The organism is Novosphingobium sediminis (genome assembly GCF_007991615.1).
In the GTDB taxonomy this organism is placed as follows: Bacteria; Pseudomonadota; Alphaproteobacteria; order Sphingomonadales; family Sphingomonadaceae; genus Novosphingobium; species Novosphingobium sediminis.
This window is the reverse complement of record NZ_BJYR01000018.1, coordinates 1-55973: the sequence shown is the minus strand read 5'-3', so window position 1 is coordinate 55973 and position 55973 is coordinate 1. Positions and strand designations below refer to the sequence as shown.

Below are 55973 nucleotides of genomic sequence, written 5' to 3'. Positions count from 1 at the left end.
GCCAAGATGGTGCAGATGGGCGTGAACGAGCCGGTGTTCGGCTTCCTCCAGCCTCATGGCCGGATCGCCAATGGCGGCAAAGTGGCGGCCTCCACCTTCATCCATCCGCGGGTCGAGGCGGAGATCGCCGTGCGCCTCAAGCGGCCCTTGCGCGGACCTGGCTGCCATGTCGGCGAAGTGCTTGCCGCCATCGGTGAAGTCATGGTCGCGCTCGAGGTGATCGACAGCCGCTACGAGAACTTCAACTTCGATCTCAAGAGCGTGATCGCGGACAACACCTCGGCCGCAGGCTGGGTGCTGGGCGAACCAGTGCCCTACGTGCCGGGCATGGACCTTGCGCACTGCGGCATCGTGATGCGGCTCAATGCCGGGATCGTCTCGACCGTCGCGGGCTCTGCCGTGCTTGGCCACCCGGCGCTGCCGGTCGCGCTGCTCGCCAACCTGATCGCGCGGTCTGGCCGCGAAATTCCGGCAGGCGCGCTGATCCTCACGGGTGGGGCTTCCGCCGCCGTGGCGGTGAAAGCAGGGGACCGCGTCGACCTCGCGATTCAGGGCCTTGGCGAGCTTGCGGTCAGCTTCACGTAACGGCCATGGACAACCCCGAAATCGGCCGCTCGATCCAGACCGGCCCCATCCAGACCAACTACCATGATCGCGGCACCGGCGCGCCTGTTCTGCTGATCCACGGCAGCGGCCCCGGCGTCTCGGCATGGGCCAACTGGCGCCTGACGATCGGCGCACTCGAAAGCGAATTCCGCTGCCTAGCGCCGGATATGGCGGGCTTCGGCTATTCCCCCGTGCCGGAGGGCTGGCAACACACCCGCGCAGCGTGGCTGGACCAGCTGATCGCGTTCCTCGACGGCCTCGGCATCGAAAAGGCGCATGTGATCGGTAACAGCTTCGGCGGATCGATGGCGCTTGCCCTCGCCATCGCCTGCCCCGAACGCGTCGACAAACTCGTACTGATGGGCAGCGTCGGCGTTCCGTTCGAGCTCACCCCCGGGCTTGATGCGGTCTGGGGTTATACGCCGGGTGTCGAAAACATGGCCGCACTGCTGCGCATTTTCGCGTGGAACCAGGGCCTTGCCGATACCGATCTGGCGCGCATCCGTTATGAGGCCTCGATCCGTCCCGGCGTGCAGGAAGCCTACGCCCGGATGTTCCCCGCTCCGCGCCAGCGCTGGGTCGATGCCATGGCCCACGCCGAAACCCACATTCGCGCCATCCGCCAGCGCACGCTGATCGTCCATGGCCGCGACGACAAGGTTATACCGCCGGACACCTCGATCACACTGAACCGGTGGATCGACGACAGCGAGCTCCACATGTTCGGCCGCTGCGGCCATTGGACGCAGATTGAACATGCCGCCGCCTTCAATCGGCTGGTACGCAGCTTTCTCTCGGAGAACGACCCGGCCTGAGCCGATCCGGGTCAGGCCAGCACCGGGCGCACCCCCCATCCGCATGAGGGCGAGGCTGCTGATAGCGATTGCGCAGCCTGCTGCAACGCCGCGAGCACCGCCGCATCGTCCGCCGCGCGATGGCGGCGGATGGACCTGCTGACGGATATGGCGGCGATCACCGCGCCACCCTGATCCTTCACCGGCACGGCAAGGCAATAGAGACCCGGCGCGCTCTCTTCGTCGTCGCTTGCCCACCCCTTTTCGCGCACAGCGTCGATCTCGTGGCGCAGGTCAGCGGGCTCCGTGATCGTCTTGGATGTCAGCGGCACGAAGCCGCCTTCCGCCAGATAGGCCGTGCATTGATCCTCGGCCATCCCGGCGAGCAGCACCTTGCCCAGCGCCGAGCAATAGGCCTCCAATTGCATCCCTTCGGCGGAGTGGATGCGCGTCTTGCCGAAGGGCTGCTTTACCAGATAGGTCACCATGCCCTCTTCCCACACGCCCAGATGCGCATGTGCGCGCAGCTTTCGCGACATGGCGGCAAGGATGGGCCGCGCAGCAACCGATAGCAGGCCAAGCCGCGAAACTCCGGCGGACAAGGCGAGCACAGCCGGGCCCAGCTGATACTGTCCGCGGCCCGACCGCACGACATAGCCGCGCCGGATCAGGGCCTGAACGATGCGATGGGCGGTCGTCAGCGGAAGGCCGCAAGCCTCCTGAATCCAGGCGAGCGACACACTTGTCTGCCCCGCAAAGACATCGAGGACATCGAGTGTTTTCTCGGTCAGCTGCGCACCGGTCATGGCGATCGTCCCATCGTACTTTTCCATGCCATAACTTCCACAATGTGGGAACTCCGCGCACCACGGGCGTTGAAATCTCCTCGAGACGGGAGAAGATGGCAGCGATCAGGCGGCCCCCATTGTTGCGGTCGCAGCAGGAGATGTCCGGTGGACAAGGTGAAGGCGGCGATCATCGGTTCGGGCAATATCGGCACCGATCTGATGATGAAGATGATCAAGTACCCCCAGAACATGGAGCTCGCCATCGTGGTGGGGATAGACGAGGCTTCCGAAGGTCTCGCCATGGCGCGCGAGCACGGCATCGCGACCACGCACGAGGGGCTGGAAGGGCTGCAGAAGCACCCGCTCTACAAGGAGATCGGCATCGCCTTCGACGCGACCAGCGCCTACGCCCACAAGGTGCATGACGAAGCCCTGCGCGCGGACGGCATCCAGGTGGTGGACCTCACGCCTGCCGCCGTCGGGCCGTTCATCGTGCCGCCGGTCAACATGGAAGCGAACCTCGGCGCGTCCAACGTCAACATGGTAACCTGCGGCGGGCAAGCGACGATCCCGATGGTCGCCGCCGTCAGCCGCGTCGCCAAGGTGCACTATGCCGAAATCGTCGCCTCGGTTTCCTCGCGTTCTGCCGGCCCCGGCACGCGCGCCAATATCGACGAGTTCACCCGCACCACCGCCCGCGCCATCGAAGAAGTCGGCGGCGCGACGCGCGGCAAGGCGATCATCATCCTCAACCCCGCCGAACCGCCGATGATCATGCGCGATACCGTGTTCACCCTCTCCGAAGGTGGCGATGAAGCGGCAATCCGCCAGTCAGTTGCCGCAATGGTGGCCGAAGTTCAGAAGTACGTACCGGGCTACCGCCTCAAGCAGGAAGTGCAGTTCGAGCGCTTCGGGGACAACAGCAAACTGAAGATCCCCGGCCAGGGCGAGTTCAGCGGCATCAAGTCGATGATCATGCTCGAAGTCGAAGGCGCGGGCGATTACCTGCCGAGCTACTCCGGCAACCTCGACATCATGACCGCTGCCGCCAAGGCCACCGGCGAACTGCTCGCCGCGCGGCGCATGGCCGGCGCGCTGGCCTGATCGCCCGTGCCCTCGAGCGGATCCCTGTCTGAAGCGCCAACACGCAGCGCGCTGCTGCGCAAGGCCGCCGATACGCTGGCGAGGGCAGAGGCAAGCCGTGCGCCGATCGCTCCGCTCAGCCGTTCAATTGCCGACCTGACAACCGGTGAAGCCTACGCGATCGCCGATCTGCGCGCGGCCCGGCGCCGCTCACCGCTGGTCGGCTACAAGCTCGGTTACACCAGCGCTGCCATGCGCGAGCAGATGGGGATCGACCATCCCAACTACGGGCGCCTGTTCGCGGCGTCCGTCACGCGCCGCGGATGGCTCCGCTCCGGGCAGTTGATCCATCCCCGGGTCGAGCCGGAGATTGCGCTCCTGCTGGGCCGCGACCTCAAGGGACCGGAGGTGAGCCGCGCTGAAGCATGGGGCGCGGTGCAAGCCGTGATGCCATCGCTCGAGATCGTCGACACGCGCTATGTCAGCTATGAATTCACCGCCCCAGACAACATCGCCGACAACAGCTCGGCGGCCAGGGTCGTGCTCGGCACGCCGGTCCCGGCGGACGCTGCGCCAGACCTCTGCGCGGTCTCGGTCGAGCTTTCGTGCGACGGGGTGGTCGTGGGTACGGGCCTTGGCCGCGACGCGATGGGCGATCCCATCCGCGCGCTCGCGTGGCTGGCCAACGCGCTCGCCGCAATCGGCGCAGGCCTGCGCGCCGGGGACATTGTCATGACGGGCGGATTGACCCGCGCCCATCCAGCAGCGCCGGGCGCACGCTTTTCGGCATCTTTTGGCGGCCTCGGCGAGGTTGCCGCACAATTCTCGGAGATCGCACCATGAGCACATTCAACGTCGAAGCGGGTGACAAGCTCTACATTCAGGACGTCACCCTGCGCGATGGCATGCACGCCATCAAGCACATGTACGGCGTGGATCATGTCGCCGCGATCGCCAGAGCGCTCGACAAGGCCGGTGTGGACGCGATCGAGGTCGCGCACGGCGACGGGCTCTCCGGCGCCAGCTTCAACTACGGCTTTGGCGCGCACACCGATTGGGAATGGCTCGAAGCCGTCGCCGAAGTGCTCGAACACAGCGTGCTGACTACGCTGATCCTGCCCGGCGTCGGCACGGTCGAGGAACTGCGCCGCGCCTATGATCTCGGCGTGCGCTCGGTGCGCGTCGCCACGCATTGCACCGAGGCCGATGTTTCGAGGCAGCACATCGGCATTGCCCGCGATCTTGGCATGGACGTCTCGGGCTTCCTGATGATGAGCCACATGATCGAGCCCGAGGCGCTCGCGGGCCAGGCCCTGCTCATGGAAAGCTATGGCGCCCACTGCGTCTACGTCACCGATAGTGGCGGCGCGCTCGACATGGACGGCGTTCGCGCGCGGCTCGAAGCCTATGACCGGGTGCTGAAGCCCGAGACGCAGCGCGGCATGCATGCGCATCACAACCTCTCGCTCGGTGTCGCCAACTCGCTCGTGGCCGCCCAGTGCGGCGCGGTGCGCATCGATGCCAGCCTTGCCGGCATGGGCGCAGGGGCAGGCAATGCCCCGCTCGAAGTCTTCATCGCGGCTGCAGACCGCAAGGGCTGGAACCACGGCTGCGATGTCATGGCATTGATGGACGCCGCCGAAGACCTCGTCCGCCCGCTGCAGGACCGCCCCGTCCGCGTCGACCGCGAAACCCTCGCGCTGGGTTATGCCGGGGTCTACTCCAGCTTCCTGCGCCACGCCGAAAAGGCTGCCGAAACCTACGGTCTCGATACCCGCACGATCCTCGTCGAACTCGGCCGCCGCAAGATGGTCGGCGGGCAGGAAGACATGATCGTCGATGTGGCGCTCGATCTTGTACGAGACCGCGGATAACCACCGCAGCGCCGCTGCGTTTCTGATCCGGCGGCTGGCGGGATCACTAGCCCCCAAGCAGCGCGAGGGCATCGGCAAGATCATCCATGTGGACGCAGCGCGGCCCGCAGGTCATTGATGGCGGGTGCCGCCATCGGTGACGGAGCGCTCGTATGCACAGGAACCGCCTTCTTTCGCTGTTGGGCATCGACCTGCCGTTGATTCAGGCCCCCATGGCGGGGGTCTCTTCGCCGGAGATGGCCGCGGCCGTTTCGGCGGCAGGAGCGCTCGGCTCGATTGCGGTTGGCGCAGGCGATGCTGAAACGGCGCGCGGCATGATCCGGGCTGTGCGTGCCCGCACGGCCGCTCCGTTCAACGTCAACTTGTTCTGCCATGCGCCCGCCGCCGCCGATCCCGCAAAGCAGGCGGCATGGATCGAGCGGTTTGCCTCGCTCTTCGCCGCGCACGGCGCCAAGCCGCCGGCTGAGCTGCACGAGATCTACCGCAGCTTCACCGTCGATGATGCCATGCTGGCCATGCTGCTGGAGGAGCGCCCGGCCATCGTGAGCTTTCACTTCGGCCTGCCATCTGATGCCGCCATCGCAGCGCTCAAGGCGGCCGGCATAGTCCTTCTGGCCTGCGCAACAAACCTTGCCGAAGCCGGCGCAATCGCCGCTGCCGGTATCGATGCGGTTGTCGCGCAAGGTTGGGAGGCAGGCGGCCATCGCGGCCTGTTCGATCCCGATGCGCAGGATGAACGGCTCGGCACCGTGGCGCTCGTCCGGCTGATCGCGGCTGCGTTCGATATCCCGGTCATCGCGGCCGGCGGCATCATGGACGGCAGGGGAATTGCCGCAGCGCTGGCGCTCGGCGCTTCGGCGGCGCAGCTCGGCACCGCCTTCCTCATCACCGACGAAAGCCTTGCGGATAGCGGCTACCGCGCCGCGCTGGCGAACAGCGGCGGACGGCGCACCACGATGACCCGCATCGTTTCCGGACGCCCCGCGCGGATCCTGCCCAATCGCTTCGCCGCGCTGGAGGACAGCTGCGACGATGCAGCCATCCCGGCCTATCCGATTGCCTATGATCTCGGCAAAGCGCTCCATGCCGCTGCCAAGGCGCAGGGCGAGCATGGCTATGGCGCGCACTGGGCCGGGCAAGGCGCGCCGCTGGCACGCGCCATGCCCGCAGCCGAACTGGTGCGCACGCTGGCTTCCGAACTGGCGCAGGCACTCGGCGAGAAGGCCCCCGCATGATCGCGTTCGAAACCGCGCTGGAAACGCTTGGGCCGCTGCGGACCCGTCCGCTGTTCGTGATGGAACTCGGCGTCGCCCCCATCCACGCGGTGGGTGCTCCCGGCGGCGCAGACCAGCGTGTCGGCACCATCGCGGGCGGCCGCTTTGCCGGCGAACGGCTTTCCGGCACAGTGCTTCCCGGCGGCGCCGACTGGCAGACGCTCCGGGCCGACGGCACCGTCCTGCTCGACGCCCGCATCGTGCTTGCCGCAGCAGACGGCGCCGTGATCGGCATGACTTACGAGGGCATCCGCAGCGGACCACCGGACGTGCTCGCAAGGCTCTCGCGCGGCGAACCCGTCGACCCGGCGGAATACTATTTTCGCACCACCGCGCGCTTTGCCACGTCCGCCCCGCAACACGACTGGCTGAACCGGATGATCGCCATCGGGATCGGCCACCGGCTGCCAGCAGGGCCGATCTACAGCCTTCACGAACTCTGCTGACCCTCTTCCGGCCATCCACTACCAGCCGCCGGCAAGGCTGCGCGTTCCCGCGCGCGGGCATTTTGCCCATCCCTCCCCTCGGATCAGGATTGACCGCGCTCCCGCCTCTCACCAGAAGCGGGGCATGAAGAAATCCATCCTCGCCGCTGCGGCAGCCACGACGCTTGGCATCGCCTTTATCGCTCCTCGCGCGCCGCTGGCGGCTGCATCCGAAACCGCACCGCAAGATTGCGCGCCGGACAATGGCGGGCTCAGCCTGCCGCCGGGCTTCTGCGCAACCGTTTTTGCCGATCACCTCGGCCATGCCCGCCACCTCACTGTGGCGGCGGACGGCACGGTCTACGTCAACACGTGGAACTATCCCGATTACTTCCCCGGCGCGCCGGTTCCCGCCGCCGGCTACATCGTCGCGCTGAAGGACCGCGATGGCGACGGCGTGGCGGACCTGACCGAGCGGTTCGGCTCCAACCCGCGCAAGGGCGGGCAAGGGGGCACCGGCATCGCGCTGTGGAACGGCGCGCTCTATGCCGAGGAAGGGGACAGCATCCTGCGCTATCCGCTCACCCCCGGCAGTGCGGTGCCAAGCGGCGCGGGTGAAGTGGTCCTCTCCGGACTCGTCATGAAGGGCGATCATCCGATGCACCCCTTCGCCATCGCGAAGGACGGCCTCCTCCTCGTCAACTCGGGCTCGGCCTCCAACACCTGCGAAAGCCCCAATCGCCAGCCCGGCGCCAAGGGCGCAGACCCGTGCATCGAACAGCAGACGCGCGGCGGCATCTGGGCCTACCGCGCTGACAAGACCGGGCAGGTGTTCTCCCCTGCCGACCGCTGGGCCACCGGCATCCGCAACACCGGCGGCATTGCGTTCGATAGCACGGGCCGCGTGTTCGCCACCCAGCATGGCCGCGATCAGCTCTCGCAGAACTGGCCCGCGCTCTACAATGGCGAGCAAGGCTCCGAACTCCCCAGCGAAATCCTGTTCTCCCCGTTCAAGGGCGCCGATTTCGGCTGGCCGACCTGCTACTACGATGGCAAGCGCCATGTGCTCGCTCCGGAATACGGCGGCGATGGCGGAAAGACGCAGGGGCGGTGTGCGGGCAAAACGCCCATCGTCGCGGCCTACCCCGCACACTGGGCGCCCAACGATGTCGCGATCTACACGGCAAAGCGCTTCCCCGCCGCTTATGCCGAGGGCGCGTTCATTGCCTTCCACGGCTCATGGAACCGCGCGCCCGCGCCGCAGGACGGCTATCTCGTCGCATTCCAGCCGCTGAAAAATGGCAAAGCTGCGGGTGACTGGATCCGCTTCGCCGATGGCTTTGCCGGTGAGTACCGCGAACCCGGCCGCGCCGCGCATCGCCCCGCCGGCCTTGCGGTCGGTCCAGACGGCGCGCTCTACATCGCCGACGATGTGCGCGGCACGATCTGGCGCGTGACCTACCACGGCGCCGGCGACGCCGCCCTCACCGCCGCCCCGCGCGCTGCGGTCAAGAGCGCGCTGACCACCGGTGATCCGTTCAGCGGCAAACCCCCGGTCGCCCCGCCCGGCTCGAACGCGGACGAAGTCGCGCTTGGCCAGCGGATCTACTTTGGCGAACTCAAGGGCGGCACATGCTCCGGCTGCCACGGCTCGGACGGGCGCGGCAGTTCTGCCGGTGGCTCGCTCACGAGCCCCGTCTACCAGTGGAGCGACGGCTCGCTCGAGGGCCTCTCCGCAACGATCCGCGTCGGCGTCGCCACGCCGAAGAAGGCCAGCGGCGGCATGCCCGCGCTGGGCGGCGCGCCGCTGGATGAAGGCGATATCCGGGCGGTGGCGGCCTACGTCTGGACGCTGGGCCACCGCCCGGGCTGAAAATTCAGACGGAAAGACCCGCGGCTTTGATGCCAGCGAGCGCGGCGAGTTCGTCGTTGTCGCTGGTATCGCCGGTCACGCCCACCGCGCCGATCACGCCGCCCTCGGCACGCACCAGCACGCCGCCCGCCGCCGGGACGATCCCCGCCGGATTGAGGCCAGCCGCCGCGTTGATGAAGGTCGGCCGCTCGATCGCCATCTCGCCAATGGTGCGCGAGGACACACCCAGCGCCAGCGCGCCAGACGCCTTGGCGGTCGCGATCTGCGGGCGCAGGTTGGAGGAGCCATCCTCGCGCGCGAAGGCGATCATGTGGCCACCGGCATCGAGCACGGCGACGCTGATCGGCTTGAGGCCCAGCGCGCGCGCTTCCTTCAAGGCCCCCGAAACGATGGTCTGGGCCTGATCGAGCGAAATACGGGTCATGTCAGTTACTCCTGGGGAAGGTGCTTGAGTGCTTGTGGTCTTGGCCCGCCGGTCGCCCAGTCGAGCAGTTCGATGGTGTGGACGACGGGGAGGCCCGAATGCCGCGCGATCTGCACCGCGCAGCCAATGTTGCCGGTGGCGATCACATCGGCCTCCAAGGCGCTGAGCCGTTCGGCCTTGCGCGCGCCGAGTTGGCCCGCAAGTTCGCTCTGGAGGATGTTGTAGGTGCCCGCCGATCCGCAGCACAGGTGAGCTTCCGCAGGCAACCGCACAGTGTAGCCAGCCTCAGCCAGCAGCCGCTTCGGCGCTTCGGTCACCTTCTGGCCGTGCTGCAAGGAACATGGCGGATGATAGGCGACCGTCAACCCGCGCGGGGTGGCGGCAGGCAGGCCGTGCTTGGCCAGAAACTCGCTCACATCCATCGCCAGCGCGCTCACCTGCGCCGCCTTTTCGGCATAGGCGGGATCGGCGCGCAGCATGTGGACATAGTCCTTGATCGTGGTGCCGCAGCCGGAGGTCGTGACGATCACTGCGTCGAGGCCGTCCCCCTCGATCTCGGCCATCCACGCATCGACATTGCGCCGCGCCGCAGCCAGCGCATCGCCCTCGCGCCCCATATGGTGTACCAGCGCCCCGCAGCAGCCTTCATCTTGCGCGAACACAACCTCGCACCCTGCGCGCTCCAGAAGCCGCAAGGTCGCTGCGCGCACTTCCGGGCTCAGCACCGGCTCCGCGCAGCCTTGCAGCAGAGCAACCCGCGCCTTTGCACCTGGAACGCGAACCGGCTCCATTGGCGCTGGCGCTGGCACTTTCGCCGGCGCCAGTTCCACCATCGCCGCCAGCGGCCGCAGCGCCTTGATCCGCTTCATAAGCGGCACCAGCGGACGGCCAAGGGGGGCAAGTTCCAGCGCCAACCGCATCCGCCCCGGATAGGGCAGCACCCATGCCAGCAGCCGCCGGGTGGCCCGCTCGTGCCAGGGCCGCTGGTAGTTCTCGTGGATATAGGCCCGCGCATGATCGACGAGGTGCATATAGTTCACACCCGAAGGACACGTCGTCATACAGGCGAGGCAGGAAAGGCAGCGGTCGACATGCTTGACCGTCTCCGGCCCCGGCTTGCGGCCGTTCTCCAGCATGTCCTTGATGAGATAGATCCGCCCGCGAGGGCTGTCGTTCTCGTCGCCGAGCAGCACATAGGTCGGACAAGTCGCGGTACAGAACCCGCAGTGCACGCACTTGCGGATCACGCCCTCGGACGTCGCCATCGCCGGATCGGCGAGCGCCTCAGGCGGAAAGCGCGTCTGCATCCGCATCCTCCGCAAACCGACCGGTGACGAACACGCCCTTGGGATCGAACGCCCGCCGCACGCGCGCCTCCAGCGCCGCAACGCCCTTCGCACGCGGCTGGAACGCCGACACCCGCGCCCGCATCGCCGCAGGCGCAGCAATCAGTCGGGCCTCGCCGCCAAGCCCAGCCGCAATCTGGCGCACCGCGTCGTCCTCCGCATCACTGCAAACCCAAACGCGCCCGCCGCCCCAATCCATCGCCCAGTCGGCGCCCTCCGGCAGCGCCGCAATCAGCGCCGGAGCCGCACGCGGCGGCAGATGCACGTCCCAGTGCACCGCTCCTTTCAGCCCCGCCCCGGTCATCGCCTGCTGCCACAGCGGCGCAGCATCCTCCAACGGCTCGAGCCCGCAATGCGCCGCGAGCAACCCCGGCAACGCCGCACACCGCGCCTCGACCGAAGGCGCAAAGCCGGCCACGCGCAGCAGCACCGTCCCATCTGAAAGCGCCGCCGCCGCCGATACTTCCGCATTGCTCCCCAGCGCGCAGGCCATCGCCGCATGGGCCGCCACCGGGGAAAGGCCACGCGCCGCCAAAGTCACCACCTCACGCGGATGCGGCAGCACTTTCACCGTCAGTTCAGCCATCGCGCCGATCCGGCCCCACGATCCCGCCATAAGCTTTGGCAGGTCATAGCCCGTCACGTTCTTGACCACCTTGGCCCCGGCAACGAACACCTCGCCGCGCCCCGAAACCGCCGTCAGCCCGAGCAAGTGATCGCGCGCACTCCCCGCCGTAACGCGCCGCGATCCCGCAACGCCTGCCGCCATGGTCCCGCCGATAGTAGCGCCTTCATCACCCCATGGCTCGAACGCCAACATCTGGCCTTCGCCTGCAACGAGCGCCTGTACATCGCTCAGCAAAGTCCCCGTGCGCACCGTCAGCACCAGTTCGGCGGGATCGTAGTCCACGACGCCCGTAAGTCCTGCCAGCGACACAATCTCCGCCTCCCGCGGCGCACCGAAGTCCGCTTTGGTCCCGCCGCCGCGCAATTCAAGCTTGCGGCCGCTCGCCGCCGCATCGGCGACCAGTTCGGCGAGATCCGCCGCATCCCTCGGCTCCAGCATCAGAACCTCGGAAGCTCGGGATGCGGCAGCGCACCGTGATGCACATGCATCTGCCCCAGTTCGGCGCAGCGATGCAGCACCGGAAAGACCTTGCCCGGATTGAGCAGCAATTCCGGATCGAACGCACACTTCACCCGCTGCTGCTGCTTGAGGTCCGCGTCCGAAAACATCTCCGGCATCAGATCGCGCTTCTCGATCCCCACGCCATGCTCGCCCGTCAGCACGCCGCCGACCGAGACGCACAGCCGCAGGATATCCGCGCCAAACGCCTCGGCCTTGTCGAGCTCACCCGGCACATTGGCATCATAGAGGATCAGCGGATGCAGATTGCCATCGCCCGCGTGGAACACGTTCGCCACCCGCAGCCCATACTCTTCGGAAAGCTCCTCCATCCGCCGCAGCACATCAGGCAAGCGGCGACGCGGGATCGTCCCGTCCATACAGAGGTAGTCCGGCGAAATGCGCCCCACCGCCGGGAACGCCGCCTTGCGCCCGGCCCAGAACGCCATGCGCTCCGCCTCACCATCCGAAACGCGCGAGGTCACCGCGCCGTTTGCGTTTCCGATCCGCGCAATCTCGCCAATCAGGAAATCGCATTCCGCCGCCGGGCCATCGACCTCGACGATCAGCAGCGCCCCCACATCGAGCGGATAGCCAACGTTGACGAAGGCCTCCGCCGCATGGATCGCGGGCCGGTCCATCATTTCCATGCCCGCCGGGATGATCCCTTCGGCAATCACTTGCGCCACGCACGCCCCGGCCTGTTCGGCATCGGGGAAGCCCACCAGCACCGCGCGCGCCGTCTCGGGCCTTGGCAGAATGCGCACCGTCACTTCAGTCACGACGCCCAGCAGCCCCTCGGAACCGACCACCACGCCCAGCAGATCGAGCCCGCCGGAATCGAGATGCCGCCCGCCCAGCCGCACGATCTCGCCGTCCATCAGCACCACTTCCGCGCCGAGCACGTTGTTGGTGGTGAGGCCGTACTTCAGGCAGTGCACACCGCCAGAATTTTCCGCGACATTGCCGCCAATGGTGCAGGCAATCTGGCTCGAAGGATCGGGCGCGTAGTAGAAACCCCGGCCCTCCACCGCCTGCGTGATCGCGAGGTTCGTGACCCCTGGCTGCACCACCGCCACGCGGTCCTCGTAGTCCACGTCCAGCACGCGCTTGAACTTGCCCAGCCCCAGCAGCACCGCATCCGCCAGCGGCAAGGCCCCGCCCGAAAGCGACGTCCCCGCCCCGCGCGGCACCACCTTTACGCCCTCGGCATGACACCACTTTAGCACGGCGGAAACCTGCGCCGTCGTTTCCGGCAGCACCACCAGCAGCGGCGGCTGGCGGTAGGCGGTCAGCCCATCCGATTCCCACGGCCGCAGCGCCTCGGGCGCATCGATCACGCCCTCACCCGGCACGATGGCCCGCAGCGCCCGCGCGATCCGCTCGCGCTTGGCGAGCGTCTCCGCATTGGGCACCGGCATGGCAATCGACATCAGCGGGGTCTCCGGCTCAGGCTCCAGCTTAGACTAGCGCCTTCACCTTCTGGCGGAACGCATGGAGCAGCGGCTCGGTATAGCCGCTCGGCTGCGCAACGCCATCGAACACCAGCGCCCGCGCCGCCTGAAACGCGAGGCTGCCTTCCGGGTTGCTCGCCATCGGCTGATACAGCGGATCGCCCGCGTTCTGCGCATCGACCTTCGCCGCCATGCGCAGCAGCGCCGCATCGACCTGATCCGCCGTCACGACCCCGTGCAGCAGCCAGTTGGCGATATGCTGGCTCGAAATACGCAGCGTCGCGCGGTCTTCCATCAGGCCGACGTCGTTGATGTCCGGCACCTTGGAGCAGCCGATGCCCTGATCGACCCAGCGCACGACATAGCCCAGAATGCCCTGCGCATTGTTGTCGATCTCCGCCTGAATGTCCGCCTCAGACCAGTTCTGGCCCGCCGCAACCGGAATGGTCAGCAGCGCATCAAGGCTGGCGATCCCCTCCGCGCGGCGCTCCACCTGCCGGGCGAACACATCGACCTGATGGTAGTGCGTCGCGTGCAGCACGGCGGCGGTCGGCGAAGGAACCCATGCGGTGTTCGCGCCGGTCTTGGGGTGACCGATCTTCTGCACCAGCATGTCAGCCATGCGGTCGGGCATCGCCCACATGCCCTTGCCGATCTGCGCCTTGCCCGAAAGCCCGCAGGCAAGGCCGGTCTGCACGTTACGATCCTCGTAGGAGAGGATCCACGGGCTCGTCTTCATGTCGCCCTTGCGCAGCATCGCGCCCGCCTGCATCGAGGTGTGCATCTCGTCGCCGGTGCGATCGAGGAAGCCGGTGTTGATGAACATGATGCGGTCCTTCACCGCATGGATGCACGCGGCTAGGTTCGCGCTGGTGCGGCGCTCTTCGTCCATCACGCCGATCTTCAGCGTGTGGCGGGCAAGGCCCAGCACATCTTCCACCGCATCGAACAGATCGTTGGCGAACGCGGCTTCTTCGGGCCCATGCATCTTGGGCTTCACGATATAGACCGAGCCCGTGCGGCTGTTCCGCCGCGCACCATTGATATCATGCATCGCGATCAGGCTGGTGACGATGCCATCCAGAATGCCTTCCGGTGCCTCGCCCCCACCCGGCAGCAGCACCGCCGGATTGGTCATCAGGTGGCCAACATTGCGCACCAGCAGCAGCGAGCGGCCATGCAGCGTCAACGCAGAGCCATCGGGCGCGGCATAGACGCGGTCCGCATTCAGCCGCCGCGTCATCATCGCGCCGCCCTTCTCGAACGTGTCTTCGAGGTCGCCCTGCATCAGCCCCAGCCAATTGGCATAGGCCGCCACCTTGTCCTCGGCGTCCACTGCCGCGACCGAATCCTCGCAGTCGCAGATGGTCGAAATCGCGGCTTCCATGATCACGTCGGCGATGCCCGCCGGATCGTCCTTGCCGATCGGATGCGCCGGATCGATCACCACTTCGATGTGGAGGCCATTGTGCTTGAACAGCAGGTTGGCGCCTGCGCGCCCCACCAGCTGCGACGGGTCCTTGAGGCTCGGCTCGCCGCCGGTCCAATCCGCCCACGCGCCTGAGGCGAGCGGCACGGCCTCATCCAGAAACGCCTTGGCCCAGGCAATCACCTGCCCGCCGCGCACCGGGTCGTAACCCTTGCCCGCCGCCGCGCCGGGAATGGCGTCCGTGCCATAAAGCGCATCATAGAGGCTGCCCCACCGCGCATTCGCCGCATTCAGCAGGAACCGCGCGTTGAGGATCGGCACAACCAGCTGCGGCCCCGCCGTCACGGCCAGCTCGGCATCGACATTCTGCGGTGCGACGGTGAACGGCGCAGGCTCAGGCACCAGATAGCCGATCTCGGTCAGAAACGCCTTGTAGGCCGCCATGTCCTGAGCCTGCCCGGCGCGCGCCTTGTGCCACGCGTCGATCTTCGCCTGCAGGTCTTCGCGCTTTTCGAGCAGCGCGGCATTGCGCGGCGCGAACTTGCCGAAGATATCCGCCGCACCGGCCCAGAACACCTCGGCCGTCAGCCCCGTACCCGGCAGTGCGCGCGCCTCGATGAACTCCGCAAGACTTGCTGCCACCTGCAGCCCCGAACGCTCGACATATCCGCTCATCGCACCGACTCCTGAAATTCCGTTTCCCCTCCCTAGGCCCACGCCTCGGCTTGCGGTAGAAGGAAATAATTCAACGCAGCTTATCCCGCAGGTTAACAATGTTCGATCCCGACTACGATCTCTTCCTCGGCATCGTCGAAGCCGGCTCGATCTCCGCTGCTGCCCGCGCCCGCAGCCTTTCCACCGCCGCGCTGTCCAAGCGGCTCGTCCGGCTGGAAGAACGCCTCTCCGTCCGCCTCGTCAATCGCACCACACGCCGCCTCGCGCTCACCCCCGCCGGGCAGGATCTCCACGACGCGCTGCTCCCGCTACGCTCAAGCCTCAAGGCCGCAGAGGAACGCGTCAGCGGCCGTCACACCCATGTCCGCGGGCCCCTCAGCGTCACCGCGCCCACCTCGTTCGGCCGCATGCACGTCGTCCCCCATGTGCCGAGCTTCCTTGCCGCCCATCCGGACGTCCGCCTCCAACTCGATCTCTCGGATGAATTCGCCGACCTTCTCGACGGCAGCTGCGACCTTGCCATCCGCATCGGCGCGCGCATCGGAGCGGGCCTCACCGGTCACCGCCTCGGCACGAGCCACCGCGTGCTTTGCGCCGCACCTGCCTATCTCACCGCCTTCGGGATGCCGGAAAGGCTGGCAGACCTGCGGCACCACCGCCTCCTCGCCACCACCAGCCAGCTCCCATGGCAGCTCGATGGCCCCGAAGGCACCGTCACGCACACCGGCCAGAGCCACGTCCGCACCAATTCGAGCGAAGTCGTCCGCGAACTTGCATTGGGCGGCTGCGGCATCGCGCTGCGCTCGCTGTGGGATGTGCACGAGGCGCTGGCCTCCGGCGCGCTCGCCCGCGTGCTGCCGCAGTATCAGGGCTCGCAGGATGTCGGCATCTATGCGGTTCATGCCCCCACCCCGGCGCTCCCGGCGCGGATCGAAGCATTCATCGCGCACCTTGGCGCGCATCTCCAAAGCGGCAGCGGCCTCGCCTAGGCGCTGACCCTGATGCAGGCGATCCCGCGCGCCGTCAGCCGCGAGCAGATCGCATGGGCATCCGGGCCAGAGGCGCGCAGCCGGTACACCTGCATCTGGCGCACCACAGCCGGGATGATGACCGGCTCCAGCGATTGCAGTTCCGGCTCGCTTTCCGAAAGCTCCTGCCACAGCTCGTCCGCGCCTTCGACATCGGGCGTCGCCGCCAGCTGGATCGTCTGGCGCACCCCTGTTGCGGGCGGCGCGGCAGGCTGCGGCTCACTCATCGGAGGCGGCAGATAGGCCTGCTGAACAGGCTGAGACTGGGGCTGCACCGGAGCCGGAACCCCCAGCGCCGCGCTCTTTGCTGCCTCGGCATAGTCGAGCGGCTGCCGCAGGATCACCACCGAAGTCGAGGCGGGCTTGGTCAGCGCATAGAGCTGGCGCGCGAAATCCCAAGGCAGACGGATGCAACCGTGCGAAGCCGGCGCGCCCGTCACGCGCCCGGCATGGAGCGCCACGCCGCTCCAGGTCAAACGCTGCATGTAGGGCATCGGCGCGTTGTCATAAGTGCGCGAGCGGTGCTTCACCGCCTTCTGCAGGATCGTGAACGTCCCCGCCGGCGTGCCATAGCCGCGCCGCCCGGTGGAGACCGTCGTCGATCCCCATTCCGCCCCATCCTTGAACACGAAGAGCCGCTGCGAAGGGATGCTCACCACGATCAGCACTCCCTTGTGCGCGGCCGAAACCGGCGTCGGCGGCGGCGGACCTTCCGGTTCGCCATCGAGCACGGGATCAGGCCCGCATTGTGCTGCGGCGGAGGCATATTGCGCCGGCGCGGCGGGAACGACAGCTCGCTCCGCAAACGCGGCATGGGCGAGCACGCCGCATCCCAGCAGCCCCAGCGCCAGACCGATGATGATCGAGAATCGTCCCGTAGCCCACCCCATGGACTATGGTTAACGTATCGTTACCTAACGCGACACCCGTTTTTGATCCGCGATGGTCTGCATCCGATGTGCCCTAACGGGATAGAGCCAGCGTTTCCCCGCCAGCCTGCCAACCGCCGCCCAGCGCGCGAAACGCCGCTACCCCCGCCCGCGCCGCCTCGGCACGCGCAGCGATTGCCGCATCCTCCGCATCGAGCCGCTGCTGTTCCACGCCCAGTGCCTCGACACGGCTGACCGCACCGGCGCGAAAGGCCGTCTCGATCCGTTGGCGGCTGTCGCCGAGCCGCGCCGCAACGACCATCGCCGCTTCCGCCTGCTCGCCGCGCTTGGTCAGCGCGAGCAGGGCATCCTCGCCCTCCGCCGCCGCTTGCAGCGCGGTCTGCTGCCAGGCCGCGACCGCTTCCTTGAGCCGAGCCTCCGCTGCCGCCTGTTGCGCGCGGAGCCGACCGCCGGTGAACAACGGCACGCTCAGCCCGCCGCTCGCACCGGTTTGCACCGCGCCGCCGGTGAACAGGTTGCTCATGCCGCTGGCGAGGAACCCGGCGAAACCGGAAATCGTGAAGCGCGGATAGCGCGCCCGGATCGCCTCGGCCACGCGCGCATCGCTCGCCGCGACAAGCCGCTCCGCCGCGACCACATCGGGCCGCCGCGCCAGCAGCGAGGCCGGGCCGTCAGGTGCGGCGGGCGCCCGCACTGCGGGAATGGCGCCAGCGCCCATATCCTCGGCAGCACGCCCGGGCGTACGGCCCATCAGCACATCGAGCCGGTTGCGCTCCACTTCCAGCGCCGTCTCCAGCGCCGGAACAGCCGTCATTGCCCCTGCGAGTTCCGCGCCGCTGCGGTCGGTTTCGGTCAGCGCAGCAACACCGCGCTCCGCCCGCTGGCGCAGCAAGCCGTCCGCATCGCGCGCCGCGTCCACGCGTGCCCGCGCCACAGCCAGCCGCGCCTCGATCGCGCGCACATCGATATAAGTGTTCACCACCTCAGCCGCGATTGTCAGCCGCGCTCCCGCCAACCCGGCCTCCGCCGCGCCGGCTTCGGCCCGCGCCGCGCGCGCACCCGCCGAAAGGCGCCCGAACAGATCGAGCTCCCACGATGCAGCGCCATTGAGGCCATATTGCTCGGCCGTCCGCTTGAAACCGGGAAACTTCGAAAAGGCGCGGCCCTGCACATCCTCGATCGATTGCCGCCTGAAGCCCGCCGAACCATCAAGTGAAGCCTGCGGCAACAGCGCACCTTTGGCTGCCTTCAGCCCCGCTGCCGCCTGCTCGAGCCGAGCAGCTGCTGCGGCGATATCGAAATTGCTCGCCAGCGCGGTCTCCACCATGCGGTCCAGCACGGGATCACCAAAGCTCTGCCACCAGCCATCGGCCAGCGGCACGGCAGCTGTCACCGTCGGCGCATTGCGGAAGGTATCGGGCAAGGCTGGCGCTGCCGGCCGGGCGCGCGGCGCGGCCAGCGCAGGGGCACTCGCGCCAAGCAGAAGCATGGCCGCCAGACCGAGAGCAAGCGGGCGCATGACATGGCTCCTTGACCTGTGAATGCTGAAAGAATATATCCTTTTTCATGAAAATCAACCCAGCCGTTTCAGAAAAGCGGAAGGCCGGGCGGCCGACTGTTGACCGGCGCGACGAGATCCTCGACGCCGCCGAGCAACTCTACGACGCACTGGGGTTCGAGAAAGTGACAGTGACCGACGTCGCCCGCGCGCTCGGCATGTCGCCCGCCAATCTCTATCGCAGTTTCGCCAACCGGCAGGCGATTGACGAGGCGGTGACCAGCCGCACGCTCTCCGCCGTCGAAGATGAAGCCTGGAGCATCGCCCGCACGGCCTCAGCCGATCCCCTGCGTGTTTTCGAGCAGCTATGCATGGATATTGCCTTGAAAATGCGCGATATTCTGTTCCGTAGCGGGCGTTCGAGCGATCTTTGCCTCGCGGCCACGCGCGGAAATTGGCCGCCGGTGCGCCAGTTCATGGACACGCTTCATGGTGTCATCCGCCATGTCATTGCCGAAGGCCAGCGTCAGGGCGTGATGCGCGCAGACCTCCCGCTGGAGGAAACTTCTGCATCCGCCGTGCTTGCCATGGCCAAGGTCTGGCACCCCGTGATGCTCGAGACATTTGGCGTCGAAATGCTGGAGGAAGAGACCAGCGGTCTGGTCCGGCTCGTGCTTGAGGCCCTTCGAACTAAAAACTGAAAACCGAAAGTTTTTTTCATCTTTCGGATAAATCGCAGCCAGCGTATACGCGAGTCGTCTGTCCCCCGCCTTGGGGTTGGAGGCCCGCATGCCGATTTCCGTCCGGTTCCCCACTGCCCTGGTTCTGGCGAGCGCTGCGCTGCTGGCCGGCTGCTCCGGCAGCACCGAAACCCAGCCCGCCGAACCGCTGGTGGCGACCGCTGAGGTCTCCGGCGAGGGCGGCAACGCGGGCGATGCCTATACCGGCACGGTCCACGCCCGCACCGAAAGCACGCTGGCCTTCCGCGTCCCCGGCAAGATCGTGGCCCGCCTTGTCGATGCCGGAGCCCATGTTCGCGCCGGCCAGCCGCTGTACCGGCTCGATGCCCGCGATCTCGGCCTTGCCGCCTCTGCCGCCGCCGACAAGGTCCGCGCCGCCGAGGCCGATGCCACCCGCACCGCCGCCGACGAAGCGCGCCTGCGTCCGCTCGTCGCCTCCGGCGCGATTTCGCCCTCCACCTATGATGGCGCCCGCGCCGCGCGCGATGCCGCCGCTGCCACGCTGTCAGCCGCCCGCGCCGCCGCCGCAAACGCCTCGAACGAACGCGGCTACGCGGTGCTGCTTGCCGATGCCGATGGCGTCGTCACCGAAGTCCTGGCCGAGGCCGGTCAGGTCGTCGCCGCCGGCACCCCGGTGCTGCGCCTTGCCCGAAGCGGCGCGCGCGAGGCGCTTGTCGCGGTCCCAGAAACCGCGCTGGCTGCACTGCCGAAGTCTGCGCAGGCGACGGTCTATGGCCGCAGCGCGCCGGTCACCGCCACCTTGCGCGAAGTGGCCGGCGCCGCCGATCCGCTGACCCGCACGTTCGCGGCTCGCTACGTTCTCTCCGGTGCGCCCGAAGATGCCCCGCTCGGCGCCACTGTCACAGTGCGCCTGCCCGGCGCGGCTTCCGCTGTGGGCCGCGTGCCGCTTGGCGCGCTGGTCGATCTCGGCGCGGGTCAGGGCGTCTGGGTCATCCAGCCCAACCGCAGCATCCGCTTCCAGCGCGCTCAGCCCGTGCGCCTGACCGAGGAGGAAGCTTTCCTCCCCGCAGCCACCCTGCCCCCCGGCACCCGCGTCGTCGCGCTTGGCGGACAGTTGCTCCGCCCCGGCCAGAAAGTCCGTCTGGATGAAAGCGCCAAGCGGTGAAGGGCCCCAATCTCTCCGCCATCGCAGTCAAGGAACCCTCCGTCACGCTGTTCCTCCTGCTGGCCGCCATGGCCGCCGGGATCTTCGCCTTCTTCCAGCTCGGCCGCGCCGAGGATCCCAGCTTTACCCTGAAGGTGCTCACCGTTTCGGCTGCATGGCCCGGCGCCACCGCGCAGGAAATGCAGGATCAGGTCGCCGATCGGCTTGAAAAGCGCCTTCAGGAACTGCCGCACTACGACCGCATCGAAACACTGACGCGCCCCGGATTCCTCACGATCACCATCATTTTCGGCGACAAATCGCCGTCGAAGGACGCGCCCGAACTGTTCTACCAGGCGCGCAAGAAGATGAGCGACGAGGCGCTCACCCTGCCGCGCGGTGTGATCGGCCCCATCGTCAACGACGAGTATTCCGACGTCTATTTCTCGCTCATCGCGGTTCAGGCGAAAGGGCTCCCCCACCGCGCCGTGATCCAGCGCTCGGAAGCGATCCGCAGCGAGCTGCAGCGTGTCGAAGGCGTCAAGAAGGTCGCGCTCATCGGCGAACAGCGTCCGCGCATCTATGTCGAGCTGTCGAACCGCAAGCTGGCCACGCTGGGCATTGGCGCCGATGCCGTGCTCGGTGCGCTGGCCAACCAGAACCTGATCCAGCCCGCCGCCCAGTTCGAAACCGCCTCGCGCCTCGTGCCCGTGCGCGTCACCGGCAGCTTTGACGATCTCGATGCCGTGCGCGCCACGCCGATCACCGCTGCGGGCCACGTGCTGCACATCGGCGATGTCGCAGAAGTCCACCGCGGCTACGAGGACCCGCCCAGCTTTCAGGTCCGCCATCAGGGCGGCGAGGCGGTCATGCTCGGCGTGGTCATGCATCCGGGCTACAACGGCCTGACCCTCGGCCGCGCGCTCAATGGCAAGCTGGCAGAGATCCGCGCCGGGCTTCCGCTCGGGATCACAGCCACCGAAGTCGCCGATCAGGCCGCCAACATCAAGGAAGCCTACGGCGAGTTCATGCTCAAATTCGCCGTCGCGCTCAGCGTCGTCATGGTCGTGAGCCTGATCGCGCTGGGCTGGCGCGTCGGCATCGTGGTCGCACTGTCGGTGCCGCTCACACTGGCCGCCGTCTTCGTCATCATGCTCCTCACCGATCGCCAGTTCGATCGCATCACGCTCGGCGCGCTGATCCTCAGCCTCGGCCTGCTGGTGGACGATGCGATCATCGCCATCGAGATGATGGTGGTGAAGCTGGAGGAAGGGATGAGCCGCGTCGAAGCTGCCACTTTCGCCTGGGGCGCCACCGCCGGGCCGATGCTGGCGGGCACCATCGTCACTATCGTCGGATTCCTCCCCATCGGCTTCGCCAAGTCTTCGGCGGGTGAATATGCCGGCAACATCTTCTGGATCGTCGGCTTCGCGCTCGTCGTCTCGTGGATCGTCGCTGTCTACTTCACGCCCTACCTCGGCGTCCGGCTGCTCCCCGATATCAAGCCCGTCGCCGGCGGGCACGATGCGATCTACGCCACCCCCCGCTACGAGCAGCTGCGCGCGTGGATCACCCGCAGCGTTGCGCAGCGCGGCCGCGTGACGCTGGGGGTTCTCGGCGGGATGGTGCTCTGCGCGGTGCTCCTCGTCGTCGCCATCCCCAAGCAGTTCTTCCCCATCTCGGACCGCCCGGAACTGCTGATCGAGGTCTACAATCCCCACGGCTCCAGCCTCGTGGCAACGCGCAGCGTGGTCGCGAAGATCGAGCACGACCTGCTCACCCTGCCCGAGCTCAAGGGTGAAGTCCGCTATGTCGACAGCTACCTCGGTGGCGGCGCCCCGCGCTTCTTCCTCTCGCTCAATCCCGAGCCCGCCGATCCTGCCTTCGCCAAGCTGATCGTGCTGACGCACAGCCCGGCCTCGCGCGACCGGCTGAAGCTGGCGGTCCAGAAGCTCGCCGCCAATGGCCGCTATCAGGGCGCCCGCGTCCGCGCGCTGAGCCTGCTTTTCGGCCCGCCGGTGCCCTATCCGGTCGCCTTCCGCGTCACCGGCCCGGACCCCGACCAGTTGCGCCGCATTTCCGCGCAAGTTGCCGAAGTCGTCCGCGCCAATCCCAATACCGCTGCGGTCAACACCGATTGGGGCGACCGCACGCCGTCCGTCACGCTGCAGTTCGACAACGACCGCCTGCGCCTGCTCGGTCTCGATCCCGCCAGCGTCGCGCGGCAGGTTTCGGCGCTGATCTCGGGCACGACCGTGGCGCAGGCACGCACCGGAGACCGCACCACCGATGTCGTCGTGCGCACCCCCGGGCCCGAACGCCATGCGCTGGGCGATCTCGGCAGCCTCGTCATCGGCACCGCGAACGGCACCGGAGTGACCCTCTCGCAGGTCGCGAAGATCGTGCCCACCAGCGAGGATCCGCTGCTCGTGCGGCGCAACCGCGTGCCGACGATGACCGTGCGCGCCGATATCACCAAGGGCATCCAGCCCGCCGATGTGACCGACGCAATCGTGCCCAAGCTGCAACCGCTGATCGCACGGCTGCCCGCCGGCTATGCGATCGTCACGGCCGGTTCGGTCGAGGAAGCAGGCAAGGCCAACCAGGCGCTCGCCCCGCTGTTTCCGGTGATGATCGGGATGATGCTGCTCGTGCTGATGCTGCAGACGCGCTCGTTCCGCATGACCGGGCTCGTCTTTGCGACGGCACCGCTCGGTCTTCTCGGCGCGATCCCGGCGCTGCTCGTCACCGGCTTTTCGTTCGGTTTCAACGCAATTCTCGGCCTGATCGGTCTTGCCGGGATCATCATGCGCAACACGCTGATCCTCGTTGACCAGATCGACCACGAACGTGCGCGCGGTCTACCCCTCGAAGCTGCGGTGATCGAGGCGACGGTGCGCCGCGCGCGCCCCGTGCTGCTCACCGCACTCGCCGCCGTGCTCGCCTTCCTGCCGCTCACGCTGTCCAGCTTCTGGGGCCCGCTCGCGGTCGTGCTGATCGGCGGCACCCTTGTCGGCACCGCGCTCACGCTGTTCTTCCTGCCGGCACTCTACGCGCTGTGGATGGTGCGGCGGGAAAAGGCGCCGGCCTGACGTCCCCGCCTGCGCGGGGACGCCGGCTGCCTCACCAGGTTCCGGTGTTTTCCATGCTCACCCACGGTTCGGCGGGTTCGAGATGGCCGTCCTGCAGAAGCTCGATGGAGATGCCGTCCGGGCTCTTGACGAAGGCCATGTGGCCATCCCGCGGGGGGCGGTGGATGATGTGGCCGGCGGCCTGAATCTTCGCGCAGGTCTCGTAGATATTGCTCACCCGGTAGGCGAGGTGGCCGAAGTTGCGCCCGCCGGTATAGACCTCGGCTGCGCTGCCGTCTTCGGGCGGCCAGTTGTAGGTCAGTTCGACCTCGGCCACGCCTTCTTCGCCCGGCGCGGCGAGGAAGATCAGCGTGAAGCGGCCCTTTTCGCTGGAGAAACGGCGAACTTCCTTCACGCCGAAGAGTTCAAAGAAAGCAATCGTCGCATCGGGATCGGTCACGCGGATCATCGCGTGGAGAAACTTGGTCACTGAGCGCAGCTCCTTAAGGTGTTCAAATTCGGTTCATCGACAGAATTGCACAGTTCACCGCAGGGCCGAAAGCCCGACAGGGAGACCATGCCGTGACACCGAACGATAGTGAGCCTGCCGCCGATTCCCAATCCTTTCTTGCCCGCCTCAGCCCATCGGGCTGGCAGCGTCCCATGCTGGCGACGGCCGGTGTGCTGGCGCTCGGCATGATCGCCGGAGGCTATCTTCTCGGTGATGGGCTGCGCCGTAGCCGCGAGGCAGACCGCGCCGTTACCGTGCGCGGCCTCGCCGAGCGGGAAGTGACCGCAGATCTCGCCACATGGACCATCGCCTATTCCGCGACCGCCGAAGATATGGGCACCGCACAGGCCAGCGTCGACAAGGACAGCCAGGAGATCCGCGCGTTCTTTGCCGGGCTGGGCTTCCCCGCCGAAGCGCTCCAGCCCACCGGCGTCAACGTCAATACCAGCACCGACAACGGGGTGACGCGCTTCACCGTCCGCCAGCGCATGGCGCTGCGCACCACCGACATCAAGCGGGCGCAGGATGCCGTGCGCCGCCAGTTCGATCTGGTGCGCCGTGGGGTCATGCTCGAGGAAGGTTCGGGCATGGCCTACACCTTCACCGGGCTCGACAAGATCAAGCCCACGATGGTGGCCGAGGCGACCAAGGACGCCCGCCGTTCCGCCGAGCAGTTCGCCAAGGACAGCGGTACAAGCGTCGGCGGTATCAAGAATGCCACGCAGGGCTACTTCGAGGTTTCCGCGCGCGACGGCGATGGCGGCGGCGGCTGGGGCGTATCTGACACACCGTTCAAGAAGGTCCGTGTCGTCACCACAATCGATTTCTATCTGCGTTGATTGCGCAGTTGAGGCAGGGGGCGGAAACGGCCCCTTGCCCGCCTTTGGTCAATCAAGCCGGCAAACAGAAAAGGCGCGCTGCACTGCAGCGCGCCTTCTTTCCTTGCAGTCCGCTCAGAACGACGCGGTCAACGAAACCACGCCCACCGGCTTGGTCGTGCGGTAAAACGAATTCGAGCAGACATCGATCGCCCCGGCCGAACCGGCGCCGCTGCACAGGCCGCTCTTGGCGAAGTCGCTCTGGTGCATATTGGTGCCCACCACTGAGGCATCGAGCGCAAGGTTCTTATACTTCGCGGTAATGCCGACGTTGTAATCAAAGTACGGCTTCGGAAGGTCGAAGCCGCCGCCGGTGTGCGCGAGGTGCGAATGGAAGCTCAGCGGAGTGCCCGGAATTGCCGCGCCCAGTTCGCCGTAGACATAGAGATTGCCGCGATGGGTCGAAGTGAAGTTGTAGTTGAACACCTTCTGCGCGGGCGCAAAGTTCGCGCCGACCTTCGCCGTCACCGGGCCGATGCCCTTGGCCAGCGAACCGTATACTTCCCAGTAATTACCGGTGGTTGCGCCGGGATAGATGTAGCCATAGAGGCCGCCGTCGATGGTGAAGCCGCTATTGCCCAGTGCGTGGGTGTAGCCGCCGTAGACGTCGATTTCGGTGCCGCCGATGTTGATCGGGCTGTTGCCGGCCGAAGCGCTCGAAGCCCAGGTCGAGACATAGAAGCCCGAGCTGTGCGCGATGGTGATGGTGCCCTGCACCACCGGCTTGTTGTCGGACTGCGCGACGCCGCGGAACCGGTACTGGCTGGCGATGGTCGCCGCGCCGGTGATGGTGATGTCGCTGGGCGGGGCAGCTTCGTCGGCAAAGGCGGGTGCAGCAGCGGCAAAGCTCAGCGCGGCAAAGGTTGCGGCCACGAGGGCCTTGCTGGACGTACGCATGGAGAATCCTTTGTTCTTGGGTTTGCGTCGTCCCACCTGCACAGAGCGTGGCGACTCGATTTTTGCGGCCTGCCTTCACTCTGTAACTTTTTGTTGCCGAATTATGCTGCGTCGCACAAGACCGCGACAACGGCTGGTCGCACCTTTCCAACGTTCTGTTGCAATTCCGCACCACGCCCATTGATCGCCTTGTATGGACAGCAAAGAGGCCCATATAACTTTCGTCAGGCCCACCATTGATGTTGAAGCTGCTAAGATCCTTTCTTGAATCCCGCCCCGAACCTGAAGTGATCCCTTCGGTACCGGACGGTCAGCGCGTCTACGCCATTGGTGATATCCATGGGCGGTACGATCTGCTGTGCCAAATGATCGCGCAGATCGAAGCGGATGAGGCAAGCCGTCCCCCCGCCGACACCACGGTCATCCTGCTCGGCGATCTAGTCGACCGCGGGCCAGACAGCGCCAGCGTCATCGCCACCGCGCGCGAATGGGCCAAGCGCCGCCGCGTGCGGATCCTTGCCGGCAATCACGAGGAAATGTTCCTCGGCAGCTTCGAGCGCGACGATACGCTGCGCCATTTCCTGCGCCACGGCGGGCGCGAGACGCTGCTGAGTTATCCGATCGAGCCGGACGTCTACAGCCGCGCCACGCTCGAGGAACTGCGTGCGATCATGCACGAGGCGGTGCCTGCGGACGACATCGAATTCATGCGCGGCATGGAAGACCGCATCCAGATCGGAGACTACGTCTTCGTCCACGCCGGTGTCCGCCCGGGCATTCCGCTGGAGGACCAGAAGGTCTCGGACCTGCGCTGGATCCGCGGCGAATTCATCGAAGGCCCCGAATCGCGCAATTTCGCGGTGGTCCACGGGCACACCATCCTCGAAACCCCGCATGTCTCGCCGCTGCGCATCAGCCTCGATACCGGCGCCTATGCCTCAGGACTGCTCACCGCCGTCGGCCTTGAAGGCACCGCGCGCTGGCTGATTTCCGTGCAGGGCGAACCGGCCGCCGAAGCGGCCTAGTCCTCGAACAGCACCGTCCGGATCGCCCCATCCGCGCGGTAGACGGGCGAATCGCGGCTCACCTCGTACATCCGGTTCCACGTCGCCGTTGGTCCGAGCCCAACCAGCGCATCGCGCATCTGCGCATAATAGGTGTGCTGGAAATGGGCGACGAGCGAGGCGTGGTCCTCCCACAACTCGTGCACCGTCACCCGGTTCGGAACGCAAGGATCGGCGGCAAAGCAGTATTCGAGGCAGCCCGATTCCTCGGTCCGCGTCTTCCACTGGATCGGCCCTGTCAGGCGCACCGCCTCGTCGCGCGTGGCCTCGTCGGCGAACTCGAGATAGGCGTGGATGACCACCTGCGGCATGACGAAATCTCCTCTCGCCGCCACTCAAGCATACCCGGCCGCAGCCGGCACCTATTGAAAAACGCGCCTATTGATAGACGCAGGTGTCGTAGTCGGCGCGCACCGTGTTGACCCGCGCCGCGATCACATTGCCGTGGCGGCGGGTGAAGCCTGTCGCCCCCGTCACCGCACGCACCTTGGGCTGCGGGAAAGCAGCCGCAATGCGCGCCGCTTCAACCCGGCTCAGCCGGGCTGCCGGCTTCTTGTAATAGCGCTGCGCCCCGGCCTCGACGCCGTAGGTGCCAATCCCCGTCTCGGCGACGTTGAGGTAGACCTCCATGATCCGCCGCTTGCCCCAGATCGTCTCGATGAGCACGGTGAACCAGGCTTCCAGCGCCTTGCGCACATAGCCGCCGCCCTGCCACAGGAACACGTTCTTCGCGGTCTGCTGGCTGATCGTCGAACCGCCGCGGATGCGCCCGCCTTCCTGGTTGCGCTCCCACGCTTTCAGGATCGCGTCCTGATCGAACCCGTGGTGCTGGCAGAACTTGCCGTCCTCTCCGGCGATCGCGGCATCCACCATATTGCGGTCGATCTTCGAAAGCGGCACCCATTCCTTGGTGATGCCATTGGGGTCGAAAATCATCGTCAGCGTCACCGGCACCGGCACGAAGCGGTAGATCACCACCATCGTCACGCTCAGGAACAGGAACGCCGCCACCAGCCGGGCCAGCAGCCACCCGGCCTGATGCAGCCAGCCAGCCCGCCGCGCACTTCGCGTGCGGGCGTATCCGGGGTTCCGCAATTGTTGCAGTTCATCATCCATGCGCCGCCAATATTACCCGGCGCAGCGCCGCTGGCAATCGCGCGCGCAGACGCCACACTCCAACTTAGGATAAACGGGCTCAACTGCTGCAAGGGCCCCGAAAACAAAAACGGCCGGGGTCGCCCCCGGCCGCCTTTGCATCCAGATCCGGCTCAAACCTCAGGCCATCAGCAGATGCCGCTCACCGGCAATGCGCTGCATCGCCTTCTGCAGCTTCTCGAACGCACGCACCTCGATCTGGCGCACCCGTTCGCGGCTGACATTGTAGACCTGGCTCAGTTCCTCGAGCGTCTTGGGCTCGTCGATCAGGCGGCGGTCGGTCAGGATATGCCGCTCGCGCTCGGAAAGGCTGTCCATCGCCTCGACCAGCAGGGCATGGCGCAGATGCGCTTCCTCGGCGTCGGCCACGGTCTCGTCCTGCAGCGGGCTGTCATCGACCAGCCAGTCCTGCCACGAACCTTCGCCGTCCTCACGCACCGACACGTTCAGGCTGGCATCACCGCCCATCATCATGCGCCGGTTCATGTTGACGACTTCGGTCTCGGACACGCCGAGGTCGGTCGCGATCTTCTTCACATCGTCAGGATGCAGGTCCGAATCCTCGAACGCCTCGAGGTTCTTCTTCATCCGGCGCAAGTTGAAGAACAGCTTCTTCTGCGCCGCAGTGGTGCCCATCTTCACGAGGCTCCACGACCGCAGGATATATTCCTGGATCGAAGCCTTGATCCACCACATCGCATAAGTCGCGAGGCGGAAACCCCGATCGGGCTCGAACTTCTTCACGCCCTGCATCAGGCCGATGTTGCCTTCGGAGATCAGCTCGCTGACCGGCAGGCCATAGCCGCGATAGCCCATGGCGATCTTGGCCACGAGCCGCAGGTGGCTCGTGACGAGCTGCGCAGCGGCAGCCGGATCGGCGTGTTCCTGATAGCGCTTGGCAAGCATGTATTCCTGCTCGGGCGCCAGCACGGGGAACTTGCGGATTTCGGCGAGATAGCGATTGAGCCCTGCTTCACCGCCACCAAGGGCAGGAACCAGCGCGCTCGATTTCTTCTCAGACACCAAAACACATCCTTTCGCCGCGCCCGCTGGGAGAGGGAGGGGGCGCGAACCTCATAGGCCTAACCCGGCCAAGGCTGTGTCGCGATACGTTCGCGGCTTGTTCCGGTATATCGGAGGCCTGCGAGTCGTGCCACACAGCAAAACTATTCGCCCACGTAGCGCCATTCGATACAGCGCGTTTTTGGGGCATTGCACCTTTGATCCATAGAGCGCCGTCAGCCACCATGCCCTCCCAGTTCGACAATGAGCGTGCTGAGATCGACGGGCGTCGGGCTGGTGAAGCGCACCGACTCGCCGCTCGCCGGGTGGATGAAGCCAAGCTCGGCGGCGTGCAGGGCCTGCCGGCGAAAGCCGAGCCGGGCGAGCAATGGCTTGTGCTGGGAAGATGGACGTCCATAGACAGGATCCCCCACTAGCGCATGGCCGATTGATGCAAGGTGAACGCGCACCTGGTGGGTTCGCCCAGTCTCGAGCCGGCATTCGATCAGCGCGGCGCCGCTCAACACTTCAATGGTCCGGTAATGCGTTACCGCGTGCTTGCCGCGCCCATCCGCCACCAGCGCCATCTTCTTGCGGTCCTGGTCGCTGCGCCCGATCGCGCCGCGCACCGTGCCGGAAGCGGGCACGGGCACCCCGGTCGTCACAGCCTTGTAAACGCGGTGGATCGAATGGTCGGCAAACTGCTTTGCCAGCCCCTCGTGCGCCGCATCGGTCTTGGCGACGACCAGTAACCCCGAAGTATCCTTGTCGATCCGGTGCACGATCCCCGGCCGCGCCACACCGCCGATGCCCGAAAGCTGGCCCCGGCAATGATGCAGCAGCGCGTTGACCAGCGTGCCATCGGCATTGCCCGCCGCCGGATGCACCACCAGCCCCGCCGGCTTGTCGATGACGATCAGGTGCGCGTCTTCGTAAACCACACTCAGCGGAATATCCTGCGCCGCCGCTTCGGCAGGCACGGCTTCGGGGACGCGGATGGTGAAGGGCGTGCCTTCGGCTGGCTTGAGCGAAGCCTGCGCCGCGGTCTTCCCGGCCAGCGCCACCCGGCCTTCGTCCATCAGCGCCTTGACCCGCTCGCGCGAGAGGCCCGAGACATCCGCCAGCGCCCGGTCGAGCCGCAGCCCGCCGGCTGGAATGACGCCCTCGATGATCGTTTCACATGCCCCCATGGTTGGTGCGATATGGGGGGTGGAGGCCGGGGGGGCAAGAGTTTGAGACCCGACCGTCGAGCCAGCATCCTTCGACAGGCTCAGGATGAGCGGGGTTTGGTTATGCAGAACACACAAGTCCCGCTTATGCTGAGCTCATCCTGAGCTTGTCGATGGACGAAGCACCTCACACCGCGCTAGCCCAGCAGCATGGACTTCCATGCCTACCTCGTCCGCTGCGCTGATGGCTCCTACTACGCCGGACACACTGACAATCTGGAACAGCGCATCGGCCAGCATGAGGCCGGCACCACCGGCGGCTACACCGCGCGCCGCCGTCCGGTAACCCTTGTCTGGTCAGAACGCTTCGCAACACGTGATGAGGCGTTTGCGGCCGAACGCAAGCTGAAGGGGTGGAGCCGGGCGAAGAAGGAAGCGCTGATTGCGGGAGATTGGGAGCTGGTTTCCGAACTGGCCCGCAACCGGCGGGGTAGCGCCAACATCCTTCGACAAGCTCAGGATGAGCGGGGCGGGGTAAATCTCACTGAAAAACAAAGAACCGCTCGTGGTGAGCTTGTCGAACCACCGCTCACAACGCCAGCCCCCATAACCCTTACCCCATCCGCCCATGCCGCAATCTTGCACGCCGCAGCCAAGGCAGTGCCCAACGAAGCCTGCGGCCTCCTACTCGGCACTCCGACCCATATCGTAGCGGCCCAGCCCACCGCCAATGTCCACCCCGAACCGGCACGCCACTTCGAGATCGATCCCGCAGCGCTGATCCCCGCGCACAAGGCCGCGCGGGCGGGCGGCCCGCAACTCGTCGGTTATTTCCACTCGCACCCCAATGGCCTTGCCCGCCCCTCCGCGACCGACGCCGCCATGGCCGCGGGCGATGGGCGGATCTGGGCGATTGCCGCGGCTGGCGAAATCAGCCTTTGGCGCGATGCGCCATCAGGGTTCGAAGCGCTTTCCTATGCGATCAAGGAGAGTTAAGGCAGGTTAGTGATGTCATGCCCGACCCTTGCCTCTGCGCTTCGCGACGGGTTCGCCGCGGCTCCGGCTGGGCCCCCGCGCGTTTCCCTCAGGACAGTGTCAACTGTGTCAACCTATTCAGCGAAAAGGCCCGAATTCTGAACATGACCACCGATTCGCTCGATCTCGCCAGCCTGCTTTGCTCGCGCCTGTGCCACGACATGCTCTCCCCCGTCGGCGCGCTCACCAATGGTCTTGAACTCCTCGCCGAGGAGAAGGACCCCGAAATGCGCCAAAAGTGTTTCGAGCTACTGGAGCAGAGCGCGCGCATTTCGGCGGACAAGCTGCGCTTCTTCCGCCTCGCCTTCGGGGCGGCGGGCGGCTTCGGCGATATGGTTCCGCTGGCCGAACCGCGCGCGCTGATCGATGCGCTGGTCGGCAACAATGGCCGCATCCAGGCCAACTGGGCGCTCTCCGGAGACAGCCTGCCCAAGCCTGCGGTGAAGACCCTGCTCAACCTCGCGCTGATCGGCATCGAGGCGCTGGTGCGCGGCGGCACGCTCGATATCGCCGCCGAACTGCGCACCGATGGCGCAAAGCCCTGCAGCGAAATCGTGATCCGCGCCACCGGCGCCCGCGTCGTGTTCGATCGCAATGTCGGCCTCGCGCTCGAAGGCCACCTGCCGCCGGAAGAGCTCTCCAGCCGCACCGCGCCCGCCGCGATGCTGCGCCAGCTGGTCGACGCGATCGGCGGCACGATCCAGTACCACGCCGCGCCAGAAGCTCTCGTCATGGGGGCGATGCTGCCGGCTGCCGCCTGAGGATCGAGAGCGCCGATGAACCGTTGGCTGGTCCACCGCGAGGTCCCCTCGCCCAACTGGAACGAGCGCAAGCTGCCCGTTTCGATGGTGGTCCTGCACTACACCGGCATGCGCACCGCCGCCGAAGCACTTGAACGGCTGTGTGATCCCGCCGCAGAAGTTTCCGCGCACTACATGATCGACGAAGATGGCACCGTTATCCGCCTCGTCGACGAAGCCAAGCGCGCCTGGCATGCGGGCCGCTCGTCTTGGCGCGGGATTACCGATGTGAACTCCGCAAGCATTGGTATCGAGCTCGTCAATCCGGGCCACGAGTTCGGCTATAGGCCCTTTCCCGAGGCCCAGATGGAAGCGCTGCTCCCGCTGCTGGCCGATATCGTGAAGCGCCACGATATCCCCCGCGCCAATATCGTCGGCCACTCGGACATCGCCCCGGCGCGCAAGGAGGATCCGGGCGAGCTGTTCCCGTGGGATCTCCTCGCGCGCTACCGGCTGGCGCTCGCCAAGCCCAAGCTCGCGATCCAGCTGGTGTTCGACAACCCCGGCGCCTTCTACCTCGCGCTCGAACGCTTCGGGTACGATATCACCGATCCCGAAGCTGCCGTCCGCGCCTTCCAGCGCCGCTGGCGCCCCTCGCGCATCGATGGTGAGGTCGACGGGCAGATCGGCGCGCTGCTGTTCGAGCTTTTGTTGGAACGCGACGTCGGGCGTGCTAGGTGACCCCTCGCCAGGGGGCCGGGCAGCCGCGTTCCCGCTCATCCTGAGCTTGTCGAAGGATAGCGGGGCCGAGGAAAGTCCGGGCTCCACGAAACAAGGGTGGCGGGTAACGCCCGCCGGTCACGGACCTAGTCCGGGGCAAGGGAAAGTGCCACAGAGAGCAGACCGCTAACCCAGGAATGGGCAGCAAGGGTGAAAGGGTGCGGCAAGAGCGCACCGCGCGACTGGCAACAGGAGCGGCATGGCAAACCCCACCCGGAGCAAGACCGAATAGGGACTGCGCGCTCTTAGGAGCAGGCCTGTTTCGGGCCAGCAGTCCGGGTTGGTCGCTTGAGCGCGCTCGGCAACGGGCCGCCTAGAGGAATGGCTGCCAGTGCGGATACGGTCGACTTGTGCGATACCGTCCGCGCTACAGAACCCGGCTTACAGGCCCCCTGGCAATTGTATCAACACGATCAAACCGTTTTCCTACGCCGACGTGAGGCGCTAGGAAGCGGCAAATGTCCGGCGCGCATCATCACCACCACGACCATCATCATGGGCATGGCCACGGGCATCACCATCACGCCCCCGCCAGCTTCGGCCGCGCCTTCGCCATCGGCATCGCGCTCAATTCCGGCTTTGTCCTGATCGAGGCGACATACGGCATTCTCGCCGGTTCGATGGCGCTCGTTGCCGATGCGGGCCACAACCTTTCCGATGTGCTCAGCCTCGCCGTGGCCTGGGCAGCCAGCGTGCTGGCAGCCCGCCCGCCCTCGGCGCGCTTCACATATGGCTACAAGTCGAGTTCGATCCTCGCCGCGCTGTTCAACGCCGCGCTGCTGATGCTCGCGCTGGGAGCGATCCTTGTCGAGACGATCCACCGCCTGATTGCACCGGAACCGGTAGCAGCCGGGCCGGTCATGATCGTTGCCGCGATAGGCATCGCGATCAACACGCTGACCGCGCTCCTCTTCCTGCGCGGGCGGGAGCACGACATCAACATTCGCGGCGCCTACCTCCACATGGCCTCGGACGCAGCGGTTTCTGCCGGTGTAGTCGGTGCAGGCGCGCTGATCGCGTTGACTGGCGCGTGGTGGATCGATCCCGCCACCAGCCTCGTCATTGTTGGCGTGATCGCATGGGGCACGTGGGGCCTTGCCAAGGATTCGCTCAAGATGGGCCTTCACGCCGTGCCCGCCTCGGTCGATTGCCACGCTGTCGAGCATCATCTGGAGGCACTGCCAGGCGTCAGCGCGGTCCACGATCTCCATATCTGGCCGATGAGCACGACCGAGACCGCGATGACCGCGCATCTCGTGATGCCGGCCGGCCACCCCGGCGATGCCTTCCTGACCGTCCTCGCCCGCACGCTGGAGCACGACTTCGGCATCTGCCACGCCACAGTCCAGATCGAGACGACCGACCACGCCGGTCACGCCTGCGCGCCCGCCTGCCAGCCGCGCGCGCAAGTCGCCTAGGAGGGCGCTGGACAACCCCGCGCGGGGGCCGATACTCTCTTGCCATGCCCCAGGTAGGAGCCTCCCCCATGTCTGTTGCCAGTTCCCTCGATCGCCGCACTGCCCTGACCGCCGCTCTCACCGCCGCTGCCGCCAGCGCGCTGCCTGCTGCCGCCCAGACCGCACCCGCTCCCATCGGCCCGGTGTTCGCGCCCGCACCCGCTCCGCTGCCGTTCGATCCGGCCACGATCCCCGGCCTTTCCGCCAAGCTCCTCACCAGCCACCACGACAACAACTACGTCGGCGCGGTAAAGCGCATCGGCGCAATCAAGGGCGAACTTGCCAAGCTCGACATGGCGACCGCGCCCGGCTTCATGCTCAATGGCCTGAAGCGCGAGGAACTGCTCGCATGGAACTCGATGATCCTCCACGAAGTCTACTTCTCGTGCCTCGGCACCGGCGGCAAACCGGGCGCGAAACTGGGCGCCGCAATCGAGCGTGATTTCGGCAGCTTCGCGCGCTGGGCGGCGGAGTTTTCCGCGATGGGCAAGGCGCTCGGCGGCGGCTCGGGCTGGGTGCTGTTGCAATGGTCCCCGCACGATGGCCGCCTTACCAACCAGTGGGCGAACGACCACACCCAGACCCTTGCGGGCGGCGTGCCGATCCTCGCGATGGACATGTACGAACACGCCTACGCCATGGACTACGGTGCCAAGGCCGCCGCCTACGTCGACGCCTTCATGGCCGCCGCAACGTGGGCGGCTGCAGATGCGCGGTTTGCGAAGGTGGCGGTCTAAGACACCGCAAAAGCAGATCGCCCGCTGGCTTCCACCAGCGGGCGATCAATGTTCACTCGGTGAGAGCGGCTGACTAAGCCGCTTCTTCCTTGCCCTTCAGAACCTGAACCGGCTCCTTGCGGCCATCGACGACGTCCTTGTCGACCACCACTTCGGTCACGCCTTCCAGCGTCGGCAGATCGAACATCGTATCGAGCAGCAGCCCTTCGACAATCGAGCGCAGGCCGCGTGCGCCGGTCTTGCGTTCGATGGCCTTCTTGGCGATCGCCTCAAGCGCCTCGTCGGTGAAGGTCAGCGCCACGTCTTCGAGATCGAACAGCTTCTGGTACTGCTTGATGAGCGCGTTCTTAGGCTCACGCAGGATCTTGACCAGTGCCTCGATGTCGAGGTCGTTCAGCGTCGCGATCACCGGCAGACGGCCGACAAATTCGGGGATCAGGCCGAACTTGAGGAGGTCTTCCGGCTCCGCCTTCTGGAGCAGCTCGCCCACCTTGCGCTTGTCCGGATCGGCGACATGCGCACCGAAGCCGATCGAGCGCTTCTGCAGGCGGTCGGAGATGATCTTTTCAAGGCCGGCAAAAGCGCCGCCGCAGATGAAAAGGATATTGGTCGTGTCCACCTGCAGGAATTCCTGCTGCGGATGCTTGCGCCCGCCCTGCGGCGGCACGCTCGCGGTGGTGCCTTCCATCAGCTTGAGCAGCGCCTGCTGCACGCCTTCGCCCGAAACGTCGCGCGTGATCGAAGGATTCTCGGCCTTGCGGCTGATCTTGTCGATCTCGTCGATGTAGACGATGCCGTGCTGCGCCTTCTCGACGTTGTAGTCAGAGGCCTGGAGCAGCTTGAGGATGATGTTCTCGACGTCTTCACCCACGTAGCCCGCTTCGGTCAGCGTCGTCGCGTCGGCCATGGTGAAGGGCACGTCGAAGGTTTTCGCCAGCGTCTGCGCGAGCAGCGTCTTGCCCGAGCCGGTGGGGCCGACGAGCAGGATGTTCGACTTCGACAGTTCGACGTCGCCGCCCTTGCCGCTGTGCTTGAGGCGCTTGTAGTGGTTGTGCACCGCGACCGAGAGCACGCGCTTCGCGCGGTCCTGCCCGATCACGTAATCGTTCAGCGTGACGAAGATATCGCGCGGCGTGGGGACGCCGCCGTCCTTCTTCCCGGCAAGGCCGGCCTTGGTCTCCTCGCGGATGATGTCGTTGCACAGCTCGACGCATTCATCGCAGATGAACACGGTGGGGCCGGCGATGAGCTTGCGCACTTCGTGCTGCGATTTGCCGCAGAAACTGCAGTACAGCGTGCTCTTGGTATCCGATCCGGAAAGCTTGGTCATTCCTGTATCCCAGACGCCCCTCCACGAGGGGCGGGCCCGATTATCCTACTACCCGGAGGGCATTAATCAACCGAACACGAAAATAGCGAACAATCCCTGACCCAATATCCTGTCATTTTAGGGCAAAATATTGGATTCAGGCCCTAATCATGCAGTGGGCGCGCCGCCCGAACCATCCTCGACTCCGGTCTGCTCCGATGCAGGCCGCGATTCGTAGACCTTGTCGACGAGTCCGAACTTCAGCGCTTCATCGGCTTCGAGGAAGGTATCGCGGTCCATCGCCTTCTCGATTTCCTCGAGCGAACGGCCGGTGAACTTCACATAAAGGTCGTTCATGCGCGAGCGCATGCGCAGGATTTCACGCGCCTGGATCTCGATATCCGAGGCCATGCCGCGCGCGCCGCCCGAGGGCTGGTGGACCATGATGCGCGCGTTGGGGAGCGCGATGCGCATGCCCGGCTCACCCGCAGCGAGCAGGAAGCTGCCCATCGAAGCAGCCTGGCCGATGCACACGGTCGAGACGCGCGGGCGGATGTACTGCATCGTATCGTAGATCGCGAGGCCAGCCGTCACCACGCCGCCGGGCGAGTTGATGTACATCGCGATGTCCTTCGAGGGGTTCTCGCTCTCAAGGAACAGCAGCTGCGCCACGATCAGCGAAGCCATGTGATCCTCGACCTCGCCCGTCACGAAAACGATGCGTTCGCGCAGCAGGCGCGAGAAGATATCGAAGCTGCGTTCGCCGCGGCTGGTCTGCTCGACCACCACCGGCACGAGCGCCCCGGTGATGGGATCCTGGGTGAAGCGTCCCTGATTGCCGTAAACCGATGCGCCGTGTGCGCCGTAAAGATCGAGCATGGAGTCCTCTTTGCTAAGCCTGACCTATGTCGCGTGCCACGACGGGATGTTCAAGGGCGTTAACCGCGCATCCGAAGAACTAGCGGAGAAAAGTGGTGCAAGATCGGCGAAATCGGCCCGAATTGCCCCTCCATGCGCTTGCACAGGCGCACCGTTCGCCGCAGCTTCCCCTCAAATTCGTCAGGGGTGCTCCATGTCCAGACTTGCCGCCAAAGCCGTTTCCGCCGTCCTTCTCGCCGCTACCGCGCTCGCCGCGCCTGCCGTTCATGCACAGGAAACCGTCGCCACCTACCTCGCGCGCATCAAGGCGATCGACAAGGCGGGACCGAAAATCAACGCCGTGATCGCGCTCAATCCCGATGCCGCGAAGGCCGAAGCGGCAGCGAAATCGGTGACGGGGCCGCTCGCCGGCAAGGTCATTCTCGTCAAGGACAACGTCGAGACCGCCGACCGCATGCCGACGACGGCCGGCAGCCTGCTTCTCAAGGACAACTTTGCGGGCCGCGATGCGCCGTTCATGGTGGGCCTGCGCGCGGCAGGTGTCGTCGTGCTGGGCAAGACCAACCTTTCCGAGTGGGCCAACATGCGCTCGGGCCAGTCCTCCAGCGGGTGGAGCGCGGTGGGTGGGCAGACGCGCAACCCACACGCGCTTGATCGTTCGCCCTGCGGCTCCTCCTCGGGCAGCGGCGCGGCGATTGCGGCGGGGATGGCGTGGGGCGCGATCGGCAGCGAGACCGATGGCTCGATCACTTGCCCCGCGTCCCTCAACGGCATTGTCGGCTTCAAGCCCACCGTCGGCATGATCAGCCGCACCCATGTCGTGCCGATCAGCCATAGCCAGGATACGGTCGGCCCGATGACCACGAGCGTGCGCGATGCAGCCCTCATGCTCACTGCGATGGCCGGCACTGACCCGGCAGACCCCGCCACCGCCGAGGCCGATGCGCACAAGACCGACTTCGCCGCCGGGCTTGCCGCTTCCAGCCTCAAAGGCGTTCGACTCGGCGTGCTGCGCAAGGCCGTCGGGAACAATCCCAAGGTGATCGCCCTGTTCGACAAGGCGCTCGATGATCTCAAGGCGGCAGGCGCGGTGCTGGTCGACATCGACTACACCCCGCCCGGCGAAATGGGCCGCGATGAATATACCGTGCTGCTCTACGAGCTGCGCACCGATCTGGCCGCCTATCTCCAGTCGGTCCCGGCGTCCTCGTTCAAGGACACCCCACCTGCGCGCACGCTGGCCGATGCCATCGCCTTCAACAAGGCGCACCCGGAAGAACTCCGCTGGTTCCCGCAGGACGAGTTCGACGAAGCCGAGGCGATGACCGACACTGCGGTCTACCAGAAGGCGCGCGCAAACTCGTTGCGGCTGGCCGGGGTGGACGGCATCGACAAGCTGCTGGCCGACAACCGCGTCTCGTTCCTGATCGCCCCCACCGCGCCGCCGGCCTGGGCAATCGATCTCGTGACGGGGGATCATTCAATCGACGTCGGCATGGGCAGCCTCGCCGCGATCTCCGGTTACCCGCACCTCACCGTGCCGATGGGCGCAGTCGAGGGGCTGCCGATGGGCCTTTCGTTCATGGGTGCGAAGTGGGACGACAAGCGCGTGCTGGAAGCCGGCGCCGCCTACGAACGCGCCCGGACGGTGCCAGTGCCCAAGCCTGCACTGAAGCGCTGGGGAGAGTAAACTCCAGAGCCCCCCGTAGTCCGGAAGTCCCAGCTCCCGCTTGGTTGCCCCCATCCCGCTCACCCTGAGCTTGTCGAAGGGTGCTGGAGCAACGGCTGCGCATGATGCTTCGGCAAGCTCAGCATCAGCGGGTTGGGTAAGAGGTCTGGCCGGGATTAACCCCGGTTCCGGCGAAGCACATCGAGCGCTTCAAGCTCTCGCTCCAAATTGATCTGGCGTGCTTTCGCTGCCCGTAGGGCGGCGCATTCCTCACGGGTCTTCTTCCGCTGCGCCGACCAGCGGGCGAGGCGGCGACCCGAATCGCGCAGCAGAAAGGCGATCACATCGACCATTCCCTGCCGCCGCGCCGGAACCAGCGCGCGCGCCTTCGGCAGCGGCGCATCGGCGAGTGCGGCGATGAGTTCCGGCTCAGGTCCGGGTTCAGGCTGGGGTGGCGGCAGCAGCAGCACAGGCCTCGGGACCGCCACTTGCTCGACAAGGGGTTCGAGCCGCACGGGCAGGCTCAACGCCGGTGCGGCAAGCAGCTTCACCGGCGGGCTGAACGTCCCCTGCACCGGGCTTGCCGCCGGGATCGCCGGGAGTTGCTCGGGCCGGACAGCCTTGGCCGGCTTGCTGCGCGCCGCGCCCTTCTTGGCGGCAGACTTGGTGCGGCGAGGCTTCTCGATCCCCGCGCGTGAGGCCGGATCCAGCACTGGCACTGCACGCACCTCCGCGAGCCGTGCGGCAGCCTTGCGCGCTTTCTTGCCCTTTGGATTGCGGCGCTTCGGTCGCCGCTGCTCGATCAGGCCGCATTCGTCCGCCACGGCAAGCGGAATTGCCATTGAGCCGCCAGCAACTGAGGCGAGGTTTAGCCGCTTGGCGGCGTGGGCCGGAAGCTTGGATACGCATGAAGAAGGTATTGCGACCGGAGGCCGGGAAGCGAGGCGATTACGAACGGTATGCATCGGGAGTCCCTCCCAGAAGCCGATCCTGCCCGAATCTCTCACGCACTGATTCGCCGGGTCAATTCGGGCGAATACGGATGCCGTAAGCACACCAAAAAGGGCGCCCCGTTGCCAGAGCGCCCCTTAGGTTTTTCAATACCTTGCGGCGAAAATCAGGCGTCCGCAGCCTTCTTCTTGGGCGCGGCCTTCTTCTTCGGAGCAGCCGCTTCCTCGGCGGGAGCAGCGTCTTCGGCCGGAGCCTCGGCAGCCTTCTTCTTGGCCGGAGCCTTCTTCTTCGGAGCGGCAGCTTCCTCAGCCGGAGCGGCTTCCTCGGCCGGAGCTTCTTCGGCCTTGGCCTTCTTGGCAGCCTTCTTCGGCGCGGCCTTGGCAGGAGCAGCCTCAGCCGGCTTGCCGGTCTCGTCAGCTTCGATCACCGCCTGCAGTTCCTCGCGGGTCACGCTGCGCTCGGTGACATCGGCCTTGTCGAACAGGAAGTCGACGACCTTGTCCTCATAGAGCGGCGCACGCAGCTGGGCGGCGGCGAGAGCATCCGAACGGATGTAGTCGATGAAGCGCTGGCGGTCCTGCTCGCGGTACTGCTGCGCGGCCTGGCGCATCAGCATCTCCATTTCCTGCGCGGTCACCTGCACGCCGTTGGCCTGGCCGATTTCCGAGAGGAGCAGACCGAGGCGCACGCGGCGCTCAGCGATCTTGCGGTAGTCGTCTTTCTCACCCTCGATCTCGGCGAGCGCGGCAGCGGGATCTTCTTCCTTCGCTGCTTCGGTCGTCAGCTGCTGCCAGATCTGCGCGAATTCGGCTTCAACCATCGAAGGCGGAACCGCGAAATCGTGGCCGGCGGCAAGCTGATCCAGCAGCGCGCGCTTCATCGCCGTGCGGGTCAGGCCACCGTTTTCCTGCTCGATCTGGCCCTTGATGAGGCCGCGCAGCTGCTCGATGCTTTCAAGGCCGAGCGACTTGGCGAACTCGTCGTCAGCAACGAAGTCAGCCGCCTGCTTCACCGCCTTCACGGTGCAGGCAAACTGGGCGTCCTTGCCGGCGAGGTTTTCGGCCGGATAGTCGGCGGGGAACGTCACGGTGATCGTGCGTTCGTCGCCCGCCTTCACGCCGACGAGCTGTTCCTCGAAACCGGGGATGAAGCGGCCCGAGCCAAGCTCGAGCGGCTGGTCTTCAGCCGTGCCGCCATCGAAAGCAACGCCGTCGATCGAGCCGGCGAAATCGATGATGAGCTGGTCGCCATCAGCGGCAACGGTGCCTTCGGGCGCATCGTTGTAGCGCTTCTGGCCCTGCGCGATGCGGCCGACGGCTTCGTCCACCTCGGCATCGCTCACTTCGACGATCAGGCGTTCCAGCTTGATGCCGTCGATGGCAGGCGCGGTGATCTCGGGCAGCACTTCCAGCGCCACGGTGAGCTCGGCATCCTTGCCTTCCTCGTAGCCCTCGGCCAGCGAGACATCAGGCTGCGTCGCGGGGCGCAGGCCCTTTTCGGCGACAAGCTTGTCCATCGCATCGCGGATCGAGGTTTCCAGCGCCTGCTGGTGCAGCGCGGGGCCATGCATCTTGCGCACGAGGTTCGCGGGAACCTTGCCGGGGCGGAAGCCGGGCATGCGGACCTGCGGCGTGATCTTCTTGACCTCACCCTCGACAAGCGCGGCGATATCATTCGCGGCGATGGTCAGGGCGTAGGCGCGCTTGAGGCCCTCATTGCTGGTTTCGACGATCTGCATCTGTGATCCAACCTTCTTGTACGACCCCACGCTATTCATGGAGCGTCATAAATTGTTCAGGCCCCGCCATTCCGTAAATGGCAAGGTCACGCTGCCGGCTCAAGCGGGACGGTTCTGGTGCGGGCGAAGGGACTCGAACCCCCACATCTTGCGATACTGGAACCTAAATCCAGCGCGTCTACCAGTTCCGCCACGCCCGCATCCGGCGAAAAACGAGCGCCGCCCCTATCGCAGCGCCGGGCAAAGGGCAAGCCTTGCCGGAAGGGGGGCCACATCGGGCATTTGGCGCAGGCTTGCCCCTATCCGGCAAGCCGCGTGAGCAGCCCAAGCCAGGTGCTTGCCGGGGGCGGTGTCGGCGGCGCGTCCGAAGGCGTCAGACCGGCGCATTCAAGGCAGTAGACCTGCGCACCTTCGCCGCCGAGCAGGCGCGAAAGATCGCCCATGAGCTGCTGCGCGAGCGCGCCTTGCCGCTGCGCCGCGAGCGCCGCAAAATCAGTACCGGCGCCGTTCGCACCAAGCATATGCGCGGAATTGGCCTCGCTCTCGCCATCCGCCAGCTTGGCGAGAAGCGCGCTGAACGGATCGGCATCGGCACCAAGGTAGACCGGATGCCAGGTCGTCGCACCCGCTGCCTTGGCCGCCCAAGCGAGCGCCGCGTCGATCCCGCCGAATTCATCGACAAGGCCGAGTTGCCGCGCCGTGCCGCCGTCCCAGATGCGCCCTTGCGCGATTCTGTCGATGTCCGCCGGGCTCTTGTGCCGCGCCGCAGCCACGAGGCCCACGAAGCGGGCGTATCCCGAATCGATCTGCTGCTGGATCAAGGCCTCAGCCGTTGGCGAGAAACCGCCGAACACATCGGGCTCGCCCGAGAGCGGGGTCGTCTTCACCCCGTCGGTGCCCACGCCGATCTTGCCGAGCGCTTCCTCGAAGCTGGGGATGATCGCGAAGATGCCGATCGAGCCGGTGATCGTCGCAGGCTCGGCAAAGATGCGGTCCGCCGGGGTCGAGACCCAATAACCGCCGCTGGCAGCAAGACCCGCCATCGAGACGACGACCGGAATCTTCTTCGCCTTCATCCGCGCAATCGCGGCACGAATGCGCTCCGCCCCGGTCACCGATCCACCGGGCGAATCGACCCGAACCACCAGAGCGGAGTAGTCCCCGCTAGCCGAAGCCTTGTCGACCAGTGCGGCGATGCGATCACCGCCCGCCTTCCCCGGCCCCGCATCGCCATCGACGATCTCGCCCGCCACGGTCACCACCGCGATGGCCTTGCCGTCTTTGGAAGGAGTCTGGTCGGCGAGGTAGGTTTCCAGCGTGGTCCCCTTGAAATCGCCCTCGACCCCAGCCGGGTCCTTGCCGACGATCTCGGCGACGCGCTTCCCGAACGCCACCTTGTCGCCCACGCGGTCGACCAGCCCTGCCGCAACCGCCGCCTTGGCCGCATCACCGCCCGAGGCCGCAATCCACTTGACGGGATCACTTGTGACCAGCGCAAGGTCCGCCTTGGGCCGGGCCTTCTTCACATCTGCCTGCCAGGCCTCCCACAGCGCGGCATAGACCGCGCGCAGGGCCTCCTTCGATTCCGGCGAGGCGTTTTCGCGGGTGAAGGGCTCCACCGCGCTCTTGTAGGTGCCAACCTTGAAGACGTGCGCCTTGACCTTGAGCCGATCGAGCAGCGCCTTGAAATAGAGGTTGCTGCCCCCCGGCCCCGCCACGACCGCGCCGCCAAGCGGATCGACCCATGCCTCGCTGGCATGCGCCGCGATCTGCACGCCGTCGTCGGTGTAGAGCCCGGCGCGGACCAGCACCGGCTTCTTGGCCGCACGCACCTTGTCCATCGCCGCGCCGATGTGCGTCATCGCCACCTGGCTGCCGCCACCGAAGCCTTCGAGATCGAGCACGACCGCCTTGATCCGGTCATCGCCCGCCGCCGCCTCGAGCCCGCGGACGAGATCGCGCTCCTGCACCGACTTGGTGGAGCCGCCGCCCGAAAGCAGCTGAGATGGCCGCAGCCGCATGCGTTCTTCCACCACAGGCCCATCAAGCGCCAGATAGAGCGCGCCGGTCTGCACCGAACCCGGCGTCGGCCGGAGCGCGAGCAGGCCATAGAGCCCGGCGAAGAAGAGCAGGATCAGGAGCAGCACGAGGCCGTCCTTGATGGCGACGAGGATCTTCCAGACCGAGCGGGCGAACTTCATGGGGGATATCTAGGTCTCGCGGGGGAAGGATGCCAGCCGAAACACTTGAGCCGCCCCAAGAGGCGCACTAAGGGCATGGTTTCGATGACTGAATCGAACCCAGCAGGCACCAGCCGCTATCCGCAAGGCGGCCTTGCCTTCCCGCACCGCGATCTTACTGGCATTGCGCACCTCGCGCGGCACGAGATTCTCTATCTGCTCGACGAAGCGGAGCAATGGCTCGCGCTCAACCGTCAGCGCCACAAGCGGGCCGAAGTGCTCTCGGGCCTCACCATCATCAACGCCTTCTTCGAGAACTCCACCCGCACGCTGCTCTCGTTCGAGATCGCGGGGAAACGCCTTGGCGCGGACGTCGTCAACATGCACGCCGCCACCAGCAGCGTGAAGAAGGGCGAGACGCTGATCGACACGGCCATGACGCTCAACGCCATGCGGGCAGACGCCATCGTGATCCGACATGCCAGCTCCGGCGCGGTGCAGTTGATTGCCGACAAGGTCGATTGCCCGGTCCTCAACGCGGGCGACGGCAGCCACGAGCATCCGACGCAGGCGCTGCTCGATGCGCTCACCATCCGCCATGCGCTTGGCCTCGCGCCGGGGAGCGATCTCAACGGCCTCAAGGTCACGATCTGCGGCGATATCCTGCACAGCCGCGTCGCGCGGTCGAACATCCTCTCGCTCACCGCGCTGGGCGCCGACGTCACGGTCTGCGCGCCGCCCGCGCTCATGCCCGCCGAGATCGAAGCGATGGGCGTGCGCGTCAGCCATGATTTCGACGCTGCGCTCGAAGGCGCGGATGTGGTGATGATGCTGCGCCTCCAGCTGGAGCGCATGTCGGGCCAGTTCATCCCCTCCCCGCGCGAATACCGCCATCTCTACGGCCTCACGCTCGAACGCTTCGGCAAGCTGCCGCCGAACGTCCTCGTTATGCATCCGGGGCCGATGAACCGGGGGATCGAGATCGATAGCCAGGTCGCCGATCACCCGACGCGGAGCCTGATCACGCGGCAGGTGGAAAGCGGCGTCGCCATCCGCATGGCCTGCCTTGATGTGCTGACACGGCGCGCAAGGGGCGTACCCGGCTGGGCTGCTACTGAAGGAGCCGCGGCATGACCCCCCGTCCGCTCACGATCACCGGCGGCAAGCTTGTCCTCCCCACCGGCGCACCGCAGCCGGGTGCGCTGCGCGTCGCCGAAGGGCGCATCGTCGCGCTTGGCGATGTCAGCCCCGAGCCGGGCGACGAAGTGCTCAACGCCAAGGGAGCGCTCGTCACCCCCGGCCTCGTCGATCTCGGCGTCTTCGCCATCGACAAGCCAGCGTTCCACTTCGGCGGGATCACCCGTGCCGCGCTGATGCCCGATCAGGGGCCGCCGCTCGATCACCCCGCGCGCGTCCGTTTCGCCGCGCAATCGGGCAAGCCCGACATGTGGGTCCACCCGCTCGGCGCTGCCACGCGCGGGCTTGAGGGCACCGAGCTCGCCGAGATTGCGCTGATGCGCGATGCGGGCGCGAAGGCGGTTGCCACCGGGCGCCGCTGGATCGGCGATTCGGGCGTGATGCTGCGCCTGATGAGCTATTGCGCGATGCTCGGCCTCGTCCTCGTTACCCATGCCGAGGACGCGGGGATCGCAGGCCATGCCGTCGCCACCGCAGGCGAGATGGCGACGCGGCTGGGCCTTCCGTCCGCGCCTGCCGAAGCGGAAGCGCTCGCCGTCGCGCGCGATCTTGCGCTGGCCGAACTGACCGGCTGCCACCTCCATTTCCGGCAAGTGACCACCGCGGCAGCGCTCGACCTCGTCCGCAGCGCCAAGGCCCGCGGAGTGAAAGTGACGGCGGGCGTAACCCCGGCGCACTTCATGCTGTCCGATCTGGAACTGGCGAATTTCCGCACGTTCTGCCGGCTCTCACCCCCGTTGCGCAGCGATGCGGACAGGCAGGCGGTGATCGCCGCGATTGCCGATGGCACGATCGACGTGATCGCCTCGGGCCACGATCCGCGCGGCGCGGAAGACAAGCGCCTGCCCTTCGCTGATGCCGAACCGGGCATGGCGGGCGCCGAAACGCTGCTGCCATTGACGCTGACACTGGTGCGCGATGGCCAGATCGATCTCGCGCGCGCGTTCACCCTGCTGGCGGGCAACCCGGCCGCGCTGCTCGGCGTCAAGGCGGGGCGGCTCGAAGTGGGCCTCGAAGCCGATCTCGCGCTGGTCGAGCCGGAACGCCCGTGGATCGTCGATCGCAGCAAGATGGCGGCGACCGCCGGCAACACGCCGTTCGATCGCCGCCCGGTCGAAGGCCGCGTCACCGCATTGTTCAAGGGCGGCAATCGCATCGCCTGAAACGAAACCGGCCCGCGTCCCCTTCCAGGGAGCGGGCCGGCTGCAATCGGATTTCGTTGAAGCTCAGCGCTGCGCCATGCGCGTCGGGGTCGGCCGACCCTGCGGCGAAACCATCGCGGGCTCCGCCATCACGAGGCACACGCCGCCCTTGGCCTTGACCGACTGGCACATCTGCCGTGCCGAAGCGAAGCCGTTGAAGCCGACAGCCTGAACGCGCCAGAACGGACGGCCGTTCACCGAAACCTGCGTGATCTGGCTGCGAGTGCCGGCAAGGCTGCGATTGCGCGCTGTGAAGTGCCGCCAGGCGCGCTGGGCGCCCTCTTGCGAGGAGAACGAGCCGAGCTGGACGACATGGTCGCCGCGCACGGCAGCCGGGGCCGAGGCCTGGATCGTGCGCGCGGCGCGAACCGGCTGCACCACGGCATGCGAAACCATTCCCTGCGCAGGTGCGTAAACTGGCGCGGCGGCGGGCTCCGCAACGGCGGAAGGTGCCACGTCGATCGCAGCGATCTTGGCGGAAACGGGCGCGCTCGAAGCATCAGCGAGCACCGGCTGCGGAGCGGCTGCATCGACCGGTGCGGCGGGCATTGCAGTTGCGGCAGCCTTGGCAAGCTCAGCCGCATCGCCACTAGCCGCCTGCTGCGTTGCCGACATCGCTACGGCTTCTTCTGCAAGTTGCTGCGGAGCGGGGAAGTTCGCGAGCGCCAGCGCCGTCGGCTGGCCGCCATCGACGTTGGCCGGAGCACCGAGCAAGGTCGCCACGCGGCGACGGGTGTCTTCCGGACGCGCCATGAATGCCCAGGTCTGCAGGCGTTCGCCGAGCTTGTCCGCCGGCACATCCTGCTGCGCCATCAGCTTGGCTTCGCTCCAGCTGCCATCGAGCGCATAGGCATAGGCAAGGTTCTGGCGCACCTTGGGGGTGTTTTCACCGTTGCGGAGGGCATCGGTCAGTGCGGCGATGCCGGTCTGGGTCTGCCCGGCCATCGCCATGGCGAGACCGTAGTCGGAGGCCGGAATGCTGTCGCGATAGGTGTTGAGCGTATCGACCGCGTCGGTGCCGCGGCCCAGCGCGATATCGGCAAGAGCGAGGCTCAGTGCAGCCTTGCCGCTGTCTTCACCCAGTTGCATTGCCTCGTCGAACGCCTGATGCGCGGCTTCGAAGCGGCCTGCGCGCAGATAGGCCGAGCCCAGCAGCGTGCGATAAGACGCCGTACGCGGGCTGGCGAGCACCGCCTGCTCTGCCAGCGCGACGGCCTTTTCTAGGCTGCCCTTGCCAAGCGCGGTCTCGGCGCTGGAAGCGAACTTCGCGTGGTTCGGCCCGCCTGCGGCGCAACCGGTGAGAAGACCGGCCGCAAGCGCGGTGGTCACGCAGATCCGGGCAAGTCGAAGCGAATGGGGCCGCATTGCGGCCTTCCGGTCATTCTTGCTGTCTTGTGCGATGGTCATGGCGTGAAGTCCCGGTTGGAAGGCGTCATCAGTTGCGGAGGGCGCGGCGAGCGAGGTCATCGAGACCGGGCTTCGCTTCGAGGTAACGGTCGAGTGCTTCGATCACGAGTGCTTGCGCACTACGATTATCGAGCGTGCAGGCGAGGCGCAGGCGCAGATGGCGCGCAGCATCAAGGCGCAGCGTGAAGGCAGCCTTGCGCCCTTCCTTGAGCGCGGTGCCGCGTTCGCGGCGGTTCAGCGACGCAGCCGGACCAGGCACCTTGAGCACATCGGCGAGCGCTTCGATCTGGCGCAGAACTTCGGGCTGGGAGGGCTCTGGCAGCGGGTCGGCCGCAAGGGCAACAACATCGGCGACGGGCGCGGCGGGCGCCGCATCCTCACCATGATCGTTCCAGCCAAGATCGTCGGCATCGAACTGGGGTTCCGCGCCGGGATTCGCTGCGCCAAAGCCCATCCACTGGCGGTCTTCGGCAGTCAGGGGCAGAAGCTGCGGGCGCATCGCAGGGCGCGCCGCACCCTTGCGGGCGAGCAGGCTCGGGCTGAGAGAGGCGAAGGGCTTGGGTTCGCTCATGCTGCGGCGTCCTTCGCTCACGAACCGATCACGCGGCGGCCGAAGCCACCGGCGCCGCGGGGTGCACCGGGCATGGTCGAAAGGGGATGGCCGGGCTGCGGCACCGCGAACACGGTGCGGCGGAAGTTCTTCTCGAGCCGCTCCGAGACATAAGTCCACAGCGCCGCGACTTCGGCAGCGGACTTGCTGGAGGCATCGACTTCCATGACGGTACGGCCATCGATCATCGAGGCCGCGAAATCGGTGCGGTGGTGCAGCGTGATCGGCGCAACCGTGCCGTGCTGCGAAAGCGCGACGGCGGCTTCCGAGGTAATGCGCGCCTTCGGAGTCGCACCGTTGACCACGAAGATCAGCGGCTTGCCCGCGCGTTCGCACAGATCGACGGTGGCGCCCACGGCGCGCAGATCGTGCGGGCTGGGGCGGGTCGGCACAACGATCAGTTCGGCGACCGAAATCACCGACTGGATCGCCATGGTGATCGCGGGCGGCGTATCGATTACCGCCAGCTTGAAGCCCTGCTGGCGCAGGACGGCAAGATCGCTGGCGAGGCGGGCGACTGTCGTCTGCGCAAAGGCGGGGTATTCCGCTTCGCGCTCGTTCCACCAATCAGACAGCGAGCCCTGCGGATCGATGTCGATCAGGACGACCGGGCCAGCCCCTGCGCGCTGCGCCTGAACGGCAAGGTGACCGGACAAGGTCGTCTTTCCGGACCCTCCCTTCTGCGATGCCAAAGCCAATACGCGCAAAGTAACCCCCCTATGGGCAAGACGAAAAATGAATTGGTCTCTCGCTGGGGGATCGCAGAAGACCCTCAAATTTTGGTTAACATCGGCCCGTTCGGTACAGGTGATTCTGCGCAATCTGGTCTTCGGAGGCGTTTCAAGCATCTGTCTTTCAAGTATTAACCATATAAGCTAATTTACAGAGATCGGATTGCGCGCCTAAGTGAAGCGTGGTTGCACTTGCAGACCGCAGTGCAGCACGGCATCGTTAACCCTGCTTTTCAGGCACTAGGCTTTTGGGGAGATTCGACCGGATATGCGCGGATTTGTTCTCCTGACGGCGGTCTCGCTGGGTTTTTCGGGCCTCGCCGGAACCGCTTTCTCGCAAGAACAGCCCAAGACTTTGCCCGCACCGCCCGATGCGGTGACGGCCGCTGCAGTGCGGGCCGGGGTCGATGCCTGGTCGGCGGGCAACTTTGAAGCCGCAGTCAAGGCGTGGCAGGGCCCGGCTGCCAAGGGCGATGCCGATGCGCTGTTCAACCTCGGCCAGGCCTACAAACTTGGCCGGGGTGTCCCCAAGGATCTGACAAGGGCCGAAGCCTACTATGGCAAGGCCGCGCGCCTCGGCCATATCTCTGCGGCGGACAACTACGGCATCCTGCTATTCCAGACAGACCGCCAGCAAGCCGCGATGCCATGGCTGCAATCCGCTGCCGATCGGGGTGAGCCGCGCGCGATGTATGTGCTGGGTATCGCATCCTACAACGGCGATTTTGCGCCGAAGGATTGGGTCCGGGCCTATGCGCTGATTACCCGCGCCGCCGCCGCCGGCCTGCCGCAGGCGACCGCCAGCCTTGCCACGATGAACCAGACGATCCCGCTGGCGCAGCGCCAGATGGGCGTTAGTCTTGCCAGCGATCTCGATCAGAAAGCGGCTGACGCGCGCGGTCGGGAGCTTGCTGCGGCAGACCTCGGCGGCGCAGTGCCGGGTTCCTCCGCGCCGTCGCCCAAGGCCCCGCCCGGCGCGATCGAGAAAGTCGATATCCCGCCATCCACGCCGCCCGCACCGGTGGCGACCTACCTGCCGCCACCGATGGAACCCGCCGCCGCGCCGAAGCCGGTGCCAGCCAGACCTGCGCCGCCAAAGCCGGCACAGCCAAAGCCAGTGGCACCCAAGCCCGCGCCGGTACCAGCGCCTGCACCGGCATCCAGTGGCGGCGCCTATCGGATCCAGCTCGGTGCGTTCGGGGTGAAAGCCAATGCCGATGCGCTGTGGGCGCGCGTACGCACCCGGCCTGAAATCGCCGGCCATGCCCGGCAGGACCTGCCCGGCACGGTGACGCGCCTGCTTGCCACCGGCTTTTCGCAGGACAGCGCCGAACGCGCCTGCGCCGCGCTCAAGGGAGCGGGGCTCGCCTGCCTCGTGGTGGCGCCCTAGCCTCTGATGAGCAGCCCCATGCCGGAGCGGATCGGCGCGCTTGATTTCGTGCGCGGGGTGGCCGTGCTCGGCATCCTTGCGATCAACGTAACCGGCTTCTGGGGACCGCTGCTCGCCACTTTCAGCCCCGCCATGCCTCGGCTTGAGCCGGGCGGCGCGGTCTGGTTCGTGATCGCCTACCTGCTGTTCGAAGGCAAGATGCGCGGCCTGTTCACGCTGCTGTTCGGGGCGAGCATGATGCTGTTCGCCGATGCTGCCGAGCGGCGCGGCGCCAATCCCGATCTCATGCAAGTGCGCCGTCTGCTGCTGCTGATGGCTTTCGGCTATGCCCACTATGCGCTGCTATGGTGGGGAGATATTCTCCTGCCCTATGCGGCCTGCGGGGTGCTCGCGTTCAGTCTGCGCCGCCTGGCACCCGAACCGCTGGCAGCCGCCGCCCTGCTGCTGTTTCTCGTCAGTCACGGGCTCGAGATCATTGGCGATCTGGGCTCCATCGCTACCGAAGCCCGCGTGCTTGCGGGCCACGGCGCACCTGCCGAAGCCGCCGAGCAGACCGCGATGATGGGCCGCATCGCCGCGTCGATCACCGCAGACATGCGGGTCCTGCACGCCCCCTTTCTCGAAGCCGTCCGCCTTCGCCTCACCACTGCCCCGCTCCTCCCGCTCGCCAATCTCGGCGCGACCTTCTTCGAAACGTTTCCGCTCATGCTGCTTGGCATGGCGCTGCTGCGGATGGGGCTCTTCACCGGCGAGTGGGAGGACAGCAGCCTTCGCCGCATGGCCCTTTTCGGCATCGGCGCTGGCGGCACGATGAGCGCAGGGCTGATCGGCTGGGCGGCGCTGCATCAGTTTCCGCCGGCGGCGATGTTCGCCCTGATGGGCTCGCTCGCCGCGATCCCGCATCTGGCGATGACGCTGGGCTACCTCGCCGCACTGCTCCTCCTATATCCGCGCCTCAGAGACACGTCCGCAGGGCAGCGCCTCGTCGCGGCGGGACGCTGCGCCTTCACCAACTACCTCGGCACCACCTTCGTGATGAGCGCGCTCTTTGCAGGCTGGGGCCTCGGCCTTGGCGGCGTCATGCCGCGCGGCGCACTGCCGCTGGTGGTGCTCGCCGGATGGAGCCTGATGCTCGCATGGCCTCGGTGGTGGCTGGCGCGCTTCGGGCAGGGTCCGCTGGAAGCCTTCTGGCGCCGCCTCACATGGCTTGGGGTTCGTCGCTCACCGCTTCCACCTGCGGCTGGTGCGGCTTAAGGATCAGCACGCCGTCCTCTACCCGCCAGCCCTTGAGCCGGGTGAGGAAGTTCATGCCGAGCACATTGGTCCCGCCTTCTGCCGGCAGGACGATCGCATCGAGATCGCGCGCCACCACCGAACCGAACCGCAGTTCATCGATCCGCGCCGGCGCCGCCGTCACGCTGCCGTTGGCGGTTTCGACCGTCGCTTCGGGACGCAAGGTGTCAGGCTCAACCCCCGACGCCTGGGCAACATCGCCCGAGAGCGCCGTCACCGTCGCGCCGGTATCAACCATCAGTCGCAGCGGCACGCCGTTGAGCTTCGCCTTGATCCAGTAGTGCCCGTCCGCCGAAAGCGGGATGCGCGTCTCTCCGCCCGAGACGGTCTGCGCCGGGCCGCCGATGCTGTGCAGCGCTGCATCGAACTCAGGGTCCATCCGCACGAAGCGCATGACCGCCAGCGCGAAGACTGCAAGCATCAGCAGGTTGCCGGCAGACCGCACCGCGCCGCCGAACCGCCCGCCGCGATTTGCCAAAGCCCCTCCGATCGCCACCAGCACCAGCGCAGCACACGTCGCGGCAAACAGCGGGGAAAGGTGCCCCAGCCACGGCGCTCCGCTTTCCAGCCATGTGTAAATGTGCGTCATCGAAGCCATTGTGGCAGGCCATACCTTTCGCGGCGCTGAAAGCCACCCCGCTCCAAACCCTGCGCCTCAGACCATCATCACCGCCAGCGCGATGACGAAACCGGGGTCATCATGCGCCATATACCGAGCACCAATTCCAGCGCGGCTTAACCATGAGTGTTAAGGGCCGGAACACGCGGCGTCCCTAGGCGGGACGGGCTTGCAAACAGGCTCGCGCGCAATCGCGTTTACGCTATTCTGTAAGCGAAAGGAGCGTCCAGAATCGCCATGTCCGGCCTGAAGTCCCCCCTCGAACTTCTCCGCTCCCGCTGGGTCAGCGCGCCGCTGGGCTTCGTCGCCATGTCGCTCGCCTCGCTGCTCGCGTTCAATGTCGGCAAGGATGTGGCGCAGGTGCTGTTCGGCGGGTCGCAGGCCGAAGCCCATGTCGCGCCCGCTCCCGCGCCGCTGGCAAAGCCGCTCGCCGTCACGCCTGCCGCCGTATCTGCGAACAGCCCGTTCGTCGTGAAGTCGATCCTCAAGATCAACGAACCCATCAAGTTTGGCCAGTATTTCTGGGACGAAAGCGCGGCCACCGCCGGCCCCATCGTCGTGACGGTCGATCTCGAGGCGCGCACTATCTCGGTCTTCCGCGACGGGCACGAGATCGGCGCCGCGGCGATCCTCAAGGGCTATGGCAACAAGCCTACGCCCACCGGCGTCTTCCCGATCACCCAGAAGGACGCCGACCACGTCTCCTCGATCTACGAAGCGCCGATGCCTTGGATGATGCGCCTGACGAACGATGGCGTCTCGATCCACGGCAGCAAGGTGGAGCGCGGCTATGCCACCAACGGCTGCATCGGCGTACCCGACGGCTTCGCCAAGCGCCTGTTCGGCGTCGCCAGCCTGGGTGACAAGGTGATCATCACCGATGGCAAGCGCCTCGGCGTGGGCCAGCCGATCATCGAGAACGCAGCCCCGGCGCCGACCGGCAGCACGGTTCTCGCGAAGCAGGATTGATCCAGGTCCTTTTTTTGCCTGTTCCGGCAGTGCCATGTGGCGCATGAACAAGGCGAGGAGAGGACATGATACGCCCCCACGATGAACGCCACCTCGTCAGCCGGATCGGCTGGTTGCGCGCCGCGGTGCTCGGCGCGAACGACGGGATCGTCTCTACCGCCAGCCTGATCCTCGGCGTCGCCGCCTCTGGCGCAGAGCGACAGGCGCTGCTGGTTGCCGGCGCTGCGGGGCTGGTGGCGGGCGCGATGTCGATGGCCGCGGGTGAATATGTCTCGGTTTCCAGCCAGGCCGATACCGAAGCGGCGGACCTCGCCCGCGAACGCGCCGAGCTCGCGGCCGATCCGGTTCACGAACACGCCGAACTCGCCGCGATCTACGAGGAGCGCGGCGTTGATGCCGTCACCGCCAAGGAAGTCGCCCGCCAGATGATGGCAAAGGACGCGCTTGGCGCCCATGCGCGCGACGAACTCCACCTTAATGACACGACCGCTGCACAGCCCGTGCTGGCCGCGATGGCCTCGGCGCTGATGTTCACCGGCGGCGCGTTCCTGCCGCTGCTCCTTGCCGCGATCCTGCCGATGGGATTGATGGTCACCGGCACGGCCGCAGGCTCGATCCTGTTCCTCGCCCTGCTCGGCGCGCTGGGTGCCCGTGCTGGCGGCGCGGCGATGGGAAAGCCCGTGCTGCGCGTTGTCGTCTGGGGGGCGCTCGCGATGGCCGCCACCGCCGGGATCGGCCGCTTGGTGGGGACCGCCGTCTAGGTGCCAGGAACGCTGGACATTGCCGGGTTCGCCGCAGCTGTCCTGCTGATCGAGCTGACGCCGGGGCCCAACATGGCGTGGCTGGCAGGCCTTGCCGCGACCGAAGGCAGGCGCAGCGGCCTTTCCGCCGTCGCCGGGATCGCGCTGGGCCTCCTCGCCAATGGCGCGCTGGCGGCGCTGGGTCTTGCCACCTTGCTCACCGCCATGCCCGCGCTGCTCCACGGTCTGCGGATTGCGGGTGCTGCGATGATGGTCTGGCTCGCCATCGAGGCATGGCGCGGCGCGGAGAAGACTCTGCCGCCAACCGCTGCACGCCGCGCTTTCGCCACCGGCGCGCTGCTCAATCTGCTGAACCCGAAGGCCTACCTGTTCTTCGTGGTCGTCGCGCCGGAGTTTCTCGGCGGGCGGACTTTAGGCCTCACCGAAGCACTCACCCTCGCCGTAGTCAGCACTACCATCGCGACCCTAATCCACCTCGCCATCGTGCTGGCGGGCAGCCACGCGCAGGCCTGGCTGATGGACGAACGGCGCACCCGCTGGGTGCGCCGTGGGTTTGCGGTGGTGATGCTGGGCGTCGCCGTCTCGTTCCTCGCGATCAAGACCGGCTAGAACCCGGACGCCCCCAACCCCGCTCATGCTGAGCTTGGCGAAGCATCAACCACACACCCCATTTCGTCACCCCGTGCTTGACACGGGGTTCGGCTTTTCTTCCAGCGCAGCGCCGCAAAGATAAGCCCAGGCCCGTGTCAAGCACGGGCCGACGGAGTGGTGGAGGGGAAGTCAGCGCATCAACGCGGCGCCATGCGGATGCCGCCATCCAGCCGGATCGCCTGCGCGTTGAAGTAGGAATTGCGCACCAGTTCCATCGCAAGGCTGGCAAATTCTTCCGGCAGCCCCAGCCGCTTGGGGAACGGCACCGAGGCATTCAGCCCCGCGCGCACCTTCTCCGGCACGCGGCCCAGCAGCGGCGTATCGAAGATGCCCGGCAGGATCGCATTCACGCGGATGCCAAGGTCCATCAGATCGCGCGCCATCGGCAGCACGAGGCCGACCACGCCCGCCTTGAGCGAGCCATAAGCCACCTGCCCGATCTGCGCATCCTGCGCCGCGACCGAACCCGTCAGGATGATCGTCCCGCGCTCGCCGTCGCCTTCGAGCGGCTCGGCATGGGCCATGCCCAGCGCCGAAAGGCTCGCCACGCGGTAGCTGGCGATCAGCACGCCGTTCGCGGCGAAGGCATAGTCCTCGGTCGAAAGCCGGGTGAACTCGCCCGTCTCCTTGTTGCGGCCCACGGTCTTGCCCTTGCGGTGGACCACCGCGCAGTGGACGGTGATCCGCTCCTGCCCATTGGCGGCACGCGCCTTGGCAAAGCCCTCGACCACCGATTCCTCGCTGGTGATGTCGACATGGCAGAACAGCCCGCCAATCGCCTTGGCGACTTCCTCGCCCGCCTCTTCATTCACATCGAAAATCGCAACCTTCGCTCCCGCCGCCGCAAGCGCATAAGCGGTCGCCCGCCCCAGACCCGAAGCCGCGCCGGTCACCACGGCCGCCATACCCTGTTCGATCTTCATGGCATCTCTCCTTTAACCGAATGATTAAAGCGCAAGGGAGCAACTCGCAAGCCACGCGGCACAGACAAATTGGTAGGGTATCTTGCGGCATCAGATACGGTGTATTGAACGACACAAATCCGCTTTGATCCGGCGCATCGCCCAGCTTCCTTTTTGAAAATCAGTGAAAATTGGATAAGATTGTAAAAATCTGCAGAAAGAGAAGAAAAATGCTTATACATTACTGTAATTTGTCATTAAAATTCTTTATTATATTTTTTATAAGCACGATATCATCGCAATGTCTTGCCGCTGATATTGAAGTTCTCGATGAGAAAATTCAAGGACGCCCAATAATATTGGTGATAGGTCAGGTTAAAAAAGGGGATGATGCGAAATTTTCGCAAACCACATCGCTAACCAAAGACGCAATTGTCGTTTTTGACCACGTCACGACCCCAGATTCTAAAGAAGATGTTCAGGCCTCAATGGAGGTCGGCTCATTGATATATTTAAAAAAATTTGATACCGCTATTGTTTACTCACAAAATTGCTCTTCAACTTGCTCCTTAATGTGGTTAGCTGGT

At 66.3% G+C, this 55973-nt stretch carries 53 protein-coding genes, 1 tRNA gene and 1 other RNA gene (1 of these 55 running past the window's edge); 30 read left to right on the top strand and 25 right to left on the bottom strand.

Annotation, left to right across the window (positions count from 1 at the left end; genetic code table 11):
- Both NSE01_RS13525 and NSE01_RS13520 read left to right on the top strand, forming a co-directional pair.
- Window positions 1-585 carry the 3' portion of a fumarylacetoacetate hydrolase family protein gene (locus tag NSE01_RS13525; protein WP_147160172.1) on the top strand. The gene continues 207 nt to the left of window position 1, outside the view, so 585 of the gene's 792 nt are visible here — the last part of the coding sequence; its start codon lies beyond the left edge, outside the window; the stop codon is at window positions 583-585.
- A 5-nt stretch (window positions 586-590) separates the two neighbouring features.
- Window positions 591-1421, top strand: coding sequence for an alpha/beta fold hydrolase (locus NSE01_RS13520; protein WP_147160171.1), 831 nt, complete (start codon window positions 591-593; stop codon window positions 1419-1421).
- Window positions 1422-1432: 11 nt separating this feature from the next.
- On the opposite strand, the gene NSE01_RS13515 is transcribed toward NSE01_RS13520, so the two are convergent.
- A complete protein-coding gene (locus NSE01_RS13515) occupies window positions 1433-2233 on the bottom strand; it encodes an IclR family transcriptional regulator (RefSeq protein WP_147160170.1) in 801 nt (266 codons plus the stop codon).
- Between the two features lie 120 nt (window positions 2234-2353).
- Here NSE01_RS13515 and NSE01_RS13510 point away from each other — a divergent pair, with 120 nt between their 5' ends.
- The 7 genes from NSE01_RS13510 to NSE01_RS13485 all read left to right on the top strand — a co-directional run bounded on the left by NSE01_RS13510 (window position 2354) and on the right by NSE01_RS13485 (window position 8717).
- A complete protein-coding gene (locus NSE01_RS13510; protein WP_147160169.1) occupies window positions 2354-3292 on the top strand; it encodes an acetaldehyde dehydrogenase (acetylating) in 939 nt (312 codons plus the stop codon).
- 6 nt (window positions 3293-3298) lie between these two features.
- Window positions 3299-4114 (top strand): 2-keto-4-pentenoate hydratase, encoded by an 816-nt coding sequence (locus NSE01_RS13505; protein ID WP_147160168.1) that lies wholly within the window; start codon window positions 3299-3301, stop codon window positions 4112-4114.
- On the top strand, window positions 4111-5145 hold the full coding sequence (gene dmpG, locus NSE01_RS13500) for a 4-hydroxy-2-oxovalerate aldolase (RefSeq protein ID WP_147160167.1): 1035 nt from the start codon (window positions 4111-4113) through the stop codon (window positions 5143-5145). The genes NSE01_RS13505 and dmpG overlap by 4 nt, the downstream gene beginning before the upstream one ends.
- A complete protein-coding gene (locus NSE01_RS21330; RefSeq protein WP_170233842.1) occupies window positions 5126-5263 on the top strand; it encodes a hypothetical protein in 138 nt (45 codons plus the stop codon). The genes dmpG and NSE01_RS21330 overlap by 20 nt, the downstream gene beginning before the upstream one ends.
- A 34-nt stretch (window positions 5264-5297) precedes the next feature.
- A complete protein-coding gene (locus tag NSE01_RS13495; RefSeq protein WP_147160166.1) occupies window positions 5298-6380 on the top strand; it encodes an NAD(P)H-dependent flavin oxidoreductase in 1083 nt (360 codons plus the stop codon).
- Window positions 6377-6865 (top strand): DUF3237 domain-containing protein, encoded by a 489-nt coding sequence (locus NSE01_RS13490; RefSeq protein WP_147160165.1) that lies wholly within the window; start codon window positions 6377-6379, stop codon window positions 6863-6865. The genes NSE01_RS13495 and NSE01_RS13490 overlap by 4 nt, the downstream gene beginning before the upstream one ends.
- 124 nt (window positions 6866-6989) lie before the next feature.
- Window positions 6990-8717 (top strand): PQQ-dependent sugar dehydrogenase, encoded by a 1728-nt coding sequence (locus NSE01_RS13485; protein WP_147160164.1) that lies wholly within the window; start codon window positions 6990-6992, stop codon window positions 8715-8717.
- 4 nt (window positions 8718-8721) lie between these two features.
- Here the strand turns inward: NSE01_RS13485 and NSE01_RS13480 are convergent, their stop codons facing one another.
- The 5 genes from NSE01_RS13480 to NSE01_RS13460 are packed head-to-tail and all read right to left on the bottom strand — an operon-like array spanning window position 8722 to window position 15171.
- The gene (locus tag NSE01_RS13480; RefSeq protein WP_147160163.1) at window positions 8722-9141 is read right to left on the bottom strand and encodes a GlcG/HbpS family heme-binding protein; all 420 of its coding nucleotides are present in this window, start codon (window positions 9139-9141) and stop codon (window positions 8722-8724) included.
- Between the two features lie 5 nt (window positions 9142-9146).
- Window positions 9147-10448, bottom strand: a complete 1302-nt coding sequence (glcF, locus tag NSE01_RS13475; RefSeq protein WP_147160162.1) for a glycolate oxidase subunit GlcF — start codon at window positions 10446-10448, stop codon at window positions 9147-9149.
- Window positions 10426-11553: an FAD-binding protein gene (locus NSE01_RS13470; RefSeq protein WP_147160161.1), complete on the bottom strand. Its 1128-nt coding sequence runs from the start codon at window positions 11551-11553 to the stop codon at window positions 10426-10428. Before NSE01_RS13470 ends, glcF begins: the two co-directional genes overlap by 23 nt.
- The gene (locus tag NSE01_RS13465; RefSeq protein WP_147160160.1) at window positions 11553-13046 is read right to left on the bottom strand and encodes an FAD-linked oxidase C-terminal domain-containing protein; all 1494 of its coding nucleotides are present in this window, start codon (window positions 13044-13046) and stop codon (window positions 11553-11555) included. The genes NSE01_RS13470 and NSE01_RS13465 overlap by 1 nt, the downstream gene beginning before the upstream one ends.
- 28 nt (window positions 13047-13074) lie before the next feature.
- Complete coding sequence (locus NSE01_RS13460) at window positions 13075-15171, bottom strand: malate synthase G (protein WP_147160159.1); 2097 nt, start codon at window positions 15169-15171, stop codon at window positions 13075-13077.
- Window positions 15172-15269: 98 nt separating this feature from the next.
- On the opposite strand from NSE01_RS13460, the gene NSE01_RS13455 reads away from it, so the two are divergent.
- Entirely contained in the window at window positions 15270-16160 is an 891-nt protein-coding gene (locus tag NSE01_RS13455; protein WP_147160158.1) for a LysR family transcriptional regulator, read from the top strand.
- Here the strand turns inward: NSE01_RS13455 and NSE01_RS13450 are convergent.
- Together NSE01_RS13450 and NSE01_RS13445 are read right to left on the bottom strand one after the other, a co-directional pair.
- A complete protein-coding gene (locus NSE01_RS13450; RefSeq protein ID WP_147160157.1) occupies window positions 16157-17089 on the bottom strand; it encodes a L,D-transpeptidase family protein in 933 nt (310 codons plus the stop codon). The genes NSE01_RS13455 and NSE01_RS13450 overlap by 4 nt on opposite strands.
- Before the next feature lie 73 nt (window positions 17090-17162).
- Window positions 17163-18608 (bottom strand): efflux transporter outer membrane subunit, encoded by a 1446-nt coding sequence (locus tag NSE01_RS13445; RefSeq protein WP_147160156.1) that lies wholly within the window; start codon window positions 18606-18608, stop codon window positions 17163-17165.
- 47 nt (window positions 18609-18655) lie between these two features.
- Here NSE01_RS13445 and NSE01_RS13440 point away from each other — a divergent pair, with 47 nt between their 5' ends.
- From NSE01_RS13440 to NSE01_RS13430, 3 genes are all read left to right on the top strand, one after another.
- On the top strand, window positions 18656-19288 hold the full coding sequence (locus NSE01_RS13440; RefSeq protein ID WP_147160155.1) for a TetR/AcrR family transcriptional regulator: 633 nt from the start codon (window positions 18656-18658) through the stop codon (window positions 19286-19288).
- An 88-nt stretch (window positions 19289-19376) separates the two neighbouring features.
- Window positions 19377-20453: an efflux RND transporter periplasmic adaptor subunit gene (locus tag NSE01_RS13435; RefSeq protein WP_147160154.1), complete on the top strand. Its 1077-nt coding sequence runs from the start codon at window positions 19377-19379 to the stop codon at window positions 20451-20453.
- Window positions 20450-23524 (top strand): efflux RND transporter permease subunit, encoded by a 3075-nt coding sequence (locus NSE01_RS13430; RefSeq protein ID WP_147160153.1) that lies wholly within the window; start codon window positions 20450-20452, stop codon window positions 23522-23524. Before NSE01_RS13435 ends, NSE01_RS13430 begins: the two co-directional genes overlap by 4 nt.
- A 31-nt stretch (window positions 23525-23555) precedes the next feature.
- Here NSE01_RS13430 and NSE01_RS13425 read toward each other — a convergent pair whose 3' ends face one another.
- Window positions 23556-23993: a VOC family protein gene (locus tag NSE01_RS13425; protein ID WP_147160152.1), complete on the bottom strand. Its 438-nt coding sequence runs from the start codon at window positions 23991-23993 to the stop codon at window positions 23556-23558.
- A gap of 173 nt (window positions 23994-24166) precedes the next feature.
- Between NSE01_RS13425 and NSE01_RS13420 the strand changes: the two genes are divergently transcribed.
- Window positions 24167-24853: an SIMPL domain-containing protein gene (locus NSE01_RS13420; RefSeq protein WP_147160314.1), complete on the top strand. Its 687-nt coding sequence runs from the start codon at window positions 24167-24169 to the stop codon at window positions 24851-24853.
- Between the two features lie 114 nt (window positions 24854-24967).
- On the opposite strand, the gene NSE01_RS13415 is transcribed toward NSE01_RS13420, so the two are convergent.
- Window positions 24968-25789 carry a TorF family putative porin gene (locus tag NSE01_RS13415; RefSeq protein ID WP_147160151.1) on the bottom strand — a complete coding sequence of 274 codons (822 nt, stop codon included), beginning with the start codon at window positions 25787-25789 and terminating at the stop codon, window positions 24968-24970.
- A gap of 287 nt (window positions 25790-26076) precedes the next feature.
- Between NSE01_RS13415 and NSE01_RS13410 the strand changes: the two genes are divergently transcribed.
- Window positions 26077-26814 (top strand): metallophosphoesterase family protein, encoded by a 738-nt coding sequence (locus NSE01_RS13410; protein ID WP_246135208.1) that lies wholly within the window; start codon window positions 26077-26079, stop codon window positions 26812-26814.
- On the opposite strand, the gene NSE01_RS13405 is transcribed toward NSE01_RS13410, so the two are convergent.
- From NSE01_RS13405 to NSE01_RS13390, 4 genes are all read right to left on the bottom strand, one after another.
- Window positions 26811-27164 (bottom strand): putative quinol monooxygenase, encoded by a 354-nt coding sequence (locus tag NSE01_RS13405; protein ID WP_147160149.1) that lies wholly within the window; start codon window positions 27162-27164, stop codon window positions 26811-26813. The two genes, NSE01_RS13410 and NSE01_RS13405, sit on opposite strands and share 4 nt — an antisense overlap.
- A 67-nt stretch (window positions 27165-27231) precedes the next feature.
- On the bottom strand, window positions 27232-27969 hold the full coding sequence (gene mtgA / locus NSE01_RS13400) for a monofunctional biosynthetic peptidoglycan transglycosylase (RefSeq protein WP_147160148.1): 738 nt from the start codon (window positions 27967-27969) through the stop codon (window positions 27232-27234).
- Between the two features lie 159 nt (window positions 27970-28128).
- Window positions 28129-29031, bottom strand: coding sequence for an RNA polymerase sigma factor RpoH (gene rpoH / locus NSE01_RS13395; RefSeq protein ID WP_147160147.1), 903 nt, complete (start codon window positions 29029-29031; stop codon window positions 28129-28131).
- A gap of 215 nt (window positions 29032-29246) precedes the next feature.
- Window positions 29247-30200 carry an RluA family pseudouridine synthase gene (locus NSE01_RS13390; RefSeq protein WP_147160146.1) on the bottom strand — a complete coding sequence of 318 codons (954 nt, stop codon included), beginning with the start codon at window positions 30198-30200 and terminating at the stop codon, window positions 29247-29249.
- 189 nt (window positions 30201-30389) lie between these two features.
- Here NSE01_RS13390 and NSE01_RS21935 point away from each other — a divergent pair, with 189 nt between their 5' ends.
- The 6 genes from NSE01_RS21935 to NSE01_RS13355 all read left to right on the top strand — a co-directional run bounded on the left by NSE01_RS21935 (window position 30390) and on the right by NSE01_RS13355 (window position 34928).
- Complete coding sequence (locus tag NSE01_RS21935; protein ID WP_307725988.1) at window positions 30390-31175, top strand: Mov34/MPN/PAD-1 family protein; 786 nt, start codon at window positions 30390-30392, stop codon at window positions 31173-31175.
- A 143-nt stretch (window positions 31176-31318) separates the two neighbouring features.
- Window positions 31319-31975, top strand: a complete 657-nt coding sequence (locus NSE01_RS13375; RefSeq protein ID WP_147160145.1) for a histidine phosphotransferase family protein — start codon at window positions 31319-31321, stop codon at window positions 31973-31975.
- A 15-nt stretch (window positions 31976-31990) separates the two neighbouring features.
- Entirely contained in the window at window positions 31991-32695 is a 705-nt protein-coding gene (locus NSE01_RS13370) for an N-acetylmuramoyl-L-alanine amidase (RefSeq protein ID WP_147160144.1), read from the top strand.
- A gap of 7 nt (window positions 32696-32702) precedes the next feature.
- Window positions 32703-33134, top strand: an RNA gene (gene rnpB, locus NSE01_RS13365) — RNase P RNA component class A.
- A 58-nt stretch (window positions 33135-33192) separates the two neighbouring features.
- Window positions 33193-34152: a cation diffusion facilitator family transporter gene (locus NSE01_RS13360; protein ID WP_147160143.1), complete on the top strand. Its 960-nt coding sequence runs from the start codon at window positions 33193-33195 to the stop codon at window positions 34150-34152.
- A 68-nt stretch (window positions 34153-34220) separates the two neighbouring features.
- A complete protein-coding gene (locus NSE01_RS13355; protein WP_147160142.1) occupies window positions 34221-34928 on the top strand; it encodes a superoxide dismutase in 708 nt (235 codons plus the stop codon).
- 73 nt (window positions 34929-35001) lie between these two features.
- Here the strand turns inward: NSE01_RS13355 and clpX are convergent, their stop codons facing one another.
- Window positions 35002-36258: an ATP-dependent Clp protease ATP-binding subunit ClpX gene (gene clpX / locus NSE01_RS13350; RefSeq protein WP_147160141.1), complete on the bottom strand. Its 1257-nt coding sequence runs from the start codon at window positions 36256-36258 to the stop codon at window positions 35002-35004.
- 147 nt (window positions 36259-36405) lie between these two features.
- Window positions 36406-37116: an ATP-dependent Clp endopeptidase proteolytic subunit ClpP gene (gene clpP / locus NSE01_RS13345; RefSeq protein WP_147160140.1), complete on the bottom strand. Its 711-nt coding sequence runs from the start codon at window positions 37114-37116 to the stop codon at window positions 36406-36408.
- Window positions 37117-37309: 193 nt separating this feature from the next.
- On the opposite strand from clpP, the gene NSE01_RS13340 reads away from it, so the two are divergent.
- A complete protein-coding gene (locus NSE01_RS13340) occupies window positions 37310-38806 on the top strand; it encodes an amidase (protein WP_147160139.1) in 1497 nt (498 codons plus the stop codon).
- A gap of 155 nt (window positions 38807-38961) precedes the next feature.
- Here NSE01_RS13340 and NSE01_RS13335 read toward each other — a convergent pair whose 3' ends face one another.
- From NSE01_RS13335 to sppA, 4 genes are all read right to left on the bottom strand, one after another.
- Complete coding sequence (locus NSE01_RS13335; protein WP_147160138.1) at window positions 38962-39627, bottom strand: hypothetical protein; 666 nt, start codon at window positions 39625-39627, stop codon at window positions 38962-38964.
- A 275-nt stretch (window positions 39628-39902) separates the two neighbouring features.
- On the bottom strand, window positions 39903-41474 hold the full coding sequence (gene tig / locus NSE01_RS13330) for a trigger factor (protein ID WP_147160137.1): 1572 nt from the start codon (window positions 41472-41474) through the stop codon (window positions 39903-39905).
- A gap of 115 nt (window positions 41475-41589) precedes the next feature.
- Window positions 41590-41674, bottom strand: a tRNA-Leu gene (locus NSE01_RS13325).
- A gap of 99 nt (window positions 41675-41773) precedes the next feature.
- Window positions 41774-43675 carry a signal peptide peptidase SppA gene (gene sppA, locus NSE01_RS13320; protein WP_147160136.1) on the bottom strand — a complete coding sequence of 634 codons (1902 nt, stop codon included), beginning with the start codon at window positions 43673-43675 and terminating at the stop codon, window positions 41774-41776.
- Between the two features lie 84 nt (window positions 43676-43759).
- On the opposite strand from sppA, the gene NSE01_RS13315 reads away from it, so the two are divergent.
- Together NSE01_RS13315 and NSE01_RS13310 are read left to right on the top strand one after the other, a co-directional pair.
- Window positions 43760-44788, top strand: a complete 1029-nt coding sequence (locus NSE01_RS13315; RefSeq protein WP_147160135.1) for an aspartate carbamoyltransferase catalytic subunit — start codon at window positions 43760-43762, stop codon at window positions 44786-44788.
- A complete protein-coding gene (locus NSE01_RS13310) occupies window positions 44785-46014 on the top strand; it encodes a dihydroorotase (RefSeq protein ID WP_147160134.1) in 1230 nt (409 codons plus the stop codon). Before NSE01_RS13315 ends, NSE01_RS13310 begins: the two co-directional genes overlap by 4 nt.
- A 63-nt stretch (window positions 46015-46077) precedes the next feature.
- Here the strand turns inward: NSE01_RS13310 and NSE01_RS13305 are convergent, their stop codons facing one another.
- From NSE01_RS13305 to NSE01_RS13295, 3 genes are read right to left on the bottom strand one after another with little or no spacing between them, the layout of a single operon-like run.
- Window positions 46078-47460, bottom strand: coding sequence for an SPOR domain-containing protein (locus tag NSE01_RS13305; RefSeq protein WP_170233841.1), 1383 nt, complete (start codon window positions 47458-47460; stop codon window positions 46078-46080).
- Window positions 47461-47488: 28 nt separating this feature from the next.
- Window positions 47489-48031 (bottom strand): hypothetical protein, encoded by a 543-nt coding sequence (locus NSE01_RS13300; RefSeq protein ID WP_147160132.1) that lies wholly within the window; start codon window positions 48029-48031, stop codon window positions 47489-47491.
- 17 nt (window positions 48032-48048) lie between these two features.
- Window positions 48049-48777, bottom strand: a complete 729-nt coding sequence (locus tag NSE01_RS13295; RefSeq protein WP_147160131.1) for an AAA family ATPase — start codon at window positions 48775-48777, stop codon at window positions 48049-48051.
- A 292-nt stretch (window positions 48778-49069) separates the two neighbouring features.
- Here NSE01_RS13295 and NSE01_RS13290 point away from each other — a divergent pair, with 292 nt between their 5' ends.
- Together NSE01_RS13290 and NSE01_RS13285 are read left to right on the top strand one after the other, a co-directional pair.
- A complete protein-coding gene (locus NSE01_RS13290) occupies window positions 49070-50191 on the top strand; it encodes an SPOR domain-containing protein (RefSeq protein ID WP_147160130.1) in 1122 nt (373 codons plus the stop codon).
- 6 nt (window positions 50192-50197) lie between these two features.
- Window positions 50198-51445: a DUF418 domain-containing protein gene (locus NSE01_RS13285; protein ID WP_246135207.1), complete on the top strand. Its 1248-nt coding sequence runs from the start codon at window positions 50198-50200 to the stop codon at window positions 51443-51445.
- On the opposite strand, the gene NSE01_RS13280 is transcribed toward NSE01_RS13285, so the two are convergent.
- Window positions 51390-52073 (bottom strand): retropepsin-like aspartic protease family protein, encoded by a 684-nt coding sequence (locus NSE01_RS13280; protein ID WP_170233840.1) that lies wholly within the window; start codon window positions 52071-52073, stop codon window positions 51390-51392. The genes NSE01_RS13285 and NSE01_RS13280 overlap by 56 nt on opposite strands.
- 267 nt (window positions 52074-52340) lie before the next feature.
- Here NSE01_RS13280 and NSE01_RS13275 point away from each other — a divergent pair, with 267 nt between their 5' ends.
- The 3 genes from NSE01_RS13275 to NSE01_RS13265 all read left to right on the top strand — a co-directional run bounded on the left by NSE01_RS13275 (window position 52341) and on the right by NSE01_RS13265 (window position 54442).
- A complete protein-coding gene (locus NSE01_RS13275) occupies window positions 52341-53072 on the top strand; it encodes a L,D-transpeptidase family protein (protein WP_147160128.1) in 732 nt (243 codons plus the stop codon).
- Between the two features lie 65 nt (window positions 53073-53137).
- A complete protein-coding gene (locus NSE01_RS13270; RefSeq protein ID WP_147160127.1) occupies window positions 53138-53833 on the top strand; it encodes a VIT1/CCC1 transporter family protein in 696 nt (231 codons plus the stop codon).
- On the top strand, window positions 53834-54442 hold the full coding sequence (locus NSE01_RS13265; protein WP_246135206.1) for a LysE family translocator: 609 nt from the start codon (window positions 53834-53836) through the stop codon (window positions 54440-54442). It begins immediately after the preceding gene.
- Window positions 54443-54621: 179 nt separating this feature from the next.
- Here NSE01_RS13265 and NSE01_RS13260 read toward each other — a convergent pair whose 3' ends face one another.
- A complete protein-coding gene (locus tag NSE01_RS13260; RefSeq protein WP_147160126.1) occupies window positions 54622-55407 on the bottom strand; it encodes an SDR family oxidoreductase in 786 nt (261 codons plus the stop codon).
- Between the two features lie 209 nt (window positions 55408-55616).
- Between NSE01_RS13260 and NSE01_RS13255 the strand changes: the two genes are divergently transcribed.
- Window positions 55617-55973, top strand: a 357-nt coding sequence (locus NSE01_RS13255; protein ID WP_147160125.1) for a hypothetical protein, incomplete at its 3' end; no start/stop codon positions are given.

Coding starts and splice junctions, on each gene's coding strand:
- NSE01_RS13520 (WP_147160171.1), top strand. CDS start 591: ATGGACAACCCCGAAATCGGCCGCTCGATCCAGACCGGCCCCATCCAG.
- NSE01_RS13515 (WP_147160170.1), bottom strand. CDS start 2,233: ATGGAAAAGTACGATGGGACGATCGCCATGACCGGTGCGCAGCTGACC.
- dmpG (WP_147160167.1), top strand. CDS start 4,111: ATGAGCACATTCAACGTCGAAGCGGGTGACAAGCTCTACATTCAGGAC.
- NSE01_RS13495 (WP_147160166.1), top strand. CDS start 5,298: ATGCACAGGAACCGCCTTCTTTCGCTGTTGGGCATCGACCTGCCGTTG.
- NSE01_RS13490 (WP_147160165.1), top strand. CDS start 6,377: ATGATCGCGTTCGAAACCGCGCTGGAAACGCTTGGGCCGCTGCGGACC.
- NSE01_RS13485 (WP_147160164.1), top strand. CDS start 6,990: ATGAAGAAATCCATCCTCGCCGCTGCGGCAGCCACGACGCTTGGCATC.
- NSE01_RS13480 (WP_147160163.1), bottom strand. CDS start 9,141: ATGACCCGTATTTCGCTCGATCAGGCCCAGACCATCGTTTCGGGGGCC.
- glcF (WP_147160162.1), bottom strand. CDS start 10,448: ATGCAGACGCGCTTTCCGCCTGAGGCGCTCGCCGATCCGGCGATGGCG.
- NSE01_RS13470 (WP_147160161.1), bottom strand. CDS start 11,553: ATGCTGGAGCCGAGGGATGCGGCGGATCTCGCCGAACTGGTCGCCGAT.
- NSE01_RS13465 (WP_147160160.1), bottom strand. CDS start 13,046: ATGTCGATTGCCATGCCGGTGCCCAATGCGGAGACGCTCGCCAAGCGC.
- NSE01_RS13460 (WP_147160159.1), bottom strand. CDS start 15,171: ATGAGCGGATATGTCGAGCGTTCGGGGCTGCAGGTGGCAGCAAGTCTT.
- NSE01_RS13455 (WP_147160158.1), top strand. CDS start 15,270: ATGTTCGATCCCGACTACGATCTCTTCCTCGGCATCGTCGAAGCCGGC.
- NSE01_RS13450 (WP_147160157.1), bottom strand. CDS start 17,089: ATGGGGTGGGCTACGGGACGATTCTCGATCATCATCGGTCTGGCGCTG.
- NSE01_RS13445 (WP_147160156.1), bottom strand. CDS start 18,608: ATGCGCCCGCTTGCTCTCGGTCTGGCGGCCATGCTTCTGCTTGGCGCG.
- NSE01_RS13440 (WP_147160155.1), top strand. CDS start 18,656: ATGAAAATCAACCCAGCCGTTTCAGAAAAGCGGAAGGCCGGGCGGCCG.
- NSE01_RS13435 (WP_147160154.1), top strand. CDS start 19,377: ATGCCGATTTCCGTCCGGTTCCCCACTGCCCTGGTTCTGGCGAGCGCT.
- NSE01_RS13420 (WP_147160314.1), top strand. CDS start 24,167: ATGCTGGCGACGGCCGGTGTGCTGGCGCTCGGCATGATCGCCGGAGGC.
- NSE01_RS13415 (WP_147160151.1), bottom strand. CDS start 25,789: ATGCGTACGTCCAGCAAGGCCCTCGTGGCCGCAACCTTTGCCGCGCTG.
- NSE01_RS13405 (WP_147160149.1), bottom strand. CDS start 27,164: ATGCCGCAGGTGGTCATCCACGCCTATCTCGAGTTCGCCGACGAGGCC.
- mtgA (WP_147160148.1), bottom strand. CDS start 27,969: ATGGATGATGAACTGCAACAATTGCGGAACCCCGGATACGCCCGCACG.
- NSE01_RS13390 (WP_147160146.1), bottom strand. CDS start 30,200: ATGGGGGCATGTGAAACGATCATCGAGGGCGTCATTCCAGCCGGCGGG.
- NSE01_RS21935 (WP_307725988.1), top strand. CDS start 30,390: ATGGACTTCCATGCCTACCTCGTCCGCTGCGCTGATGGCTCCTACTAC.
- NSE01_RS13375 (WP_147160145.1), top strand. CDS start 31,319: ATGACCACCGATTCGCTCGATCTCGCCAGCCTGCTTTGCTCGCGCCTG.
- NSE01_RS13370 (WP_147160144.1), top strand. CDS start 31,991: ATGAACCGTTGGCTGGTCCACCGCGAGGTCCCCTCGCCCAACTGGAAC.
- NSE01_RS13360 (WP_147160143.1), top strand. CDS start 33,193: ATGTCCGGCGCGCATCATCACCACCACGACCATCATCATGGGCATGGC.
- NSE01_RS13355 (WP_147160142.1), top strand. CDS start 34,221: ATGTCTGTTGCCAGTTCCCTCGATCGCCGCACTGCCCTGACCGCCGCT.
- clpX (WP_147160141.1), bottom strand. CDS start 36,258: ATGACCAAGCTTTCCGGATCGGATACCAAGAGCACGCTGTACTGCAGT.
- clpP (WP_147160140.1), bottom strand. CDS start 37,116: ATGCTCGATCTTTACGGCGCACACGGCGCATCGGTTTACGGCAATCAG.
- NSE01_RS13340 (WP_147160139.1), top strand. CDS start 37,310: ATGTCCAGACTTGCCGCCAAAGCCGTTTCCGCCGTCCTTCTCGCCGCT.
- NSE01_RS13335 (WP_147160138.1), bottom strand. CDS start 39,627: ATGGCAATTCCGCTTGCCGTGGCGGACGAATGCGGCCTGATCGAGCAG.
- tig (WP_147160137.1), bottom strand. CDS start 41,474: ATGCAGATCGTCGAAACCAGCAATGAGGGCCTCAAGCGCGCCTACGCC.
- sppA (WP_147160136.1), bottom strand. CDS start 43,675: ATGAAGTTCGCCCGCTCGGTCTGGAAGATCCTCGTCGCCATCAAGGAC.
- NSE01_RS13315 (WP_147160135.1), top strand. CDS start 43,760: ATGACTGAATCGAACCCAGCAGGCACCAGCCGCTATCCGCAAGGCGGC.
- NSE01_RS13310 (WP_147160134.1), top strand. CDS start 44,785: ATGACCCCCCGTCCGCTCACGATCACCGGCGGCAAGCTTGTCCTCCCC.
- NSE01_RS13305 (WP_170233841.1), bottom strand. CDS start 47,460: ATGACCATCGCACAAGACAGCAAGAATGACCGGAAGGCCGCAATGCGG.
- NSE01_RS13300 (WP_147160132.1), bottom strand. CDS start 48,031: ATGAGCGAACCCAAGCCCTTCGCCTCTCTCAGCCCGAGCCTGCTCGCC.
- NSE01_RS13290 (WP_147160130.1), top strand. CDS start 49,070: ATGCGCGGATTTGTTCTCCTGACGGCGGTCTCGCTGGGTTTTTCGGGC.
- NSE01_RS13285 (WP_246135207.1), top strand. CDS start 50,198: ATGAGCAGCCCCATGCCGGAGCGGATCGGCGCGCTTGATTTCGTGCGC.
- NSE01_RS13280 (WP_170233840.1), bottom strand. CDS start 52,073: ATGACGCACATTTACACATGGCTGGAAAGCGGAGCGCCGTGGCTGGGG.
- NSE01_RS13275 (WP_147160128.1), top strand. CDS start 52,341: ATGTCCGGCCTGAAGTCCCCCCTCGAACTTCTCCGCTCCCGCTGGGTC.
- NSE01_RS13270 (WP_147160127.1), top strand. CDS start 53,138: ATGATACGCCCCCACGATGAACGCCACCTCGTCAGCCGGATCGGCTGG.
- NSE01_RS13260 (WP_147160126.1), bottom strand. CDS start 55,407: ATGAAGATCGAACAGGGTATGGCGGCCGTGGTGACCGGCGCGGCTTCG.